Here is a 57671-nt window from a genome sequence, read left to right as displayed (position 1 = left end):
TTAAACGTCAATAAGATTAAGATTGGGTCAGGAAAATTCCGCAAACAGATCATTGAAACTCCCCGTGGCCAATTGCACAATGAAACTATATATGGAAGTTTAAAAAGGTATAAAACTAAGTTGATTCCGATTAATGCCAGTTTAGACTTAGAAACCATATTAAAAGTTGCCAATAAAGGACATCGCGAAGCCTTACTATTAAGATTAGAGGAAAATGACAATGACCCAAAGAAGGCATTTTCAGGCAAGAATAGCCCATCTAAAAAGCCCATCCTTTTTAAGGGGGGGATAGAAACTTTACCTTCTAAAGTAAAGATCAGCTATCTGGAAGAGGAGTTTAGCATTCGTAAAGATGTAAACCCTGAGAACTTTAAAAATGTTAAGAGTTTAGAAAAAATAATTGACGCCGGAGCTCGGAGGGCATTAGAAAAAAGGCTCGAAGAATCTAATGATGCTAAAACAGCTTTCTCCGATCTGGAAGAAAATCCCATATGGCTAAATGAGGAAAAACGAATTTCGATAAAAAGTGTAAAGATTAGTGGGGTAAAAAACGCGGAAGCCTTGCATCGTAAAAGAGGAATAGATGGAGAGCTGATCTTAGATGATCAAGGTAAGGAAATACCAACTAGTTATGTGAGTACAGGCAATAATCACCATGCGGCCATTTATGAGGATTCTGAAGGAAACCTTTATGATGAAGTAGTGTCTTTCTACGAAGCAGTGCAGCGGTACAAGCAGGATAAAACAGTAGTTTGGAATCCAAATAGCCTTGGGCACCCACTGAAGTTCACTCTAAAGAAAAATGAATACTTCGTATTCCCTGCTGAAGGATTTGATCCTCTAGAAATAGATTTAAGGGATCCTGAAAATTATTCGATAATAAGCCCAAATCTTTATCGTGTTCAAGCAGTTTCACGCTTAGCATATGGCACTGCCATTATTCGGGAATATGTTTTCCGTCACCATCTTGAAACGCTAGTTGAAACGAATAAAGCATTACAAAACATTACCTATAAAAAGATAAAAAGCTTAGAACCACTAAAGCAAATTGTAAAAGTGCGAGTTAATTATTTAGGTGAAATTGTTCAAGTTGGAGAGTATTGATTAAGCGAACCTTATACTTCGGTAACCCGGCTTACTTACATAAAGAAAAGCTGCAACTCAAAGTAGATTTCCCATCAGAAGAGGGGAAATCAGCCAAAACAATTCCTATTGAAGATATTGGAATTTTAATCCTGGACCATCCGAGGATCACTATTTCACAGGCTCTTTTAGCAGATCTAATTGATCATAATGCAGCTATACTTAGCTGCGACAGCCATCATTTACCGGCGGGTCTCTTTATGCCAATGAGCGCTAATCATACCTTCACAGAGAAATTGCGCTTTCAATTAGAATCATCAGAACCCTTGCGAAAAAACCTTTGGCAACAGACCGTAAAATCAAAAATTGAGAATCAAGCACAGGTCCTTAAGGGTATAGGAAAAGAGGCCAGCAATATGGAAAACTGGGCTTCTAAGGTTCGAAGTGGGGATCCTGATAATTATGAAGGACGTGCAGCAGCGAATTATTGGGTAAAGCTAATCGAGTCCGATTTCCCTTTTAGGAGAGGTCGATATGAAGATGTTCCCAATAATCTCTTGAACTATGGTTACGCCATTTTGCGTGCCATTGTCGCACGAAGCTTAGTTGCGAGTGGAATGCTTCCTGCAGTAGGCATTCATCATCGCAATAAATACAATCCTTTTTGCCTTGCGGATGATATCATGGAACCCTATCGACCATTTGTGGACTTATTAGTTCTTGACATTGTTGAGAATTTTGATACTAAAGATATTGAGGTTTTAAGCCCAGCAATAAAGAGGGAGCTCCTAGCCTTGCCTACAATCGATGTTTACATTGACGATATGAAAAGTCCATTAATGGTAGGAATGCAGCGAACAACGGCCAGCTTAATGCAATGTTATGAAGGTGAACGTCGCAAAATAGCTTACCCTAAAATACAAATTGGCAATGTTAAGCCACGATCAGTTTAATGCTTATCGCATCATGTGGGTATTTGTGCACTATGACCTACCGACTGATACAAAAAGAGACCGAAGGCAAGGTGCGCTTTTTAGAAAAAACCTTCTAAAGGATGGGTTTACGATGATGCAATATTCGATTTATACACGACATTGCTCCAGTCGAGATAATGCTAATGTTCACATAAAAAGGGTAAAAAGCTTCTTACCGCCCAAGGGGGAAGTGATACTATTTTCTCTTACAGATAAACAGTTTGGCATGATGGAATTTTTTCGTGGTAAATCAGAAATAGAAAAACCAGATACCCCGCAGCAATTGGAGCTATTCTAGGTCATTTTTCAATTCCAAAATCGGAGCCTACCCGCCTGATTGTCAACCTAGTCCGTCACAGTACCCTGTGACAGAACTAAGTTACAATTCAATTTGAAAGCTAATCACAACTACATTTGTAAGACAAAACGAATCAATTACCTGTGACAGAACTAAGTTACAATTCAATTTGAAAGCTAATCACAACATACTGAATGTAGCGCCGCAAGGGAGTGCTCCTGTGACAGAACTAAGTTACAATTCAATTTGAAAGCTAATCACAACCATCACTAATTCGCCTATTTCCAAATATTACCTGTGACAGAACTAAGTTACAATTCAATTTGAAAGCTAATCACAACTTGCACCGATAGGCCCCTATGAGCGCGTAACCTGTGACAGAACTAAGTTACAATTCAATTTGAAAGCTAATCACAACCCTTAAGTAATGAGCCCAGCGGCAACGGCCCCTGTGACAGAACTAAGTTACAATTCAATTTGAAAGCTAATCACAACTTTTAGCTTCAAGGGGCAAACCGAGGAAGTCCTGTGACAGAACTAAGTTACAATTCAATTTGAAAGCTAATCACAACATTTGTCCTTGCTTAATGTGCTTCTGAAAGCCTGTGACAGAACTAAGTTACAATTCAATTTGAAAGCTAATCACAACCTCAGAAATACGCAGGTGATGCGCAATTTTCCTGTGACAGAACTAAGTTACAATTCAATTTGAAAGCTAATCACAACATATGGCCGCCACTGAAGGGGATATGAATACCTGTGACAGAACTAAGTTACAATTCAATTTGAAAGCTAATCACAACCATTGAGCACGGCGGACATTTTAGGCGAGCCCTGTGACAGAACTAAGTTACAATTCAATTTGAAAGCTAATCACAACCAAAACCAGGCGCGCTTAGAGAATAGTGTACCTGTGACAGAACTAAGTTACAATTCAATTTGAAAGCTAATCACAACTTATAATCCCTTCAGCAGTATGATTGAGGCCCTGTGACAGAACTAAGTTACAATTCAATTTGAAAGCTAATCACAACACCCTGAATGAGCTTAATGCGCTCATTATGCCTGTGACAGAACTAAGTTACAATTCAATTTGAAAGCTAATCACAACTGATCCAAACGGGATTTACAATATTAATCCCCTGTGACAGAACTAAGTTACAATTCAATTTGAAAGCTAATCACAACCTAAAGGTAACATTGACTGGTACGCTCTTACCTGTGACAGAACTAAGTTACAATTCAATTTGAAAGCTAATCACAACATGGCAGAGCCTGTAGCTTGGGCCGAAGGCCCTGTGACAGAACTAAGTTACAATTCAATTTGAAAGCTAATCACAACTGCCTGAAGAGCTTATTGAATCCTTTTTAACCTGTGACAGAACTAAGTTACAATTCAATTTGAAAGCTAATCACAACGGCACGGCCTGTTTAACAACCTCCCTTAATCCTGTGACAGAACTAAGTTACAATTCAATTTGAAAGCTAATCACAACTTTTCAGCTGCCGTCGCGCTAGCCGCCGCACCTGTGACAGAACTAAGTTACAATTCAATTTGAAAGCTAATCACAACTCATCATTGAACCCTTCGCCAAACAGGAATCCTGTGACAGAACTAAGTTACAATTCAATTTGAAAGCTAATCACAACAAGCTTTCACCTGGGCCATCTGTAAGTCCCCCAAAAAATCCAACAGTTTAAAAGTGTGTAAATTTAAACTGTTGACTATGAAAAAATCAAGATTTAGTGAAAGCCAGATCAGCCAGGCTTTAAAGGAGCATGAGGCTGGTAAGAAAGTACAGGATATCTGCAAGGAGTTAGGTATAAGCGCCAATACTTTTTATATCTGGCGCAAGAAGTACGGGGGCATGGATTCAGCAATGCTACGCAAGTACAAGGAGTTAGAGCGAGAAAACACGAAGCTAAAGCAGATGTATGCGGATTTGAGCTTAGACCACAGGATCCTTAAGGATGTGGTGGAAAAAAAGCTCTAGGGCTCTGTCAGAAGAGGTTTTTAGCAAAGCAGATTAAAGCGGATTACGCTGTCAGTACTGCCAGGGCCTGTAAAATCATTAGCCTTGAGCGCTCTGGATATTACTATATATCCAAGCGAGACGATAAGGAGGTAGAGGAAAAGCTACGCTGGTACGCGGAGCATTATCCTGCGCGTGGCTGCCCATTTTATACCAAGCGTATTCGTAAAGAGGGTTATGCCTGGAACAAGAAACGTATCCGCAGGGTGTACATCAAACTGGGGATGAACAAGCGCAAGAGGAAATGGAAGCGACGTATTCCTAACCCTGACAAAGAGGTGTTGCTGCAGCCTTTAGCTCCTAACCTATGTTGGAGTGCCGACTTCATGCAGGACCGCTTAGAGAATGGTGTGAAAATGCGTGTGCTCAACATTATTGACGACTACAACCGCGAAGCTTTGGCTTGCAAGGTATCCAGCAGTTTCCCTTCCGAACATGTAGTAGAGCAATTTGAGCAGCTAATAGAGTGGCACGGTAAGCCATTTACCATAAGAACTGATAACGGAACAGAGTTTATGGCAGAAGCCTTTCAAAAGTTTTGCAAACGACATCAGATAAAACACTTAAGAATACAGAAAGGAAAACCTATGCAGAATGGCTTTTGTGAACGCTTTAACCGCACCCTGAGAGAAGACGTGCTCAACGCTTATCTCTTTGAAACGAAGACGCAGATGCAAGAGTTAATCAATCATTGGATGGAAGACTACAATCAAAACCATCCGCATTCTTCTCTTGGAGACATGTCTCCAAGAGAATTTAAACAAAGGCTTATTGCCTAAAATCGATAATTTAGACCTGTTGGAATAATGGGGGACTTACACATCCGGGGCCACCCCTGTGACAGAACTAAGTTACAATTCAATTTGAAAGCTAATCACAACAAAATGTTCTCGTGCGCTTTCAAAGGCATCCCTGTGACAGAACTAAGTTACAATTCAATTTGAAAGCTAATCACAACATATCGAGGTGACAGAAGATGCTAGAGTAGCCTGTGACAGAACTAAGTTACAATTCAATTTGAAAGCTAATCACAACTGCCAAAGGGTTTCGTCTGTGTCTTTTAGACCTGTGACAGAACTAAGTTACAATTCAATTTGAAAGCTAATCACAACCGGTCGTTAAAAATAGGAGTTCTTTTCCGCCTGTGACAGAACTAAGTTACAATTCAATTTGAAAGCTAATCACAACAGCATAATAGTGGTTGTCAGCTGTTAGCATCCTGTGACAGAACTAAGTTACAATTCAATTTGAAAGCTAATCACAACAATATTTTTGTTTATTTGTGTAAAATCAATCCTGTGACAGAACTAAGTTACAATTCAATTTGAAAGCTAATCACAACTTGCAAGGTTTGGACATACCTGCAGCGATTCCTGTGACAGAACTAAGTTACAATTCAATTTGAAAGCTAATCACAACTGGTATGACACCAGTGTAGTACCGGATCCACCTGTGACAGAACTAAGTTACAATTCAATTTGAAAGCTAATCACAACTTAAAATATACTGATATTAAACAGAAAAAACCTGTGACAGAACTAAGTTACAATTCAATTTGAAAGCTAATCACAACCAATATGCTTGGCAATCATTTCAAGGGCAGCCTGTGACAGAACTAAGTTACAATTCAATTTGAAAGCTAATCACAACTTTACGGCACAGCGGATGACTTTATTAGTACCTGTGACAGAACTAAGTTACAATTCAATTTGAAAGCTAATCACAACGACCAAAGAGATTCTAAGCTTTGTCAAATCCCTGTGACAGAACTAAGTTACAATTCAATTTGAAAGCTAATCACAACACTTTTACACTGCTCAAGAAGCAAAGGATGCCTGTGACAGAACTAAGTTACAATTCAATTTGAAAGCTAATCACAACGGGCAATTCTTTTATGTACACTCAAAAGGACCTGTGACAGAACTAAGTTACAATTCAATTTGAAAGCTAATCACAACTTGCAACTGAACTAAGGAGTGTTTATCATTCCTGTGACAGAACTAAGTTACAATTCAATTTGAAAGCTAATCACAACTATTTATATACCTTTGATTTTAACTCTTGTCCTGTGACAGAACTAAGTTACAATTCAATTTGAAAGCTAATCACAACGCACACTACGATCACCATCTACCCCCAGATCCTGTGACAGAACTAAGTTACAATTCAATTTGAAAGCTAATCACAACTTGTTTACATTGGGCTAGTGAAAATGGTACCCTGTGACAGAACTAAGTTACAATTCAATTTGAAAGCTAATCACAACCTCGTGGTGGTAGTCGTTATTCTGAAAGTACCTGTGACAGAACTAAGTTACAATTCAATTTGAAAGCTAATCACAACTTGAAAACAAAATTAAACGTATTGAATCTGCCTGTGACAGAACTAAGTTACAATTCAATTTGAAAGCTAATCACAACCTATCTCTAGAGAAGAAGTTGATGAACGTGCCTGTGACAGAACTAAGTTACAATTCAATTTGAAAGCTAATCACAACGAGTGCGAAAAGGAAACGGCCAACAAATGACCTGTGACAGAACTAAGTTACAATTCAATTTGAAAGCTAATCACAACTACACCGGGTTAAAGTTTACGGAGGTAAAACCTGTGACAGAACTAAGTTACAATTCAATTTGAAAGCTAATCACAACATGTTATCACTTGTAAGAGTGCAACGCAGGCCTGTGACAGAACTAAGTTACAATTCAATTTGAAAGCTAATCACAACCACCGTTAAATATTACGTTTAGATGGCCTTCCTGTGACAGAACTATTTACAATTCAATTTGAAAGCTAATCACAACTACTTTCAAGCTCTGAGATTAACCATTCAACCTGTGACAGAACTATTTACAATTCAATTTGAAAGCTAATCACAACCCGCTCACCCGCACACGCGTATTATAATGAACCTGCGACAGAACTATTTACAATTCAATTTGAAAGCTAATCACAACTTCCGGGGGTGGTTTCCATTGCGGATATGCCCTGTGACAGAACTATTTGCATTTTTTAACACCAAAAGATAAGAAACTAAAGGAAAATAATTTTTAAAACCTCCTTTAAAATATTAAGAAGAAAACGGTTCTACAATGCTCCTTTACACCTTATCCTAATCTCCCCTTCCCTCAAGTCCAAGTTTACCTCCCCTCCTATCTCAAAGCCTAGGCTTTCCAGCCATTTCCCTTCCAGGCGGATCTCAGGTACTTTGGTAGAGTCATAAGATCGTTGGCGATGCTTGGCATGTATTTTAAGAGTTCTATTGCGAGTCATATCTGTTCGTTAAAGCGAACACAATATAAAAAAGATTTGATCAAGTTTGGAATAGTGAACAAATCAGATGAGAAATATCTACAGTTCTTAGGTTCCAGGATCAAAGAACTTCGCGAAATAAAAGGCTTAGATCAAAAAGCTTTTGCTTTCCATTGCGATATAGGTCGTACTCAATTGCACAAAATAGAAAAAGCTGAAACCAACCCACGGGTTCTAACCCTCTTAAAAATCGCAGCAGGCCTTGAAATAAGTCTGGCCGAACTTCTAAAAGACTAATCACTTAAAGCTGTCCTATCCTTATGTAGGTTTGACACATTTCAGTTAGGCTTATACCTTTTGATAAAAACTGGCTACTGCACAGCTTACCGAAAGGTTAGCGAGGTTAAACTCGCCTCACATCATTCATAGAAGAAAACAACATCTCTTGTCCTCAGTCCGACCAGCGACCAAAGACCAACTACCAGCTATCTTCTCTCCCGCTCCTTCTCACAAATCCTCCGGTATTTTCACGCAGAACAAGGTTCTCCCATTATGGAAATACATTACCCGTCGGTCAGGGTCGATCACTATTTTGCTGTATATATTTCCAAAAGTCCTAAGCATGGCATTGGGATCATTTAAAAGGTCACCTGTAAGCAGGTCTACAATCACCAATTCTTGGGTAGACATAAATAATTTGCCTTCAAAATAGGTCACCCGGTCTTCAATACCATCGGGCAATTCATTATTCGATCTAAACAGACTGCCATCACTTTTATGTAAGATGACCAGCTCCGGTCCCACCCCTTTTATATAGACTTTGTAGTCGGACAGATACATCATCCCCTGATCAATATTACTAAGACGTGGTTGGGCGATAATTCCGCTAAAATCATTAGTCCATATCGAATCCCCGGTCATTAAATCAAGGCAAAAAACCCTGCGTTCCACCGCTCCGTAAACTCTTTGATTATCTACCTGCAGGGGTAATATGCCACCAAACACATTAAAATCGCGGTTTCGCCACAATAAGGAATCGGCGGTGAGATCATAGGCGAAAATGTCGGTTTGATCTTTATTGGTATAACTACTGCGATTTTTCCAAACTACAATATCATGGCCATCCTCTGTTTCACCAAATCCCAAAGCGGAGAAAAAGGGGACATACTCATCGGTCCGAGTAAAGGGATAGACCGTCTGCCAATCTTCATGGTCTAAGGGGCTGCGCAATACCGCTGCTCCATCATCACCATTATACTGTATAGTTGTATAGACAAAACCTTTATAGATATAGTTATAGGGGTGATTGCGAGAAATTAAAGAAGCCCATTGCCGGCTGCGGGTCTCCAGGTTCACACAGTCCACCGATCTTTGAGTGTTCAGAACTAAAAATTCACCTTCCGAACTGGCACTTTCATCTATATATGGTACCGCGCCATCAATAAAATCGGACCAAAGATCAATAATATGGCCATCGGCAGAATCCAAGAACATCAGGGGACTCTCTACCCCCTCCATGGTATATTCTGAACTCACGATTACCATCCCCTTATAGAGAAATGGATTAATTGACAAACTAAAATAGAGTTCGGGGTCTGGTACGATGGGCCGCTGCCAAAGAATTTCATAGGCTGGCTTAGACTGAGGTTTTGGTGGCTCCTTATCTTTACAAGTCACCAGCAACAAGCAAAGCAGGACTAAGAATAAAGGACTTATTCTAGGGGAGTTATTATTAGGGATCAGTTTCATTTAGCTAATTCATAAAATACTAATACTCGTTCTAGCAAGAGGTCCAAAGCCAGAGTCGAATTTTGCTTCACCGCCCGCTTCGCTACCCGCCTACCGGCAGGCAGGGAGGCACAAAGAGCGCAGAGGTGCAAAGAGGTCTAAGGAGATGCTTTGCGAACCTTCCCGCCTACCGGCAGGCAGTCGCAGTTTAATCCATAAGTCCCTATTTAGGGAAGAAAACAACATCTCTTGTCCTCAGTCCGACCAGCGACCAGCGACCAAAGACCAACTACCAGCTACCTTCTCTCCCGCTCCTTCTCACAAATCCTCCGGTATTTTCACGCAAAACAAGGTTCTCCCATTATGGAAATACATTACCCGTCGATCTGGGTCGATCACTATTTTGCTGTATATATTTCCAAAAGTCCTAAGCATGGCATTGGGATCATTTAAAAGGTCACCTGTAAGCAGGTCTACAATCACTAGTTCTTGGGTAGACATAAATAATTTGCCTTCAAAATAGGTCACCCGGTCTTCAATACCATCGGGTAATTCATCATTAGTCCTAAACAGACTACCATCACTTTTATGTAAGATGACCAGCTCTGGTCCTCCCCCCTTTAAATAAACCTTATAATCCGACAGATACATCATCCCTTGATCAAAATTATAGAGCTTTGGTTTGGATACAATCCCACTAAAATCATTAGTCCATATCGAATCCCCGGTCATTAAATCAAGGCAAAAAACCCTGCTTTCCACCGCTCCGTAGACTCTTTGATTATCTACCTGCAGGGGTAATATGCCGCCAAATTCATTAAAATCTCGATTTCGCCACATTAAGGAATCGGCGGTAAGATCATAGGCAAAAATGTCAGTTTGATTTTTTATACCTCCTGAACTACTCCTATTTTTCCAAACCACGATTTCATGTCCATCCTCTGTTTCACCAAATCCCAAAGCAGAGAAAAAAGGATGATAAAAATCGGTACGAGTAAAGGGATAGACCGTCTGCCAATCTTCATGGTCTAAGGGGCTGCGCAATACCGCCGCGCCATCATCACCATTATACTGTATAGTTGTATAGACAAAACCTTTATAGATATAGTTATAGGGGTGATTGCGAGAAATTAAAGAAGCCCATTGCCGGCTGCGAGTCTCCAGGTTCACACAGTCCACCGATCTTTGAGTGTTCAGAACTAAAAATTCACCTTCCGAACTGGCACATTCATCTATATATGGTACCGCGCCATCAATAAAATCGGACCAAAGATCAATAATATGGCCATCGGCAGAATCCAAGAACATCAGGGGACTCTCTACCCCCTCCATGGTATATTCTGAACTCACGATTACCATTCCCTTATAGAGAAATGGATTAATTGACAAACTAAAATAGAGTTCAGGGTCTGGTACGATGGGCCGCTGCCAAAGAATCTCATAGGCTGGTTTAAGCTGGGGCTTGGGGGGCTCCTTATCTTTACAAGTCACCAGCATCAGGCAAAGCAGGACTAAGAATAATGGACTTATTCTAGGGGAGTTATTATTAGGGATCAGTTTCATTTAGCTAATTCATAAAATAGTACTACTCGTTCTGGTAAGATGTCCAAAGCCTGAGTCGAATTTTGCTTCACCGCCCACTGCGCTATTGCTTCACCACCCGCTCCTTCGTCGCTACCCGCCTACTGGCAGGCAGGTGCCCCTTTGCTTCTTCCTACCTATCGGCAGGCGGGTGCGGTTAAACCCACAGCACCAAAATTTGAAAAACCAATCAAACTTCTTTGACTCCAATCAAATCTATCGTCTATGGTCTATCTACTATCGTCTCAAACAAACTACCAACGACCAAAGACCAGCTACCTTCTCTCCCGCTCCTTCTCACAAATCCTCCGGTATTTTCACGCAGAACAAGGTTCTCCCATTATGAAAATACATTACCCGTCGATCTGGGTCGATCACAATCCTACTTTGGATATAACCAAAGGTTGAAATCATGTCATTGGGATTATTTAAAAGGTCACCTGTAAGCAGGTCTACAATCACTAGTTCTTGGGTAGATATAAATAATTTACCTTCAAAATAGGTCACCCGATCTTCAATACCATCGGGTAATTCATTATTCGATCTAAATAGACTACCATCACTTTTGTGTAAGATGACCAGCTCCGGCCCCACCCCTTTTATATAGACTTTATAGTCGGACAGGTACATCATCCCCTGATCAACATTACTCAGACGTGGTTGGGCGATAATTCCGCTAAAATCATTAGTCCAAATTGAATCTCCAGTCAATAAATCAAGACAAAAAACCCTGCGTTCCACGGCACCGTAAACTCTTTGATTATCTACCTGCAAGGGCAATATGCCGCCAAATACATTAAAATCGCGGTTTCGCCACAATAAGGAATCGGCGGTGAGATCGTAAGCGAAAATGTCGGTTTGATTCTTATTGGTATAACTACTGCGATTTTTCCAAACCACAATATCGTGGCCATCCTCTGTTTCACCAAATCCCAAAGCGGAGAAAAAAGGATCATACTCATCGGTACGAATAAAGGAATAAACTGTCTGCCAATCTTCATGATCCAAGGGGCTGCGCAATACCGCTGCTCCATCCTCACCATTAAAACCTATAGTTGTGTAGACATAACCCTTATAAATATAATTATGAGCACTATTGCGTGAAATTAATGTGGCCCACTGCCGACTGCGAGTCTCGAGATTGATGCAGTCTACCGATCTCAAGTTGTTTAAGACCAAATAATCACCTTGAAAACTTGAACTTTCTTCTAAATAAGGGACAGCGCCATCTATATAATCGGACCAAAGGTCGATTATATGGCCATCGGCGGTGTCTAAGAACATTATTGGACTTTCTACCCCCTCCATAGTATATTCTGAACTCACTATCACCATACCTTTATACAAAACTGGATTGATAGAGATGCTAAAATACATTTCGGGATCTGGTACGATGGGTCGCTGCCAAAGAATTTCATAGGCTGGCTTAGACTGAGGTTTTGGTGGCTCCTTATCTTTACAAGTCACCAGCATCAGGCAAAGCAGGACTAAGAATAAAGGACTTATTCTAGGGGAGTTATTATTAGGGATCAGTTTCATTTAGCTAATTCATAAAATACTAATACTCGTTCTAGCAAAAGGTCCAAAGCCAGAGTCGAATTTTGCTTCATCGCCCGCTTCGCTACCCGCCTACCGGCAGGCAGGGAGAAACCTTTGCGAACCTTAGCCCCTTTGCTTCTTTGCGGTTAAAAACCCAACGACAAACGACCAATTCCCAACTACCCAAATTCACCGCCCGCTTCGCTACCCGCCTACCGGCAGGCAGGGAGGCACAAAGAGCGCAGAGGTTCACAGAGGTCTAAGGAGATGCTTTGCGAACCTTCCCGCCTACCGGCAGGCAGTCGCAGTTTAATCCATAAGTCCCTATTTAGGGAAGAAAACAACATCTCTTGTCCTCAGTCCGACCAGCGACCAAAGACCAACTACCAGCTATCTTCTCTCCCGCTCCTTCTCACAAATCCTCCGGTATTTTCACGCAAAACAAAGTTCTCCCATTATGAAAATACATTACCCGTCGATCAGGGTCGATCACTATTTTGCTGTATATATTTCCAAAAGTCCTAAGCATGGCATTGGGGTCATTTAAAAGGTCACCCGTAAGCAAGTCTACAATCACCAATTCTTGGGTAGACATAAATAATTTGCCTTCAAAATAGGTCACCCGGTCTTCAATGCCTCGAGGCAATTCATTATTCGATCTAAACAGACTGCCATCACTTTTATGTAAGATGACCAGCTCCGGTCCCACCCCTTTTATATAGACTTTGTAGTCGGACAGATACATCATCCCCTGATCAATATTACTAAGACGTGGTTGGGCGATAATTCCGCTAAAATCATTAGTCCATATCGAATCCCCGGTCATTAAATCAAGGCAAAAAACCCTGCGTTCCACCGCTCCGTAAACTCTTTGATTATCTACCTGCAGGGGTAATATGCCACCAAACACATTAAAATCGCGGTTTCGCCACAATAAGGAATCGGCGGTGAGATCATAGGCGAAAATGTCGGTTTGATCTTTATTGGTATAACTACTGCGATTTTTCCAAACTACAATATCATGGCCATCCTCTGTTTCACCAAATCCCAAAGCGGAGAAAAAAGGATCATACTCATCGGTACGAATAAAGGAATAAACTGTCTGCCAATCTTCATGGTATAAGGGGCTGCGCAATACCGCTGCTCCATCTTCACCATTATACTGTATGGTTGTATAAACATAACCTTTATAAATATAGTTATAAGGGTGATTACGAGAAATTAAAGAAGCCCATTGCCGGCTGCGGGTCTCAAGGTTCACACAGTCCACCGATCTTTGAGTGTTCAGAACTAAAAATTCACCTTCCGAACTGGCACTTTCATTTATATAAGGGACCGCGCCATCAATAAAATCCGACCAAAGGTCAATAATATGGCCATCGGCAGAATCCAAGAACATCAAGGGACTCTCTACCCCCTCCATGGTATATTCTGAACTCACGATTACCATTCCCTTATAGAGAAATGGATTAATTGACAAACTAAAATAGAGTTCAGGGTCAGGCACAATAGGTCGCTGCCAAAGAATTTCATAGGCTGGCTTAGATTGAGGTTTTGGTGGCTCATCCCGATCACAACAGCTGGTGAAAAAAATGCCTACCAAGAAAAAACTATTGAGTATAAACATTCTTTTACTTTTCATCGAGCTTAAATTCATCTCCCAAATCGCCATTAAACAATTCATTTAATCGCAAGCGGGTTTGTTCATGATTCCTTTCCTGCATATGATTGGTATTTTCCATTTCTAATGGAACTTTTGCATTCGGATAATCAATTTGAGAAGATACGGTTACTACCCCATCATTGGGTTCTTCTATCACCTGGTGACTTACTTTAGGCGAAACAAAACAATTGACCGCATTGGGTGGATTACACTCCAAAGGTGTTTGAACGATAGTTTGCGTAAAGGAATATCCTTGGGTACCACCTAAATCTATCAAACATTCACAATAATAACCCTCTAAAATCGTGGTATCCTTTCTGGCGCCGATGAACCTCTTCCAATTCATATTGGCCTGCCCTAACCAATGGGCTGCTCTATCATAATTTCGTGCATTGGCACTTGCCTTATTGGCCAAACCTCTTAAAGATATTAAGGCACCCGGATTAAAATAGCTATAAGCCGCAAAAACATTGTAATTCCTGGAAATGGTATTTTGGGCATTCTTTTTAGATATATAATCGTGGTATCGATAGTTAATGGTATCCGCAAACTCTTGATCACTCACCAATCCAAAGGGATTGGTCGCCAATATGGATCCTGAAAGATTAGAGGAATCCGTATCGGCTGTATTGGTCATAGTATGAAGAACACGCCAAAATACAGGCTCTTCCTCCACTCCATAAAAGGTAACTACCTTCATATTGTCTTGCTGCGCAAAGCTTTTCAACTCATTTAAATTAGGGGCTCCCATAGCATAATCCATTCCTACTGGTTTGCGAATAGAATTTACCAGCATAGGAAATACCAATTTATTAAATCCATCACAGGCCTTATTAGTAAAGCTAGTTACCATTGCCGGGGTGATAATTGCACCCAACCACCATTTCGAATTGACAAAATCTTGCACTACGCCGGCGCCAAAAGCTCTGCAGCCTTCATCAATCCAAGCTTGCACCGGTCCACCCGTTGCAGTGGTATTGATAATATAGGCCCCGCCATTGGGAGTACCAAAGGTGGCTAAATGTGAAAAATGCGCCGGGCTTAAATGCACTCCAGCCGCATTAGTATCATTTACATTTTGATAGCGGATGGCTCGCGAAACAATCCCCCCCTGACTATGCGCAATGGCAAAATTTTTAGCTACCGGCACCGTATCATACAAAGGGTTGTTTCGCCATATCCCCATCTTGGAATTGTTTACGAAAGTCGCTAAACCGAATATTCTACGATATTCTTCTCCTTGATAGGATAAGGCGTAGCCAGCTACATTTCGAACCGGATAGCCTGGTATGGGATTACCAATTTGCACTTCGGTAACCTCCTGAACGCGACCCCAGGAATGCTGATTTCCAGCCAAACCATGCACCCAAAAAACTAATTTAAAACCTGCTTGCCCGGTATCGGGATTCACTAAAGGGTTTATATCCGGATTAAAATCAATCATTCTTAAAGAGTCGGTGGATATATAATCCACTTGCGCCAGGAGGCTATTCATCAAAAGGCTTAAAATAAAAAGGCTTCTTAGTTTCATTAGATCTTGGTTAAGGTTTCAGAATAAATTCCATATTGAGTGTAAACCAGAATAATTAAGGCACCAACAGGATAAGTAGATCCATCCAGTACCATTAAATTATTCTCAACGTAGGGGTTCAGATGGGTTTGAATTATGTTGCCCATATAATCTCGAATTTGCACCTGAGATACTTGTGCCTCGGGAATACCCTGCAATAGCACTTCGTACTCCGTTTCCACGGGATTAGGATAAATTTCGATATGAGCCAGATCTGTGTACTTATCAATAAGGCCTGTCATGTCTTCAATTACATGATTACTAAACAATGTGGTTTCAACCCTGGTGATGGGATAATCCAGGTCCACTCGTTTTGTGCGTACCTGCTCATATTTGGGAACATAACCATAGGGGGCATATAAACTGTACACTACCCTTGATTCGATGTACTTATTTTCTTCATAATAATTGAACTCCACACTCTTATCATTGGGGTCGACAAGGATTTCATTTTGATTTAGGCTCAGCTTAAAGGAATTATCCGCATTAAGGGTAAAGTGAGCACCAGCATTAATCAAGTCCTGCACAAATTCATCATGTTTACTGGGGAAGAAAAGCATAAGGGGCTGAAATCCTTCGGTACTGTAGAAATAGGTGTTCTCTTCAATATAACCTATCTCTGCTCCGTTGTTTTTGAAATAGTACAATTGATTTCCCAGCGAATCAAAACCCATGCTTGCGGTGGGGGTCATCAATTGCAAATAAGGTGGATTCATCCACTCCTCCAATTTGCTCATTTCAAGATTTCGCTGTTGAGAATAGGGTTCCTTGGAACTGTTTACGCCAATGCATATAATGCTTTTATGCTGTTGAGGTTTTAACTCATCTCTTTCCAGCAGATCAATCTCTTGGATGCTAGTACCCGCAGGAATTTCTGCCCGATAATAGTACTCAGATTGATAGCGGTACCGGGCAATGGTGCTATCGTTAATATAATTCTGTAGGGCCTCCTGGGCCTTCGCTCCAAAACAAAACAGAAGTAAGTTTGAAGCCATGATTAATCGTTTTACATTCATGGTCTTTGATTTATGGTTTGGGTTCCTTACTTATCATTGAGCTATTAGACTAAGCTTGAAGTTCATATAACCTTTGTTTAAAGGGATAGGCAATCCCCCTCTTCTAAAAGAGTGTAACTAAAGCTATTGGAGAAATAATCCAGAGATTTCTTTACGATCAACATCAGGCAATTAAAGTCCAGGTCATCCTGAATCACCTGACAGCCGGCACTGTAACGATTAACCCGCTCTACCTCGCTGCGAAAGCTGGTGGTATGTCCGTTTAGGCCTTGTACATCGGTATATATGGGACCAGAATAGTCAAATTGTGCATCATGATCGGCATCTCGCCACACCTTAAACACGCCCTCTGTGCGCTGTTGCAAGGCTTCATAGCCATTGTGATGTCCTAATTTCCAGGCCCCCTTATACTGCCCCGGTATCAAGATGGCGGTACCATTTACATTGAGAATCTTATGCTTGAGATAATATAAACCAGGCTTGGTACTGGCCTTAAAAAGCAATAAACGGGGATTGAGCCATTCATCGCGAAAAGCCACGCCCATCCAGTCATTGAACTCATCTACCTGCGCGGAAGCATTGCGAATGCCAAAGAGATTGAGATTAAAAGAGCCCTGATCGAAAAAGCGGTAGCCCTTGGCTGCATATACCGCTTGAAGCTTAGCATAGTCGATTTCCATAGGTTTAAGGTTTAGTTTGGTGGGATGGAATCAAGTTAATTTAAACTATTTATACTTGTTAAAATCTCGTGACACCACTCATTTTATTCAATAAATAAATATTAGGTTTCAAGGTATTTTCAATAAAATAAATCATTCAAAATCTAAGATTTTTTAAACTGGATAAAGATTCTTATTAAAAATCGGAGCCCTTAGTATTTTACAGTCTAGCAATAGTTAATCAGTCTCTATTATCGCTCAAAGCAGCACCAATATCAAAAGTTTAATTTATTGAAAGCTAGATAATTTCAAACTTATTCCCTAGTAGTGGGGCCATTCAAGTAGGAATTACAGGGATATTCCTAAAGAACCAGCAGGGAAATTCCTTACGAAAACTTCTGTACATTTTTCATGCTTTAAAAGTTTCCGCTAGTCTGAATTGAGGCATACCAGAAATTCTTCATAAACATGCTGATGTTTACAGCCAAACATGCGGAAGGATGAAACCAAACATGCTGATGTTTGAAGCTAAACATCAGCATGTTTTTGACTTAAAATAAGGACCAAAAAAAACCTCCGGCCCCAAATGGAACCGGAGGTTAAAGCTATTTTCTACTGAAAATTCCTCGACTAGCTGCTAGCTGCTGAACTTTGTCGTTCGAACTTGAGGGTTTTAAGCATGTCCTGCAACTCTTTTTGCGGACGGTACAAAATTCGCGACTTCTTAATGCTAGCGGCAGTAACTTCCTCATCAGACTGGCGCCCTTCTGCACTAATGGAAATTGCAAAGGAGCCCAGTTTACCGAGCTGCACCACCCTTCCGTTTTGCAATTCATGGATAATGGCATTCACCATTCCAATTAAAACTGCGTACACATCATTCTGGCGCACCGTACTACCATCACTAATTAAGGCCGATAAACCATCCAGGTCTACCTTTTGACCACGCACCGCTAAGGCATAATGCAAGGGAGCGGCACTGAAATCCTGGGGATTCTTTCTCTGAATCACTTTAAATTGAACAGACATAATCAATCGTATTATAGGTTAAACATTTTAAGCTGATCTATTTGAGTACTCAACAGCTTACCCTAGGAAAACGCTCACTTAAGACCTTGAATTATAGTCGATTGAATTTAGTCATGCATTGAATAATTCCGGGCTAATTAGTGGTGATGGGAAGGGGTTGGATTCTTTTTATGACTTTAGGGTTTTCCTCACCGCCCGCTACGCTCGAGGCACAAAGGACGCAGAGGTGCACAGAGAAACTTTGCGATCCTTCCCGCCTACCGGCAGGCAGGTGCTTCTTCGCGTCTTTGCGGTTAATCTCACCACTCCATAATTTGAAAGACCAATCCTATTTCCTTGACTCCAATCAAATCTATCGTCTATGGTCTAGATACTATCGTCTCAAACAAACGACCAACGACTAAGGACCAGCTACCATTTCAATCAAATCTATCGTCTCAACAAAAAACCCGTCACCTACCCTCAATAATTGGTTGATCGCATAATAAAATTGCCCTTCCAAAGGCAGAATAAAACCTTGCCGGTCATTTTGAATTTGAGCTCTGGCTCAGCCTCCAAACCTTAGAAAATGACACGTTTTACCTTCCTCTTTCTTTGCCTTAGCGGCTTCGCTTTTGGACAACCATATCAATGGACAAAATTGGATACCGAAGCCTTTAGGGGCAAGCAAGATGATATCTACTTTATTGGTGATGAAGCCTGGTATATCAATGGCATCGGTCGCATCTTCCATTCTGCGGATAATGGGAAGAGCTGGGAGATGCAATTGGAAAAAACCGGAACCTTTTTCCGCTGCATCAACTTTATTGACAGCCTTAATGGCTTTGCTGGCACTATTGGCACCGACTATTTCCCGAATGTTCAAGACACTGTTCCTCTCTATAGAACCATTGATGGCGGTAAGAGCTGGCAGGCCGTAGAATACAGTGGGCCAACGGTTAAGGGTCTTTGTGCCATGGATCATTTCAAAGAAGCCTATATCAATCATGGTGAATTGAGTTATAAAACCCACATCTATGGCGTGGGTCGAGTGGGCAGTCCGGCCTTTATGATGGAATCGCATGATGCCGGGGCCACCTGGACCTCTCGCGACATGAGCCCCTACTGCTCCATGCTCTTCGACATCAAAATGCTGAGTGCCAAAGTGGGCTTTGCCTGTGCTGCCTCCAGTTACGATCTAAGACAATCCCATGCCGTGGTTTTAAAAACTGAAGATGGAGCTAAAACCTGGAAGGTCGTTTATGAATCAGAACGACCCTTTGAAACCACTTGGAAACTCGATTTTCCGAGCGACTCAATAGGCTACGCCACCATCCAATCCTATAACCCAGATACTACAGTAAGTATGCAACGTATTGTAAAAACCACTGACGGTGGTAATAGCTGGCAGGAAATGGATTTAGTAGATGATTATCGCTTGCGTGAATTTGGTATTGGCTTTATTGATGATCAGCATGGATTTGTGGGAACTACGCGCACTGGCTTCGAAACCCTGGATGGTGGTCATAGCTGGCATAAAATCGACCTTGGCTATGCCTGCAATAAAATCCGTATCGACCGTAGTGATGCCCAAAAACCTAAGGGCTATGCAATTGGGGTGAGTGTGCTTCGCTTGGGGGGAAAGTAGAATTTTTGGTTGCTTAACCGCCCGCTTCGCTATTGCCTCACCGCCCGCTGCGCTAGAGGCACAAAGGACGCGGAGGTGCACAGAGAAACTTTGCGATCCTTCCCGCCTACCTGCAGGCAGGTGCTTCTTCGCGTCTTTGCGGTTAATCTCACCACTCCATAATTTGAAAGACCAATCCTACTTCCTTGACTCCAATCAAATCTATCGTCTATAGTCTAGATACTATCGTCTCAAACAAACAACCAACGACTAACGACTAGCTACCTAATTCACCGTCCGCTCCTTCGTCGCTACCCGCCTACCGGCAGGCAGGGAGGCACAAAGGACGCAGAGGGTCACGGAGGTCCAAGTAGATGCTTTGCGAACCTCTGCTTCTTTGCTTCTCCGCGGTTATAACCCAACGACAAACCACCAGTTACCAACTACTACTTCCCCCCAAGCCACCTTTTCCCGCTTCTCCGTCCAAGAGTAAAGATGCATTATGAGAAAGTGGATTGTCCTATTAGCCTGTTTGTCCCTGAATAGTATTGCCTTGAGGGCTGCAGATACATTGCGGTTGAAATCGAAAATTGATAGGGTTACAGTATTCTTCTCCGGTGCGGAGGTCTTCTCCCAGGCTCAGCTGCAAGTAAATAAGGGAGAGCATTTTATTATTATCGAAAACCTACCGCCTAATGCCGATCCCCAGAGTATAAAGGTGAGCGGTTTGGATGGAGTGCTAATTCATTCGGTTAACCATCGAGTTGTGGAGCATTTACCTTGGAAAGACCCCGAAATACGTAGACTTAAAGAAGAGGAAAAAGCACTGATTCATCAAATTGGAGCTTTAAGTGAAAAGCAGGAAGTCTATCATATTGAAAAAAGAATAATCATTGAAAACAGTAAACTCAGCAATGGGGAAAGTAGTTTAACCGCTGCTCAAATTCGGGAAGCCGCCGATTTCTACCGTCAGCGATTAATGGAACTCAGTTTAAAACAAGTAGAACTTCAAAATCAGATTACTAGCCTGCATAATCAATGGGATAGTCTGAAATTGAAATACAATAAACGTTTTGTTGCCATTAAGAGCTCTCAATTAGAGATCACCATTAAATTAGAATGCTTGAGACCTTTGCGGGATAGTCTAAACTTTAGCTATTATACCGCTTTCGCGGGATGGACCCCACACTATGATGTTCGGGTGAATAGCCTCGATCAGCCCATAAGTCTAATTTACAAGGCCAATATTTATCAGTCCAGCGGCGTAGATTGGAGCCATGTGAAGTTGAAACTTTCTACTGAAAACCCACAACTGAGCCGCATTGCTCCGAAGATTGCCACTTGGATATTACCTAATAAGGAACAGACTTCACGTTATCAAAAGCCACAACAAGCTTCACGTCTGCTGGGAAAGGTCTTAAGTCCAGAAGGGGCGCCGGTTCCCTATGCACCCATCGAAATCTATCAGGGTTCATTCGATAATCTTATTTATCAGACTCTTAGTGATGCCAAAGGAGAATACAGCCTTAAACCCCTAACAACAGGGAATTACTTTGTGAAGGTAAATCACTTTGCCTACCAAGAGTTTAGGCAATCCCTCCGTATTTCCGGACCAGAAGTTAAATTCGATATCAAGCTGGAAAAAACTCAGATACTGGTTGATGGAGGAAACCATTCCACCAAGAGCACCAAAGTAGTAACGGCCGAGGATATTCAAAACATGGCGGTGCGCGATATTACTACGGTAGGCGGATCTTATCAGCGAATTGTGCAAGTTCCCATTATGGCGACTGGTACGAGTAATGATATTAGCAACCTACAATATGAGATTCGAAAACAGCAAAGCATTCCCAGTGATGGCAAGGATTACAGCTTTGATATGCAAGAAGCCAAAGTACCCACTCACTATGTTTATCAGATCGTTCCAAAGCTAGATCCCCGAGCCTACCTCATTGCCGAAATCAGTGATTGGGAGCAATTGCAATTACTGCCAGGCCCGGCACGCATGTATTTATATGGAAGTTATGTAGGTATAACTGAGGTAGATCCCAGCACAATTAAGGATACCTTACGTCTTAGCTTGGGTCAAGATAAAGGCTTGAACGTTGAGCGGAAGGTAGATGAGCTGGTAGAAGCAGAAGGTTTCTTTGGTGATGATATTGGGAAGCAAATGGCCTGGGACATTGAAATCCGTAATCTAAAAAATGAAATGGTGAGCCTATTAGTCTACGACCAAGTTCCTCTTAGCGGTAGAGATTACATCCGTGTTAAAGCCTTAGACCTTGGTGGCGCCAAACTAAATAGCAAAACAGGGGAGCTCGTGTGGAAGATCGACCTTGATGCTAAAGAAACACGTACGCTTAAGTTTTCCTATCAGGTGAGGTACCCAAGAACGGTGACTATTGATTGATTCTAAGAGAGGGTTTATCGATTGATTCACTGCCCACTTCGCTATTGCTTCACCGCCCGCTCCTCCGTCGCTACCCGCCTACCGGCAGGCAGGGAGGCACAAAGAGCGCAGAGGTACACAGAGAGATTTAAGAGTGACTTTGCGAACCTTCCCGCCTACCGGCAGGCAGGTGCCCCTTTGTTTCTTTGCGGTTTGATTCACCGCCCGCTTCGCTATTGCTTTACCGCCCGCTTCGCTAGAGAAACAGAGAGCGCAGAGTTACGCAGAGGAACTTCGCGAACCTTTGCTTCTTTGCTTCTTTGCGGTTAATCCGACTACACTATAACTTGAAAGGCAAATCAAACTTCCTTGGCTTCAATCATGACCGCGCCTGAAAAAAGTTGACACCTATTCTCTTTAAAACCAAGAGAAAAATGGGACAAAAAGAAAGCTTAAGACGTCAACGTGTATTTAGTGAGACCTTGCGCAAGGAAGTGGTCAAACAGATTGAATCGGGAGAACTTCGGGTATATCAAGCCTGTAGGATTTTCGAGATTAAATCACCGCAAACGGTTTATAACTGGTTAAACAAGTATTCTCGTACCTTGAAGACACAAACACGCATAGTAGTGGAAAACAATAGTGTTGACAAACGTCTGAAGGAATTAGAGGCGCGCACCAAAGAGTTGGAGGCTGCTTTAGGACGAAAGCAGTTAGAAGCCGATTTGTACCGCCATATCGTAGATCTGGCCTCAGAAGAATATAAGGTGGATCTAAAAAAAAGTTTTGGCGCCAGAGCATCCAAAGGCAAATAAAGCTGGAGACAAAGACTGAAGTGTCGATCAGGAGAAGTTGTCATTTGCTGGGCTTTAGCCGGCAGGCCTACTACAAGCCCCAAGCTCTAAGAAGGGAGCTTGTTGGGCTTGAAGACGGCCTGCGTAGCCTGATCCTGTCCGCGCGTGTGGCCTGCCCTGGCTTAGGTTGTAGACCCATCTATTATGCTCATGCGGATCAGCTTTCCATTGGACGGGATAAGTTCGAGGCATTGGCTGCTGAACTGGGCTTACAGGTTAAAAGGAATACTAGGTATATCCGAACCACCAAAAGCGACCAACGTAAGTTTGACAACCTTCTCATTGATAAACAAGTACGATCCATCAATGAAGTTTGGCAAGCCGATATGACCTATTATCTGAAAGGATCAAAATGGTATTATTTGATGTTCATTACGGATGTTTATTCTCAAAGGATCCTAGGCTATGGGGCTTATAGCAGAGCTAGCGCAGTCCACTTCAAAGAGGTTTTAAAGCAGGCCATTGCCACTCGAAAGAAAGACGGCTACACCAACTTAAGCGGTCTTATTCATCATAGTGATGGAGGCCGACAGTATGAAGAGCGTAGCTATCGTGAGTATTGCAAAGGCAAAGGCCTAAAGCAAAGTATGTGTTACTATTCATGGGAAAACCCCTATGCAGAGAAAACCAATGATTTGATTAAAAACCGATACCTCAATTACTGGAAGCCTACTAACCTTCATGAGCTCAGACTATGCCTCAAACAAGCAGTGGAACACCATAACAAGTTCCAGCAAAAGCGAGTATTGAATAATAGCACTCCAATAGACTTTGAATGGAAAATCAAATCCATGGAATCCAGTCCAAGTAATTACACTTTAAACCTTAAGCCCAGTAAGCCTAGAACTAAAAACAAAAAGTATAAATTAGTAGAAATATCTGAGTAGGTAGTGACAACCATTTTCAGGCGGCATCATCAAATCTACCATCTATCGTCTATCTACTATCGTCTCAAACGAACTACCAACGACAAACTCCCTACTCCCTCCCCATTCAGCTAATTCTCCGAAAACTTCTTATATCGATAAAAAGTCACTGTTTGACTGTCGCTAAAGGTTTGTTTTTGAACCAGTCCATCAATATCAAAGTGAAAATCAGAAAACTTAAGTAATTCACCAGATCTATACCTGGTTTCAATCCTACTTATTTCTCTTCTATCGTTGTAATAATAATGTTCCAGTTTATCATAGGGACTTTCAGGGTACTCACAATCGCCACCAAAAACATGCAAACGACGGGCATAATGTATAGTTAGTACGTACTTGTTTAAACTATCATCAACCGAAGCTTCCCAATACCCTGCTTCTAAAAAGTAATCTTTTAAACTCCCCTGATAAGTAAAACCATTCGCCAATTCGATGTCCCTCTTGTCCATAGGATTGGGATTATCGCAGATTATAAAAATAGTTGAATCACTAGGATAAGTAAATTGAAAGGTAACTGACTCCCGCTCTAAGAATATCGTATCGGTATTTTCCTTATCCCTAAAATAATAGCTGTCGATTAGCACTCTCTCCTGACTAAGTCGACTAAGGCTATCATATTGAAAATAAACTACCCTTTTTTCTTGTCTTGCCTTTTTCCAATTCCGTGTAAGTTGGTCAGTTCTTTTCCTTAACCTTCCTATTGAATCATAAGTATAAAATGTGAAATCACGCTCCAACCTGGCATCGGACCAACCCAATTTCTGCTTTAAGGAAAAGCAATATGAAAGATTTATTTGATAGTCGTTTTGAACACTCTCTAGTAAACCACTCTTTGTAAAGCGGTACCTATAAAAAAGATATCCACTATCCATTAAGTTATTTGTATTGGTATCTACTACCTCAATCCACTCTTCTATCTCACACACTTGATTTTCAACCAGATTCTGTTGAGAGGGCATAAAGCTATAGTGCCAAGGAAAGATTTTATCATAGGATGCAGGGTATATAAATTGGGCCTCTACTAATAAAGGGCTCAGAAATACTAATACTTGAAGAAATGGCCTTGTGCTTATATTGACTTGCATTATGAATAATCAATTTTCCTTGTACTACTAAAAACGATTTCGAAATCAGTACTATTCTTCCTTAATTGGACTGGCTACCTCCCATTCAAATCGTTCTACACTATCATTGCGGTTAATGCGATACAGCTCCTTATAATCCTGACCAGATACGACATAGGAACGAATTAGTCCCGTCTCATAATCCCATTCTGGATTTTTAATCCTATTAAAACCTTCAATCTTCTTAAGGCTTGGACCATCCTTTTCTATCAAATAGAGATTATAGGTCCAATTACTGCGAACATCTGAAATACATTGTATTAAGAGGTCAGGAATATGATCACTATTGAAATCTTTAAACTGCACCTTTTCAAAATCAGAATGAATGAGATCGCTATAAATCACTTGAAATGTAGAATTCACCTGATGAACCAATTCAAGCCGCTGATTCGGAATGTCTTCACTCACAAAACTAGAATCGATTTGAATCAATCGTACATCATAGTCGGATACACCCAGGACCGACTCCAAACTAAAAATCAGGGTATCACTGTTCTTTTCCTCTTTTATTAGGGGCTCTGAAACCTTTTGTGCCACTTCCTTAGTTTCCTCAGAACCTTGTAAAGGGCTACTTTCCCAATAATATAGGATCAATGCCAGTAGTACCAACAGCACGCTAAGAAATATTCTAATCCCCTTATCCTCCATCTAAAGCTTATAAAAACGATTGTCTTCTATCGAATAGCTGAATAGATAAACATCTCTGGAGGCGATATTTATCCATTTTGGAAATACCTCCACTCTTAATGCCTCATAATAAGGTTTAGCTAGACCTTCAGGTTTCAAAGTCATCTCTTGAAGAAGCCGGCCTTCCTTATAAACCTTTATCCCCTCAGCTTGACTGATAAAAATTAAAGCCTGAGCTTCAAATGGTAATAGATAGTGAAGCTTCCCAATTTCTTCATTGGAAATGCGAGCGTATAAGGCATCTTCCTTGAAGTAAATCCTTAAAGCTCCAATTTGCTCCAGATTATAAGCATTGGTTTGAGGCATTGACTCTACAGGCAACAAGTTTTGATTAAAGAGCTGCAAAGCCAAACTAGGTTTTAATTTTAGTTCATCATAGCAGAAAGATGACCATTGCTCAGAACTGAAATACAGAACAATGGATTGCAAATAGCTCAAACTTATTTTTTGCTTTAATCCATTGAGATAGCAGTAATAGCCTTTGGGATAGCGGTACATCTCTACCCCTTTGGTGGAGTCCATCCATTGGGCGGTCATTATTTCGAAATGCAATTGGCCTCGCTGCAAGTGACCTTTATGTTTTAAGCTATCGATATACGAATCCAGGCTTGCCGCCATGGCCTTGTATAATGCTCTATCCAAGGGATTATCATAACGGTAAATAATTTCCAGCTTTAGATTGGGACTGTCGTAGCTATACGAATCCAATTCGGGCGTCGCTGAGAGTTTCAGCCCTAGCAGGATTAGGATGAAAAGAATGGTTTTTTTCAAGATGCAGGAAGCTTGGAACGAAGATAGATTATTAAGAGAAAAGGAGGGCTTTAATAGTTGTTTCACCGCCCGCTCCTTCGTCGCTAGAGACACAAAGGACGCGGAGTTACACAGAGGGACCTACTGGCAAGCAGAGAGATGCGTTGCGATCCTTTGCCTCTTTGCTTCTTTGCGGTTTAATTCACAGCCTGCTTCGCTATTTCCTCACCGCCCGCTTTGCTAGAGGCGCAAAGGTCGCAGAGGGTCACAGAGGAACTTCGCGAAACTTTCTGCATACCGGCAGATGAATACGGTTAAACCCACTTCACCCTAATTTGAAAGACCAATCAAACTTCCATGTCTTCAATCAAATCTACCGTCTATAGTCTATCTACTATCGTCTCATACCAACTACTATCTACCAACTACCTTAAGACCCCCAGCCCATATCTCACTCCCAGCCCCACATGCCAAAAGCGGGCTTCCCATCGGGCATTATCCAATGCTACCTGAGCAATGCCTTGATAGCATAAACTTTCTATTTGCCAACGATCGGTAATTTGATAAGCAAGCCCAAAGCGCGGACCGAAATCCAAATCCTTGATGGGTACATCATCATAACGAATATCAGACTGAACCAGAGTTCCATTTTCCGTGAATTCGCTCCTCAAGCGGGCACTACTTCCTAATAACCAGGAGGTTTGCCAACCGACTTGAATTTGCCAATCCTCCCAGGAATAGGCAATATATACCGGCATGGAGTAGTATAAAAACTGTCGATTGTAGGTATTATAGATCTCCCCCATCACTTGATTATTCTGATCTCGAAGCGGTATCCCCACTTTCTCTTTCGCATAAAGCTGCTGAAACTGCACATCACAACCCGTTGTCCAATGCTCGGATAATTCATATTGGTAAAATGCTCCAAAAGCAGCATAGGGAGCTAAAAGCAAAGTGTAGGTTTCCAATTCCGTATTCCAATCGGTTTCCATCTGGTTGACCCCTCCTATTATCTGCAAGCCTACTCGATGTTGTGCCACACTATGCATGGAAAGAAAAAGGAATAAAAAGAGAATAGCAGTATTTCGGTTTGCTAACATGGGGAAGCTTTTTAGGTTCTTTCAAGGCTTTAAACGCAAAGCCTGAATTAGGGGTATTTGCTGAGGTGGATATTTCTTTTTTAAAGATGCTTGGGGGAGCTGTAGGGTTGGAAAAGGGGGTGATTTCTTTGTTTCTTCAACGGTTGCTTCACCGATTACTTCACCGATTGCTTCACCGCCCGCTCCTTCGTCGCTAGAGGCACAAAGAGCGCGGAGTTACACAGAGGTCTAAGGAGATGCTTTGCGAACCTTTGCTTCTTCGCGTCTTTGCGGTTAGAATCACCGCCCGCTACGCTACCCGCCTACCGGCAGGCAGGGAGGAACAGAGGACGCAGAGGTACACTGAGAAGCTTTGCGAACCTTAGCCACTTTGCTTCTTTGCGGTTAGATACACCGCCCGCTTCGCTACCCGCCTACCGGCAGGCAGGTGCCCCTTCGCGTCTTTGCGGTTAAACCCACGGCACCAAAATTTGAAAGACAAATCCCATTTCCTTGTCTTCAATCAAATCTACCGTCTATGGTCTATATACTATCGTCTCAAACAAACGACAAACGACTACCTACCAACTACCTACTACTCCAATCCCCAAATTCCCCATCTTTGCCCCTCCCCAATGAAAGCAAGTAGCAAACTCTCCATAGCCGTTTTACCCCTGGTGAACCGATCCAGTGATCCGGAGGATGAATACATCAGCGATGGGATGACGGAGGAGCTAATCCTCTCCCTTAGTAAAATTCCGGGCTTAAAGGTGAGTGCCCTAACCTCTTCCTTTAGCTTTAAGGAAAAGGCCCTCGATATTAGAGATATTGGTGCGCAATTGGGGGTAGATAACCTATTGGAAGGCAGCATCCGCAAATCCGGGAATCAGCTGCGCGTCAGTTTGCAATTGATCAATGTAGAGGATGGCTTTTGCCTTTGGGCCGATCGCTTTAAGCGGGATATATCCGACATCTTCGTCCTGCAAGATGAAATCAGCCTGGTGGTGGCCGATCGAATTCGTGAGAATTTTGGGCACCTTGAATTTTCGGATAACTTGGTAAATAAGAGCACCAGCAGCATTTCGGCCTATGAGCATTACCTAAAAGGCCGACATAAGATGCGAGAGTGGACCGCCGAAAATCTGGAAACCGCCATTGCCCATCAAAAGCAAGCCATCGCCGAAGATCCCAGCTTTGCTAAGGCCTATTTCGAAATTGCCTGGTCCTATATTATGCTTATCGCCTGGGGATATATTGATCCCGAGGAAACGATAGAACTGGTACATTCCTATGCCCGACGAGGTAAAAGCCTGGTGCAGGAATCCGCAGAATACTATTACCTAATGGCCACCGAAGCCTTTTGGCTCCATTGGGATTTCAAGAAATCGCGGGCCTTCTTACTTCAGGCATTAGCCTTAGATCCGGATAACAGCACTATGCTCGAAAGCATGGCCGAGCTCTGTCTGCCTTCCGGTCATTTTGAGGAAGGCTTGCAATACATCAACCAAAGTCTGGAGATAGATCCTCTTTCCCCAAATCACTGGTTTACCAAGGCCCATCTCCTCAATTTTAAAGGAGAACAGGAAGAGGCCCTGAAGCTCTATGACTATTGCCTCGAGCTCAATCCTAAATTCAGTTTGGCTTGGGGACATAAAATTCAAATCTTACTTCAATTGCAGCGCAAGGCAGAAATGGCAAGCTGCTTAGTGCATTGCGCTGCCCCGGAAAAAGTGGAGGAGCTCTATCTGCGTATGCATGGCTCCCCCACCGAAAAGGAAAAGCTAAGTCTGCCTGCCAGCGATGCCGAAAGCAGCCTCTTTCCCTGGAACCTTTACCTCTGGGCGCATTCTGATCATTTGGAAGAAGCCACCGCTTATCTCCAGAAAATGATCCATCAGAAAGCTGGCACCTGCATCAATTATCGCTTTGATCCCCTGCTAAAGCCCCTAAGAGAATATCCTTCCGCGCAAGCGCTATTCGAATTGGAGAGTTGGGATAGTATCCAAAACCGAAAGGTCCAGACTCATGCAGAGGAAAAACCGGATTTTCAATTCTTAAAACAACTTGAGGAATTAATTCAAGCGGAGGAGCTCTACCTCAACCCTAAGCTGAGCTTGCGAGAATTGGCCGAAATCCTGAATTGCAGCCCTAACTATCTATCTTGGCAAATCAATAAGGGTTTGGGGCAAAACTTTAATGAATATGTCAATGGCTTCCGCCTGAAGCGTTTCCAGCATATTGCCCTCCTGCCGGAAAACAAATCCCTTACCCTGCTAGCTTTGGCCTTCGACAGTGGTTTCAATACCAAATCCGTCTTTAACGAGTACTTTAAAAAGCAAACCGGATTAAGTCCGCGTGCCTGGTTAAAAGCCCGGCAACTTCCTTAATCTCCTACTTCTTCCTGAATTTCATTTTCGGACGATTGGCGCCTACATCCCCCGCACCTTTGCCCTCGAATTCAAAATAACTAAAACATGAAAATGAAATTCACCCTTATGATCGCCCTTGCCATGGGTACTCTTAGCAGCTTTGCTCAAATCAGTATGCCTAAAAATGAAATCAGCCTGTACAGCAGTGCCGGTGGAGGCATTTGGAACAATCCGGCTCGTAATTCGGCCGACTACTTTAGTAATAGTCGCATGTGGTCTTTAGCCTATCGTCGTCAAAGTGATAATCTGGCATATTGGGGCGCATCCATGGATTACAGCGGTGGTCGCTTAGCTCCCGAAAACAACAATGGAGCAGAACTGGCCTTTATGCAATTTAAGTTCAATGCAGAATACGGATTTAATCTCCTTCAAACGGAGCATTGGGCCTTATCCAGCGGATTGCGATACCAGGCCTTAGGTCGTTTGGTTTCCGATCAAGCGAATTTTGATGAAGGCATGCCCTACCAGCATTTCAGTCGCCAGGGTATTGATTTAAGTCTCGGATCTCGCTATCAAAACAATAGCTGGACCCTTAAGGCCGATGCCAGCTTGCCCTTGCTATCTTGGGTAGACCTCAGCGCACCCTCTGAAAATGCCGAGCTGAATTCCGATTTATTGAACAATGTATTCGGTGCCAATCAATTTATGGGCTGGCATAAATACTTCGCCTTCGACCTTCGTTTTGAAGCGCAGTATGCCTTTAATAGCTGGTTCGCTCTCAGTGCTTTATATCAGGGAGATCTACAGGTAATGTCTAAATCCAATCAACTACAATTTAGCGACTCCCACCTGGGAATCGGTGCCAACTTTAGGTTTTAGTTGGATTGTTCCGGCCACGCTTCTCGAAATATATTCGGGAGGCGGGCCGGATTTTCGCTTTTGCAATAGTTTGCAATCCTTATTTTTGATCCACTCCAAACCAAACTATGCCCCGCAAATCACTATTGGTCTTGCCTCTGGCGAATTTCTCCTCTGATCCGGAAAATGAATATTTCAGTGATGGATTAACGGAGGAATTGATCAATGTGCTTAGTCGGATAGAAGGTTTAGGAATCATTGCCCGTACTTCGGCTTTTAGCCTGAAGGGGCAAGAGCTCAGTTTGGAGACCATCGGCGAAAAGCTCAAGGTGAGCCATTTGCTGGAAGGCAGTGTGCAAAAGGCTGGCAGTCGGGTTCGGGTACGACTCAAATTAGTGGCCATTGAAGATGGCTTTACCCTTTGGGCCGAATCCTATGATCGGGAAATGGCCGACATCTTCGACCTGCAAGATGATATCGCCGCTGAGGTACTGCAGGCTCTGGAAATCTACTTCCGCCAAAACTTTAGTAGCAGTCATTATACCGATAATATTAGCGCCTATGAGGCTTTCCTCAAAGGTCATTATTTCTTTAAGAAGGACTACGAGGGCACGGTTAAAGCCCTGGAATTTTTTAGGGAGGCCACCCGCCTCGATCGCAATTATGCAGAGGCTTATGCCTATACCGGTGAATGTCTAATTCACCATGCGGCATACGGTTTAATCGGCACCAGCGAAGCGCATGAAGAAGCCCGCAAATTGGCGCAATTGGCTTTGGCCATCAATCCCTATGAAGCGCAAGCCTATAAGCTCCTTACCTATATTTCCCTCTTCTACGATTGGGATTGGGAGGCGGCCCGCGATTCTTATCATAAAGCGCTGCACTTTGGACTTAGCGCCTATAATGAGTTTATCAGCTATTACCATATTTTCCTTAATGGCGATTATCAAGAGGCAATTAGTATAGCCAAGAAAGCCCTCGAAAGTGATCCATTGCATGCAGAGGCCCATTGGCAATTAGGTCTCTGCTATGTATTTGCTCGGAATTTTAAAGATGGGATTCGCGCCTTTAATAAGGCCCTGGAACTGGATGCCCGCTTTACCGAGGCCCTGCGTTGGAAGGCCACTGCCTTGGGTTTCTCGGGTAAGATAAAGGAAGCTCAAGAATACATGGATCGGGCTTTGGAGCTGAGTGCCGAAGATCCCTATCAGAATTTCAACAGCCTGCTCTTGCGTTTGCAAATGGGTGAAATTGATAAAGTAAGAGAAGCCTTAAACAGTCGACACTTTATTGATTCGGCCGATCCCGCCCAAGTATATGCCCAAATGGGCGAAAAGGAGGCCTGCTTCTCGTATTTGGAAAAAGCTTGGCAAGAAAGATCGGTAATGATGGTAAGCCTCAAGCATTACTGGATTTGGGAAAAGGTTCAGGAGGATCCCCGCTTCGAGGATTTCCTGGCCCGCATGAAATTTCCAGAAAAAGGCTGGGAAGATATCCCCAGGCTTAGTGCCGAAGTAGCTGAGCCGGATGAAGAAGTAAAAGCGGTATTAAGTGAACTGGAAAGCTTAATGACCGAAGAGGAGGCCTATCTCGACCCCGGCCTGAATCTGCGAAACCTGGCTGAAAAACTAGATCTCCATCCCAATAAACTGAGCTGGTTGATTAATGAGCATTGCGCGATGAATTTCAACGAATACATCAACCAATATCGATTGGAAAGCTTTAAAGAAAAAGCCCTCGATCCGCAGAATCGCAATCTTACCCTCCTGGCCCTGGCCTACGACAGTGGCTTTAATTCAAAATCCGTTTTTAACGAATTCTTCAAGCGCAGTACCGGTCTCAGCCCACGCGCCTGGCTAAAAAGCCGCCCTAATTCCTGATTTACAGATTTGTCCTGAATCATAATTCAAGACGATTGGCCTTGGCCGGACTTTCACCTTTGCCCCCGGAAATCAAAATGGTTTTCCCGCTAAAACGCAAAGATGAAAAGTTCAACTCTCCTATTCAGCTTATCACTGCTTAGCCTAAAACTTGGGGCTTCGGAAAGTCCAGGATTTAAGCAGCCGGAGCTAAGCCTTCGCTTTGATAACAATTGTGCTCTAAGTCCTACAGGGGCTCAAAGCATAAGCCTCCTTATTCAACCTCAATTCTATCAACTCTAAAACGTAAAAATGAAAAAGTCAATCCTTCTAATGGCTTATATGATCCTGTTCGGATTTCAAGCCCAAAGCCAAAACCTCAGCCAGGTATTGCGCGGAACCGTTATCGATCAGGAAAGTCAAATGCCCCTGCCCGGTGCCAATGTGGTTATTTTAGGGACCGATCCCATTTTAGGAACCTCCACCGATTTTGATGGTAAATTCAAATTTGAAGCGGTTCCCTTAGGTCGTTTGCAAATTGAAGTAAGCTTTATTGGTTACCAAAGTCGGGTTCTGAATAATATCGAAGTGAATTCGGCCCGAGAGATGGTCCTGAAAATTGAATTGCAAGAATCCCTTTCCACCTTAGAGGAAGTAACAGTTAAGGCTACAACAAAGAATGGCCGGGCCCAAAACGACATGATTCAGGTGAGTGGTCGCTCCATTTCCATGGAAGAGCTTAATCGTTTTACCGCCAGCTTTAATGATCCGGCTTTGGTAACCGCCAATTATGCTGGAGTCTCAAATTCAGGGAGTGGTGGTAACGAAATCATCATCCGCGGAAACGCCCCTAAATACATGCAGTGGCAGTTAGACGGACTGCCGATTAGCAATCCCAATCACTTTGCCGACCAAGGTGCGGTGGGTGGTTCTACCAGCGCTCTCAATAGTAATTTGCTGGCAACTTCCGATTTCTCTACCGGTGCCTTTGCACCCGAATATGGCAATGCCTTGAGCGGGGTTTACGATTTGCAAATTCGCGAAGGGAACAATGAAAAGCTGGAAGCCATTTTCGGTATTGGCTTAATCGGCACCGACCTCACCCTCGAAGGTCCCCTGGCCAAAGGTTACGATGGATCCTTCCTGGTAAATTACCGCTATTCTACCGCTACCCTACTCAATGACCTGGGTGCCATTGATGTTAATGGCGATATGTTCTTTCAGGATGCAGCCTTTAAAGTAGTATTGCCTACCAAAAAAGCGGGCCGTTTCTCCATCTTTGGATTAGGAGGCTACAGTGGATTTGCTTTAAAGAATGCGACTCCAGCCGACTGGGAAACGCCCGGTGATGATGTAATGAGCGGCAATGTGTACGAAGATTACGATAAGCAAAGTTTCCTCTTTAATAGTGGAATTAACCACAGCATCAAGATTGATGATAAGAGTTTCTTAAAATCCAGCATCGGCTTTAGCCTCGATGGTTTGGAAGATGATATTTGGCAAAAGGCCGACTCCAATGGCGTGGGGATTCCCAGCTTCGACTCTGATATGCAAAACCGTACTTATACCGCCGCTACCAGCTATCAGCGTAAGCATAATAACCGTTTAAGCTACCGCATTGGCAGTCGTTACACCCTTTTTGATCTCGATTACCAGCAGGCCATGATGATGCCCGGCGACAGCAGTTTGAAAAACACCATTGGTATTCAAGAACAAGTGGGTGCCCTGCGGAACTACCTTTCTATGAAATACCGCTTAAGCGATGAGATTAGCTTGGTAGCAGGGCTGCATCACCATCATATCCTCTACAACAACAAGTATAGCGTAGAGCCTCGTTTCTCTGCTTCTTACCAACATCATCCCAAAGGAACCCTGCGTTTCGGTTATGGAATGCACTCTAGCATGGAGCGATTAAATCATTATTTCGCCAAGGTAAAACAGGCGGATGGCAGCTATGCCCAAAGCAATACTGATCTCGACCTATTAAAAGCCCACCACTTTGTTTTAGGCTATGATTGGGCCTTTAGTTCCAATCTAAAATTGAGCACCGAAGTGTATTATCAGCACCTCTACCAATTACCAGTGGCCAATGATGCGAATAGCTATTACAGCACCATTAATGAAGACTTCAATATTCAATATGTGGACTTGGTGAATAAAGGTACCGGGCGTAATTACGGACTGGAAATGACCCTTCAGCGCTTCCTCGCTAACAATTACTATTTCTTAATCAATGCCTCGGTATTCGATTCGAAATACACCACCTTAGACGGCCGCGAGAGAAATACCCGCTTTAATGGCAATTACATTGTTAACTTCCTGGCCGGAAAAGAATGGACAGGCTTGGGCTCTAAAAACAATCAATCTTTAGGAATCAATTTCAAAGCCTTTATTGGCGGAGGTAAAAAGGTGATTCCACTATTGCGCGACGAGAATGGCAATTTAGCGGTGAATCCAGCTCAGGGTCAGTACTGGGATTACGATAAGGCCTATGAAACCGATTTGGAAGACATCTATACCCTTACCATCTCTGCCAGCTACAAATGGCAATTGAAGCGCACCAGCCATGAGCTGTTCTTAAACCTCGAAAACTTGAGCAATAACAAAGGAAAATTGAGCGAATACTACGATGCCAATCAAGCGGGTAAAGTTGGCTATACCACTCAGTTTGGACTATTACCTAACTTAATGTACCGCATTTACTTCTAATATGCAGAGTAGAGGACATTATGCAAGATGGGCCGGAATTAGTTTTCTGGCCCTCTTCATCTTCGGCTTTTATGGGATGGGCTATGTGCCCAACACCCTCTTCGATTATGGCAATGCCGAGCACAGTTATCAGCAAATTGCGGCTAAAGGCCTGCTGCACCGCCAAGGCATTATCGCTACCGTTTTTATGAATATCGCCAGTATCTTTCTGGCGCTTTTCAGCTATTTATGGCTAGGGCAATTTTCGAAGAGCCTAGCCCTAAGCACCGCCATTCTATTAAGTTGTGGAGCCTTTATTTCTTTGGGCAATGAACTCAACAGCTATGCCCTCAACTATTGGTCACAACAAAGCTTTAGCCCTCAGGTCGCTGGCCAAATAAGCTTCTACCTAAATCAATACCGCTTTGGAGTATATCTGGCCACCGTATTCTGGGGCCTTTGGTTAATTCCTCCGGGGATAGCTTTGATCCTTAAAAGAGGATTGGCCCGCATTATTGGTTTGCTTTTAGTGCTTTCGGCCTTGGGATATTTAATTGACAGCCTCGCCTACCTGGCTCAGGATAAATTACTTTTGGTGGCAGATTATACTTTCCTTGGCGAACTAAGTTTTACCCTGTACATGCTCTTCCAAAAGAAGGCCCGCTATTAAATGAATACCACTGCTCCCAGTCCTGAGAAAAAGCCTTTTAGTCGCTATCAAAGCTTATTAGTCCTTAGCCTCGGTTTCTTACTCTTTGGCATGGCCCTCGATTTTATGTTGATGCCGGCCTTAAGTGCTATGGTTTTGGAAAGCATGGCACTTAGCACCGAAGCTTTCGCCTTAATTCTCAGTCTTAATTCGCTGGCAGCCGGTATTTCCGCCTTTGCACTCTCCCTTTTTGCCGATCGTATTGAAAGGAAAAAACTGCTCCTTATTACCTATGCCTTATTCTGTGTGGGTTTGATTGGTTCTGCTTTAGCCCCAGATTATTACACCTTAATTGCAGCCCGTTTGGCCACCGGTATTTCGGGGGGAATGATTGCCTCCCTCTGCTTTACCCTCATCAGCGAGCATTTTGAGGAAAAGCAAAAAGGCCGTGCCATGGGCCTCATTCAAATTCCCTTTGGGATTGGTCAATTAGCCGGCTTACCCTTGGCTTTGTATTTAGCGGCCGAGTTTCAATGGCAATATGCTTATGCCGCCCTGGCTCTGGTAGCTATTCTGGCCTTTTTCCTGGCTTTAAGCCTGATACGTCGCAGTGAGGTAACGCAATCTCCAGATAGCCATTTCTGGCAAAATTGGTTGGCTGTCTTCAAAACTAAAAGACAACAATACTGCCTCGCCAACAATTTCTTGCTCATCACAGCAGATGTAGCTTTCATGAGTTTCTCCTCTGCCTACTTCATCTTTAATCAAGGATTGGAAGAAGCGGATTTAGCCTTGGTTTTTGGCTTAGCCGGAGTGGCTAGTTTAGCCTTTGGGCCCCTATTTGGCTTTTGGGCCGATCGCTTTGGGCAGGGCAAGATTTTCAGCCTTAGTACCCTCTTAGGAGCCCTGGTGCTCATCCCCTTAAGTTTGCTTTCGGATCTAGGCCTTAACTCGATCTTGATCCTCAACTCCTTGCTATTTTGCTCGGTGGCTGGTCGTACCGTAAGTGCCGGGGCTTTAAGCCTGATGGTACCTCGACCCGAAAATCGTGCTTCTTTTCTAAGTATAGATTCGGCCTTGCAAAGAGTGGCCGCTGGCTTTGGGGCGGCTTTAGCCGGATGGATATTGGTACAAAGCGAGGATAATCGCATGCTGAATTATCCCCAATTAATGCTGCTGATCCTGATTATTTACGGCCTCAGCACCTGGCTCTTCTTTATCATCCAGCGCCGCCTGAAATCCGAAATCTAAATCAGGTTCGGTCTATCGACCAAAGTTCGGAATCTCAATAAGTATGGAATCATAATACAGGACGACCCGCGCCTCCTGCAATGAGACCTTTGCCCCAGATTAATTAAAACATAAACTGAAAATGGAACCCACTCCATCTAAAAAGCTGGCTCCCATTATTGTAGCGGGGGCCAGTGGATACCTCGGACAGCATATACTTCATGAACTAAAAGATCGGGGCATCCCTTTTAAAGCCCTGGTTCGCAATCCTGAAAAGCTCAAGATTAAGCTTAAGGCCGAACAAATCATCAAGGCGGAAGCCACCCAGGCAGAAAGCCTAAAAGGTGTTATGGATGGTGCCAGTATGATCATTAGCAGCTTGGGAATTACCCGTCAAAAGGATGGGCTGAGCTATTGGGATGTAGACTATCAAGCCAATGTGAACCTCTTGAAAGAAGCGGAAGCGGCCGGTTTGCAAAAGTTCGTTTATGTCTCCGTTTTTAATGCCCATCAACTTAAAGGCATTCAGATTATTGAGGCTAAGGAAGCTTTTGTGAAAGAACTCCAGCAATCTTCCATTTCATCTCAGGTAATTCGACCTACTGGCTATTTCTCTGATATGGCAGATTTTCTGCAAATGGCCGCCAAGGGTAAGGTTTACCTCTTTGGGGATGGACATTGTAAGCTCAATCCTATCCATGGTGCCGATTTAGCGGAATTTATTGTGAACTCCCTTTCCTCTAAAGCGGAGGAATTAAATGTGGGAGGACCAGATTTACTGAGTCAGAATGAAATTGCCGCCCTGGCCCTGGATGCCTATTACAAGGAATTGAAAATTGTGCATCTCCCCGATGGCTTAAGGAAGCTGATCATTGCCAGCTTAAAACTCTTTACCTCAGCCAAATTCTACGGGCCTTATGAGTTTTTCTTATCCGCCATGGCCCTGCACCACGCTGCGCCGCGCTTTGGTCATCGCCGCTTGTATCAATTCTTTCAAGAAGAAGTAAACGAAGCTCGTAAGGAAAGCGATGCAGATCATTAAAGCCCATAAATACGGTGGACCGGAAGTACTGCTTCGCGAGGAAAAAGCCCGACCGCAAGCCCGAGGCAAGCAGCTATGTATCCAAATTATGGCAAGTAGTGTAAATCAAAGTGACCTGCATTTAAGGCGGGGTCAGAACTTGCTTTGCCGCTTCAAAAATGGAATCATTAAGCCTCGACGCATGGCGGTACCAGGTTTGGAGTTCGCCGGAAAAGTGCATTCGGTTGGCCCTCAGGTAACAGCATTTAAGGCCGGCGATCGAGTGATGGCTTACAGCGGTGCCGGTTTTGGTGGCTATGCTCAGTTCCAATGTCTGAATGAAAACGAGGTGATTGTGAAAATGCCCGAAAATCTCAATTATCTGGAAGCGGCCTGTTTGCCTTATGGTGCTTTAGCCGCCTGGCACTTAATTGAAGACCTAAGCCTCAAGGATCAAAAAGTTTTGATTTGTGGAGCGGCCGGATCGGTTGGAAACTATGCCTTGCAATTATGCCAGAATGCGGGTGCTGAAATCACCGTGGTAAGTCGGCGCAACAATCATGCTTGGTTGAAAAAATTGGGGGCTCAAAAATGCCTCGACTATCGCGAAGAAAACTTTTGGGAAAGTCCACAAAGCTATGATCTCATTATCGATGCTTGGGGGCAGATTAAGGCTAAGGATGCCCAAAGAGTGCTACATCCCGAAGGGCAATTTCGAACTGTATCTAAAATGAAAAGCCGCGCCAGTCAAGCTAAGCTGCAAAAGCTAGCTGACTTAATAGCCGCGGGCAAAATCCAGGTTTTCCTCGATTCCGTCTTTCCTTGGGAAGAAGTGCAAAAGGCCCATCGCAAAGCGGAAAGCGGTGAAAAGGCAGGACATATCGCCTTAAAAATCAGTCCCAACTGGAACCCTAAACCTCATTACAACTGATGAAAAATAGAATTTACAAAGTACTAGGCTTGCTATTGGTATTAAATAGTAGCCCTAGCCTGGCTCAGGAAACCGAATCCTATCGACGCATCCAACTAAGCGCCGGATTAAGTTCCATGAAGATCAAGGATGCGGATTTCTCCCCCTTGCTCTATGAAGGGAACAGCTTGAATACAGCGATCTCCGGATTTTGGGAATCCCGCAAAGGCAATCGCTTTCGCTTGGATATAGCTTATAATACCGGAGGTCTAAGTCCCGGCGAATTTGAATTTTTGGAAAGTCCCTGGTTACAGCTTCAAGCTAAGCTCTCCTATCAATGGTCTGTGCTTAGTGATGAGAACTGGAACCTTAGCTTGGGTCCGCGCTATGCTTTGGATGTACAAGTATTGCAATGGGAAGATGACTATGAATTAAGCTCAGCCTTAAGCTTCTTCCAGGAGCAGAATTTAGCGCTCTTCTCAAGCTTTGTATATCGCAAAGCGGCATGGCGCCTCGAAGCCGATTTGGCTTTTAGCCTGATCTCCTCTTATAAAAGACCTCCTTTTAATGCCTTCGGTTCTGAGGATGCTGAAAGCCTAAAACAATTGCTCTTTTCGAATTCCAAATGGGCTTCGGGGCTGGATAATCAAAAATTGGAAGGCGAATCGGCCATTTACTATGCCCTGCACCGCAGATTGGAATTGGGCTTAAAGCATCAATGGCAAGCCATTCACCTTACTAAGAATCCCGAATTCGCCCTTTTTAGTCAGTCCTTATTAATCGCCCTAAACTACACCTTCTAATGTTTCGAATACTAAGCCTGTTTAGCCTCCTCCTTTTGGCCTTGGCCTGCCAATCCGATTTAGCGGAAGCCGATAGCGATGCCCTCAGCATCTATGATTCCTTCCATCAAGATTTGAAAAGCCATTATGCTGGCTTTGCAAATGAGCATCAGGCCGACTCCCTCTACTATAGCCTGCGCAAGAACTTAAAAGCAAATAGCTCCGATGCCGAATTGTGGCAAGCCCTCTGTTCCTATGCAGATGCTTTGAACGATGAACATATAAAGCTTTACCGCGATGCGGAGGAGGAAATATTCATCTCGGGTGACGAGGGCTTTATTGCCAGTCAGCAAGCCTTCAGCCTTGAGCTAATTGCTGCTGATTATTTAGATAATGCGGGCCTTTCGGGGGATATGTTGCTCTATGGAGAACTGAGCCCCAAAATCGCCTATCTCTACGTGGCGGCCTTATTGGAAGAGGATGAACGGTATTTAATCAATGCCTTGGAGGCTTTGGATTTAGATGCGAAATCAGCCTTGGTTATTGACCTCAGACAATGTATTGGGGGGTATGATGGATTAGCAGCCATCTTCGCAGCGCATTTCAGTCGGCATCAGGACCTGGTATTCCGCAGCCGTGTAAAATCTGGTCCCGGAGCCCATCAATTTAGTACTGCAGAAGATTATAAGAGTCCGGCTCCCTCCTCTCCTCATTTTGCCAAACCTATTGTATTCCTAACGGATAGAGGAACGGTAAGTGAGGCGGAGATTCTCAGTCTGTACCTGCGTTCCTACGATCAGGTCCATCATATTGGAAATAGTACGGCCGGTGCCTTATCGATGGTGAGTCCGGCCCGCTTTCTGGCCAATGGCTGGCGCTATGAGTACAGCATTCAAAAAATCCTCCAACCCGATGGCAGCAGCTTTGAGAAGCTGGGCATCAAGCCGGAAATAAATATCAAAAATAATCCTTCAAATATCCAGTCTGGCAAAGACCTTGTATTGGAGGGGGCCATTCAATTTTTAACTGAAAACTATAACATCAACTAAAATCACAAATCATGAGAAAAACCCTCATTCTTTTCGGACTGCTCTTCATCAGTCAAAGTGCTTTAAAAGCCCAGCAAAACAGTGAAAGTCGCAATTGGACCTCCTTTGGCGGCGTCCAAGTAGCCAATAGCAGCCCCATGCAACAGCTTGCGCTTTGGGTCGGTGGCCAGGGAGCGGTGCAGTATAAAGACTATTTCGCCTTAGGTGGATTTGGGATGGGCGCCGTAAACTCCATGTCGGTAAGCGGTTTAGCCTATGGCCTCGACCAAGAACTGAACTTAAACATGGGCTATGGTGGTCTCTTTATTGAGAGCGTTCAAAACAAGGAGCATCTCTATATCCCCGGATTGCGTTTACCCTTCGCGGTGGGTGGAGTGAGCCTTAAAGATGCCTTGGATAACAAGGTGGCCAAAAGCACCATTTATGTCTTTAGTCCCCGCTTGAACTGGGATTTCAATATCAGTCCCCATGCTCAGATTGGCTTCTACGGTGGCTATCAATTGATTTGGGCCGAGAATGATCGGGACTTTAAACAAGAGGACCTCTCTTCCTGGGAATACGGTATCAATCTAAAGCTTGGATTCTTTTAAAGCTAGGCTCCCTGCCTGGTCTGAGGATTGGGTGGGGAGTTTTTTTGTTTGTTTGTTTCACCGCCCGCTCCTTCGTCGCTTGAGAAGCAGAGAACGCGGAGGTGCACAGAGGGTCACACCTGCCTACCGGCAGGCAGGGAGGTCAATTGAGAAACATGGTGGCAAGCCATCCGCAAATCAAGATTGAAAGTATACCCCATATCACTTGTCTTTAAAACCACGAAATACTAAGGACAAACTACCAATTACTTTTCTTCACCGCCTATGGATCGAATTTGTAATTCGATTCCATTTTTTTTTCTTGTAATTCGATCCCCGTTACGTTTCACTCGTCTACCGGCAGGCAAGTGCTTCTTTGCGGTTAATTTTCCTAGCTGGCAGCAATGTGCTAGCTTTCCCATTCAAATCCAGAACCTTGAAAAAACTCCTAATCCCGAGCATCCTCTTCTTTTCGCTATCATCTTGTAATTTCAACAAAGAGCAAGCGGTTGATCACAAAGGCAGCTCGGATCAATCCCTTTGCTTCTGTCAAAAAGAAGCCATTGCTAAAAAAACCGAACTCGAATATGGCATTCGCGAGCAAGTAAAATTTCTGGATGAAGAAGAGGAATTGCAGTCTATTCAAAGCAAATTGACTGAGTATACTATTCCGGCTCTATCGCTAAGTGTCATCGAGCATGGTGAAATCAGCTGGAGTGAGCTTTATCAAAATCCAGCCTTTGCTACGCAGAGTGAATTGGATTGCTCAACAATATTTCAGGCGGCATCATTATCCAAGCCGGTAACTTATATGGCGGCTCTGCGCATGGAAGCAGCTGGGGCAATTGATATGGACCGAGATATTGAATCCTATTTAAAGGACTTTCATTTGCCGGAAGGAGAACAAAGCGCTGAAAATCCAGTTACCTTTCGCAATCTCTTTTCCCATACTTCAGGCATTAGCCGCGGGGGCTATTTAGGCTATGATCAAGACTCTGCCCTTCCCTCCGACCTTGATATTCTAAAGGGAAGTCCAGGGGTTAACACTCCCGCCATTCAGGTTGCTTTACCACCAAATTTCACCCTAAGCTATTCCGGAGGCGGCTATACCCTGGCGGAGCTGGCTTTGCAAGATATTTTTCAAGCAGAGTTTCCCGAGATCATGGACCAGTGGATTCTAAGGCCTTTGCAAATGAAGCATTCGCTATTTGATCAGCCCCTGCCCGATTCACTGGCTCCGCGTGTGGCTAAAGGCCATGATACTAATGGCAAAATGATAAATGGCGGATGGAATAACTATCCTCAACAAGCTGCAGCCGGACTATGGAGCACCTCACAAGACATGGCCCTTTTCCTGATCGAAATCTATAAGGCCTATCATGGCAAGAGTGCGCTTTTTACGCAAGCGGAAATCGAAGCGATGCTAGATCAGCAAAGAGAAGGACATGTTTATGGTTTTATAATCCAGCGCGCTGGAAATGCTATTTCTCTTACGCATTATGGTGGTAATGTGGGTTATCGTAGCGGCATGACGATCAACTTGACTAACGGAAATGGCTTGGTTTATTTGATCAATTCTGATAATGGTGCCGACTTAGGCAATGAACTGCTCTTATCCGCCTCTGCGGTTTATGATTGGCCACATTTCAAGCAAACCGCGGTAAGCCGTGGAGAAATTAGTGAGGATAGCCTCCAAGCTTTGGCGGGTGATTACAAATGGAACGATCAAATTGATCTTAGTCTCGAATTTGATACGAAGCATAAGCAAATTGTGCTGGTTTTCCCCAATGGCGATCGCTATGGACTCTGTCCGGTGCAGTCAAATGGATTGCAACTTATTCATCCAAAAACCGGGGTGATGATTTCTTTTAGAAAAGAGGATGCCTTGGAGGTGTTTAGCTTATATGGGCAAAAAGCTGTGAGGAAAAGGTTTTGAGTTGTTTCACCGCCCGCTTCGCTAGAGACACAAAGGACGCAGAGTTACACAGAGGCACTTTGCTGGTTGCTTCACCGCCAATGGATTGAATTTGTAATTCAATTCCATCATATTATACTTCACCGCCCGCTGCGCTAGAGACACAAAGAACGCGGAGGTTCGCAGAGGTCTATTGAGAAACATGGTGGCCAAGCCATCCGCAAATCAAGCTTGAAAGTATAACCCATATCACTTGTCTTTATAACCACGAACTACTAACGACAAGCTACCAATTACTTTTCTTCCCTTTGCCCTTCGCTTTTCCGCGGTTAAAACCCAACGACAAACTACCAGCTACTAGCTACCCAAATTCACCGCCCTCTTCGCTACCCGCCTACCGGCAGGCAGGGAGACACAAAGGACGCCGAGTTTCATAGAGAAGAGATCCACAGACTCTTTGCGAACCTTTGCTTCTTCGCTTCTTTGCGGTTAAACTCCAACAACAAACTTCCAAATACAAACTAGCATCTAAATTCAATTCCTTGCTTAAGTATAAATTGCAGTTGCGTTTAAGCTGATTACCATTCATCTGTGAAAACCTTTCTCACGCTCATAGGAATTTCTTTACTCCTTGGTTCTTGCTCACCCAAGCCCAAGCTAGAAGGTATCTGGTATCAAGCCTATTCCAAAGAAAATGGGCTTAATTATCCTCAAGTGCAAAAACAAATCTGGGACTTTGGAAAAGATAGTCTTAGCATAATAAGCTATGGTGATTTAGCCTCTGATGAATTGGATAAGATACTGCAGAGGCATATTGCCTATCATTTAAGAGGTAATAAACTGATTCTGGATGCCGACACGATCCTTGTCGATCAAAGGGAAGATACTTTGATCCTTGTTCTCAATCGAAACTCAATGCTGGATTCGATGGTCTATTTTAAACTTCAGAGTCAAAAGCTAAACCCAAGTATTAAGCACAAAGATTTCTTGGGCACTTGGATAATTTCCAATTCTTATAATCAAGATACCTTAAGCTTCATAAACGATTCTATCCTATTGTACAATGGAATTTACCATCGTGAGAAGCCTGTAAATGCTTGGGATATCATTGATTATAAAGGAGTTCAAATGCTTTGGATTCAAAATCCCCAAGATCCTCTGTTACAAATCAGCAAGAATGCTAATGGGCAGCTCCTATTTATTTATCCTCCTTTACCTACTGACACTCTTAGGATGGAAACTGTGGATTCCGTTTCAATTCATTCAAGAATATGGGGTAATTGGATTAGTCCTTATACTAATGAAGAAAGAATAGAAGGCTTCCCATCTCCCCCTTTTCCTTTGGCCGACAATGACAGCCTGACTATTCGGAAACTGCGATTCGAAAGGGACTCGGTGATTTTCTTTAAGGGGAAAAAAGTGGAAAAGATCTCCTACGATCTGAGCTCGGATGGCCGAAGAATCTACTTCCCTGATCGATTATACAGTAAAGATGGAACCTGGAAAATTATTTCCCTTGATGATAAGGCCTTGCATTTTGAAACCCATTTAATACCAAATCAATTTGATCCCAATTTTAAACGCCTGAGCTTTTACCGAATGAAAAATGATTCGATTTAAATAAAGCTTGGTTTCTTCACCGCCAATGGATTGAATTTGTAATTCTATTCCATCTTTGGGCCTATCGGGATTGCTTCACCGCCAATGGATTGAATTTGTAATTCAATTCCATCCTATTTTACTTCACCGCCCGCTGCGCTACCCGCCTACCGGCAGGCAGGGAGAAACCTTTGCGAACCTTTGCTTCTTTGCGGTTTGCTTCACCGCCCGCTGCGCTAGAGACACAGAGGACGCTGAGTTTCACAGAGAAGATATCCACAGACCCTTTGCGACCCTTTGCTTCTTCGCTTCTCTGCGGTTAAACCCAGGCACCCTAATTTGAAAGTCAAAACACACTTCCTTGACTCCAATCAAATCTACCGTCTACCGTCTATCTACTATCGTCTCAAAAGAACTACCAACCACTTACAACCAGCCTCGGCTCCGGTGTCCTCCCATCCCAATACAATGCCGAAGCAAAAAGCAAGGCCTTCTTATCCCAAAAGCATACCCAATGCGGGGTATAGGGATCTTTATGTTGCAGTAAAATTCGTGACTTGCCCTTAGGATCATAGATTAAAAACTGGCGCTTGCCCCAGTAGGCAATTAGTAGGTGGCCCTTATGATAGTCCATTCCGAAAATACTATTGCGTCCCATTGGGGCTTTGGTGGCATCGGCATTGGGGTCGCCAATTATGGGCCAATCTTGCAATAACTGCCCTTCATCGCTCCGCAGCCAAGCGTAGAAATCACCGCCAAATAATATTTGATTCGGACCTACCGCGCGCATTTTATGCAGGGTATCGCTAATGGAGGGATCCAATTGAGGCTCACCCTGCTTTTTTAGGCGAAATAGGGAAGGATAACGCACAAAAAGCAGCTCCTGATCCGAAAGCATTTTAAAGCCCGCTTCCCCTACTCGAAGAGGATCACGAAACCAATCCCAAATAAGCTGGGCCGGCCCCTGCCCCTCATATTTAAAAAGGCGTAATTCAAAAATGTCTTGAGAAGATAGATAGCGCCGTTCCAGAATGTACAAGGCCGTATCTGCATTCTGCAGCATGAAATCACTGGCCGCATATTTAGATTGTCTAAACAAGCTCTTTTTGCCCGTACTATCCATACGCCAAATGCAGGCATGATGCTCCTGATCATCTACTGGCTCGATATAAGACCAATAAGCCTGATCCTGAAATACACAGAGGTTTCCCGTGGGATGCGCATTTAGAAATCCAACACTAAGGACTAAAAAACCAATGATCAATGGATAGCTATTCTTCATCTCAATATTTTTCGCCCATCCATTCCATATCATCCGGACGGATAAACAGGTTCCCAATTCTATTCGGATTTGTTTCGGAAGGAATCCACAAAAGGGCCATTTTCGAATGATCATTCATTTGCAACCAAAGCTCCAAGCCACCAGGCTCCTCCTCATTTATCCAGCGATAGCCCAGAGCTTTCCAATCCGGATAGTCTCTATTTAAATCCGCCAGAGCTTGCCAGGTAGGATCATCCGGATTAAAACTCCCTGCTTCAGAATGCTTAGCCAGGATTTGAAATATATCCTTAGGATTCCCTTTCCTTAGTGCTATGAGCCATTCCTTCATTGCCGACTCCATAGGCACCGTATCCGCTAGTCTTTCCAGGCTATTGAGCACCACCTTCCTTTTAGGCCTTTCGGCGGAAGCCAAATCCAAAGCATTCCTGCATTCTGTTACAAATCGGGGGATTCGATTTAGATCCTCCAAAGCCAAATTCTGAAGCATAATGATAGTGAGCTCGGCTCGCCAATCCAGCATTATTAGATGCGAACTGGAGGGTAAGGAACCGTAAATGCTTAAGGCATCCTGCTTTTGCAAAAATGCCTTGCTTTCAGCGCTTAAGAAATGATCGCCATGTAGAGCCTTAGCCAATTTGGCCAAATCGGTTACCGAGGAATAAAAGCCTCCCGAAGCATAGCGACAGCTGTAATCCTTTGGATCCTTTGACCATTGCTCCCGCTTAAGAACATAACCCTTCTTGAGACTGCTTCTCCCTTCTCGCCAACCGCTGGAATGCATCTCTAAATCTTCGAAAATCCATTGGTCCAAGACCTTATCCAAATTAGCCTGGCCCACTGCCTCCAATACTGCCCCTAAAAGCCAATAGGCCAAATTGCTGTATTCTTCTTTAGTTCCCGGTTCCGCTTGCATGGGCAGGCTTTCCAGATTATCTAAATAAGGGCCTAATAGCCCATTGCTATCCAAGGGCAAAGCTTGAAACTGGAATTCTGGATTTAATTCTCGGGCCAATCCGGACCGCATTTCCAATAATTGGCGAATGGTTATTTGTCCGGCTTTAACTGCTTTAAAGCCCGGACGATAATCCATTACCTTAGCATCCAATTCAATTAATTGGGCATCCGCCATGCGGAGAATGGCCACTTCGGTAAACAGTTTAGAAAGAGATGCCAAGTCCAAACGATCCTCTTTGGATAGCCTGGCAAAATTCTGTGACCCCTTTTGAAAGGCACTATCATACAAAAGCTCAGAAGCCTGACTGACATAGAGATAGCCATTGCAAGCACCTTGCTCCGTATAGGCATTCAGGCTAGCTTGAATTTCCGCTTCCTTGCCAGCACAAGCACTGAATAAGAGCCATAAAAAAATGCTCATCAAAGGCCATAGAGCCCTTGGAGCATTCGGTTTTTGAATAGACATATTGGTCCTTTACTTAAGCCAATGTAGCGAGTACAGGAGATTTAAAAGGCACATCTGTCCTGATAAACCGGCCTTCAACACAGTTTATTCCAGTGATTTAGCACTATGAAAATTCGCAAGATTTTCTAAAAGGTGGCGAAGCTTATTCCGCAATGATCAGCGAAACATTGCCCTTTTTATGACCCTGATCTACATAACGATGCCCCTCTATCACTTCTGACCAATCATAGCTTCGATCCATAACCGGCTTTAGGATTCCGGCTTCTGCCCAGGCTCTTACTTGTTCCAAATCTTCAATCTGAGTGCGCGGTAGGCCATAATTATTGAGGTAGACTCCCTGTGGCTTTAATATCGCTCGACATTTCTTTCGACTGGATTTTAAAACGGCATCGTAAACCACATCAAAACGCTCTTCGGTTTTCAGGAAATCCTGACTGTGATAGTCGATATGTGCATCAGCGCCCAAGCGCATTACCAAATCCTTATTGCCAGCACTGCAAACCGCAGTTACGGATAATCCCAAATGCTTGGCAATTTGAATAGCATAGGTGCCCAAACTGCCCGAAGCGCCATTGATCAATATGCTCTGCCCGGCCTCCACTTTTGCTTTGCGGAAATTCTGAATCACCGTTAAACAAGCGGCTGGCATTACCGCGGCTTCCTCAAAACTCAAATTGCTGGGCTTTAAATTCACCAGGCCCTTCCACTCGGGGTTTCCTTTGGGAATGGCTGGCAAGGTGATGTACTCCGCATAACCGCCCATGCCAAAGCCGGTTAAGGCAAAAACTTCATCACCTACCTTAAAATTGCCGACTTCCGCTCCAAGGGCTTCAATGATACCACTGACTTCAATTCCCAAAACCAAATTCTTCTTGGGCCTGAACAATCCAAATACCAAGCGCACTAAAAAGGGATCGGCTCTGCGCACTCGGGTATCGCCAATATGCACCGATCCGGCTTTTATCCGAATCAATAATTCACCAGGCTTAGGATTGGGCTGGGGCAATTCCTTAAAATGCAGATTTTCAGGAGCTCCATAACGCTTACAGATAATGGCTTTCATGGCAGGGACTTTAGTAATTGACACCCTAGAAAGGCCCAAGGTTGTCCCTCCCAATTTAATTCTTTAGGCCTTCAACTTTTTGCTAAATCCTGAGTTATTTGGCCATGCGAAGAATAGTAGTTTGGTTCAAGAATGATCTGCGATTAAGCGATAATCCCGCCCTTTATCAGGCCTGTTTGGATGCGGATGAAATCATTCCCTTCTATTGCTTTGATGAAGCTTTTCAAGATCAATTCCCCTGGGGCTTCCCCAAAATCGGTGACATTCGCAAGCGCTTTATTTGGGAGTCGGTGGCCGATCTGCAATCTGCTCTGGAAGCTAAATCGGCCCCCTTGCAAATCCATTATGGCTCTACCTTAAAAGCCTTGCAAAAACTGCAGGCCGATTATCCTTTTGAGGCCATTTACTGCGCCCAGGAGTACAGCGCTGAAGAAATAGAAGCCCAAGCAGCATTGGAATCTTTTGGCTTTCGCCTGATGCGATTTGAACAATACTCCCTCTATAAGTCGGAAGATTTACCCTTCGGAATTGAGGCCATCCCCAAGGTCTTCACGGAGTTTCGAAAGAAGATCGAAAAGTATGCTTCAGAGATTTCGATCCTTCCGGCCCCAGCCCAAATCATTTGCCCCCCAGACCTAAAGCCTTGGTCCTTAATTCCGCTGGATGAATTTCTATCCACTGATTTAAAACCAGAGCCCCGAGCCGTACTCCATTTTAAGGGAGGTAGTAAGGCCGCTTGGCAAAGACTCCGTTCTTATTTCTGGGAAGGAAACCATCTTCAATCCTATAAAGAAACTCGCAATGGCTTAGTAGGCCCTAATTACAGTTCTAAGTTTTCGCCCTGGTTAGCCACCGGCAGTATTTCGCCTCGAGAGATTTATGGGGAAATCAAACGCTATGAAAAGGAAAGGGTTCAAAATCAATCGACCTATTGGCTCTATTTCGAATTGCTTTGGCGTGACTTCTTCCGCTTTACCGCGGCCAAGGAAGGTGATCGCTTTTTTAAGATTAAGCGTCATCCTCAATTGGAAAGCAATGCTCAATTTGAATCCTGGCGCCTGGGACAATGCGGGCAGGACTTTGTAGATGCTAATATGCGGGAATTGCTCAACACTGGATTTATGAGCAATCGCGGTCGGCAAAATGTGGCTTCCTATTTGGTGCGCGACCTTAAGCTACCCTGGTATTTAGGGGCCTCCTGGTTCGAGTCGCAATTGATTGATTACGATGTATGCAGCAATTATGGCAATTGGACCTATGTAGCCGGAATTGGCAATGATCCGCGCCAAGACCGCTACTTCAATCTGGCATCCCAAGCCGAGCGCTATGACCCGGATGGACTCCATCGCCAGCATTGGTTAAATCCCTAGTCTGAACCTTTTTCGCCTTAATGGATTAATTCTAAGAAAACTTTAGGCTTCTGCTGAGAACAGATTTTTAATGCCATCGTTTAGCATTCAAACTTGATTATTTATGACTACAGAAAGTAAAACCGAATCTCAAAATGATCTCAAGCATCGCTTGATCGATCAGTACAAAGAGTACCTCCTGCTGCATGGCCAAAACCCGGCCAGCGTTTATGCCTTTTGCAAGGAACTGGAAATCTCCGAAGCCGACTTTTACCGCTATTTCAGCGACTTTGATCAAATTGCCGCACATTTCTGGCTTTCCCTTTTTGAGGAAAATAAAGGCAAATTAGAACAGAGCGAAGAATGGACTAGCTTTAGCGTTCGCGAAAAATTGCTGAGCTTCTATTTCAGTTTCTTCGAAGCCCTAAAATCCCATCGCTCCTATGCCCTGCTCATTTTAAAAGAGGTGCATATTGCCAATCCAAGGGGCATCACCGAACTAAAGGAAATCAAAAATGCCTTTAAGGAATGGGCCAAAGACCTAATCTCCGAAGGACAGCAAAAACATGAAATTGCCAGTCGCTCCAAGCTTAATGATGTTTACGATGACCTTTTCTGGTTGCAATTCCTTTTCCTGCTCGATTTTTGGCGCAAGGATCGCTCCCCTTCCTTTGAGAGCAGTGATGAGGCGATCGAAAAATCCGTAAACCTCTCCTTCGACCTGATCGAGAAAAATGCCCTGGACTCCGCCTTCGACTTTGGCAAATTCATCTTCCAAAACCGATGAAAGAACAGGATAAGATTTACAGCAGTCGCAGTCAAAGAACCGGTAAGTTCCTAAAAACCGGAGCCAAGCTGGGGGCCAATTATTTGAAGCATTACAGTAAGAAATTGGTTTCAGGCGAAAGCGATGAAGCCGCCCTCCAGGAGAAAAATGCCAGCGACATTTACGATGCCCTGAGTAATTTGAAAGGCTCCGCTTTAAAAGTGGCGCAGATGCTCAGCATGGACCAGGGAATTCTACCTCAGGCTTATTCCCAAAAATTTGCTCAGGCCCAATATTCGGCCCCACCGCTCTCCTATCCCTTGGTGGTGAAAACCTTCCAACAGTATTTTGGCAAAGGTCCTAATGAGATTTTCGATGAATTTTCACGACAAAGTGTGGCCGCCGCTAGCATTGGTCAGGTGCATCGCGCCAAAAAGGGCGATCTCGATTTAGCGGTAAAAGTGCAGTATCCCGGCGTGGCCCAAAGCATTTCCTCCGATCTTAAAATGGTGAAGCCGGTGGTTGGCGCTATGTTCAATATCAGTCAGCAGGAAATGGCGCATTACCTCTCCGAAGTGGAAGGCCGTCTGATGGAAGAAACCGATTACCATTTGGAATTGGAAAGGGCCACTAAGATTGCTAATGCCTGTCAGCACTTAGAAGGACTAAAATTCCCCAAATACTACCCTGAATATTCTTCAGAGCGCATTTTGAGCATGGATTGGATGCCCGGTTTACATCTGGATCAATTCCTCAAAAACAATCCCAGTCAGGAACTTCGTAATCAATTAGGTCAGCTTATTTGGGATTTTTACGATTTCCAGATTCATCAATTACGCGAGGTTCATGCCGATCCTCATCCGGGGAATTTCCTCTTTAATGAAGATGGCAGCATTGGCGTGATTGATTTCGGCTGTGTGAAGGAACTGCCTGCTGATTTCCATGATCACTATTTCCAAATCATGCAACCCGGAATTGGGGCCGAAAAAGAAAGGTTTACAGCACTGCTTTTTGAGCTCAATTTCTTGCTCCCATCGGATAGCCCGGAAGAAGTTTCCCATTTCGCGAACATTTATGCTGAAATTCTGTCTTTATTAGGACAGCCCTTTTACAGTGCAAGTTTCGACTTTGCTGATAAAACATACTTCGAAAAGGTTTATGCCTTGAGTGAGATTTATCAAAATGATAAAATGGTGCGCAAGGCCAAAGCGGCTCGCGGCCCAAAAGATGCCATTTATTTAAATCGTACTTATTTCGGGATATACAATATTCTCCATGTTTTAGGCGCTAAAGTGAATACGCACTCGGCTGTTGATGAATTATTCACCAAAATTTAGCAGATGTTAAAACACTTGTCAACTCTACTCCTTCTCACTATTGGTTTCACCAGCTATGCTCAGCAAATCAGTCCCAATGCTTTGGGCCTTCGTTTGGGCGGCAGCAATGGCTTTGGTACAGAGGTCAGTTACCAACGTAAATTGAGCAGCATGAATCGCTTACAGGTCGACTTGGGCTTGAAAGATAATCGGGCGGTAGATGCGATCTTGATTACCGCTAATTATCAGTGGGTAAAACCTCTTAATGCTCTAAGCCCCGATTTCCAGTGGTTTTATGGTGTTGGTGGTGGTTTAGGATTTGTAGACTACGACAATGTTCCCTTAGAGGATGATGGCAAAACCGTTCTGGTGGTAGAAGGGATCTTCGGATTGGAATATAGTTTTCTAAATGTAGCAGATCTTCCCTTGCAAATTGCCTTAGATGTAAATCCTGCTGTAAATTTGCTGAACGATGCCTTCGATGATTTTGATCTCGATTTGGCCCTAAGTTTAAGATGGCAATTTTAGAATATTGAATTATTGTTCTCATTGTGGTAGCGATCATTTTAAGCGGAAAATCCCCGCCGATGATCAGGTTAAAAGAATAGTCTGCGAAAACTGCGGAACTATTCACTATGAGAACCCCCGAACCATTGTCGGCTGCCTTATCCTCAACGATAAAAATGAGATAATGCTTTGCCGTCGCGGCATAGAGCCCCAATTAGGCCTTTGGAATTTACCTGCTGGTTTTTTAGAAAATGATGAAGCGGTAGATAGCGGTGCTTTACGCGAAGTGTTTGAAGAAACCCGCGCTGAAGTAGAGATTATCAAACTGCACAGCATCTACAACCTTCTAAAAGCCCAGCAGGTTTATCTTTTCTTCCGGGCTAAAATGTTGAAGGATCATTATGAACTTACACCGGAAAGCACCGAAATTCAGTTCTTTCCCGCCGATCAAATTCCCTGGAAGGAGATTGCCTTTTCCAGCAATGTTCACGCCCTGGAGCATTGGATTAACATTCAAAATGGTGCGTCAGATGAACTCAGTATCGGCACCTTAAAACTGCACTAATGCAAGACCTTAGCCTGGTTTACAATTTCGAGAAAGCTAAATCCAATCCCGAATCGGCGCCTTTGGTGGTGATGATTCACGGTTATGGCAGTCATGAAAACGATCTTTTTGGTCTTAAGCAGTATTTAGGTGCCGGGGCCCATTACCTAAGCTTGCGTGCTCCTATCACCTTGGGCTTTGGTGGGTTTGCCTGGTATCCCATTCACTTTGATGCCAGTGGAGTTAAAACCTCCGACACCGAAGCAGCGGCGCAAAGCCGTGATTTGGTGCTTCACTTTATTCAAGAATTTCAAGCTCAGGAAGGATTAGAGAGCAATCCCATTTGGCTGATGGGCTTTAGTCAGGGGGCTATTCTAAGCTATGGCCTTGCCCTCAATCATCCTAAAAAATTCCAGCGCATTATGGCCCTCAGTGGCTATGTTTTAAAGGAAATTGTGCCGGATCAGTATCGCCCGGCTGATCTACAGCATTTAGATTTCTTTGTTTCCCACGGACGGGAAGATGAAGTGATTCCTATCACTGCTGCCCGAATGACGGTAGACTTTTTGGAAAAGCTTCAGATCAAGCACCGTTATCAGGAATATAATTCCGGGCATGGGATAAATCCTGAAAATCTTCGGGACCTGCAGCAGTGGTTTCAGCGGGGATTTAAGTAGTTTTAATTTTTCAGCGGCGAAAAGCTAAATTTTTTACGGGAATTTACCATTCCGATCGGGTGGTATTGCAATTTTTCACACTCTCCTATTATTCTCTCTTCACATACGTGAATTTTCTGCTTTTCCTATTGCATGCTTCTCAGAGCAGGCAGGCATTTGCTTGAATCCATATTTAGGGAATGAAATCTTGAATTTAAAGCCCGAAAAGCTTTATTTCCTTTGCCCCAGTTTCTGTTAGAAAAGTCGGACGCTGTCAAACTTCCCCAATACTTTCTTCCCCTTAATTTGACCGTCCGGCTTTTTTTCGTTTTCGGCAGGCATCCGAACAATAGCGCACCTCCTCCCAGTTTCGTTCCCATTTCTTTCGCCAGCTAAAAGGCCTTTCACATACCGGACAAATTTTCTCCGGAAGCTCACTTTTTTTCATAGGCTCTCAACATTCGAGGCGCTCCTGAAGTTTAATGCCTATGAAGAAAAGCCTGCACCTTATTTTGGGCGATTGCCTTTTCCCCGATCATTCGGCATTACTAGGAAATGAAAGCCCGCAAAGCCTTCTCTTTATTGAGGATTATGGCCTCTGCACCCACTTTCGCTATCACAAGCATAAATTGCTTTTCTTCCTTACGGCGATGCGTCATCATGCGCATTTACTACAAGCCCAACATGAAGTGCACTATTTAAAATTAGTGGACGATCAAAATCAGATTCATCCGCAAAGCTTTACTGCCCGATTGGAGCAATTCCTGAACGATCATCCCGAATTTGAATCCATCCGCTGCTATGAGGTAGATGATCGCTTTTTTGAAGAAGAATTAAAGCAATGGGCCCATAGCTACAATCGGAAATTGGAATTTGTGCCTTCCCCTAAATTTCTCTTTCCCCTTTCCGACTTTAAGGCCTATCTGCAAGAGCATAAAAAGCCTTTTCTTAAGACCTATTATCAAAGGCAACGCCTGGCTCTAAAAATCCTCTTGGATGCAGATAATCAGCCCATCGGCGGACAATGGAGCTATGATGCCCAGAATCGCAAGAAACTCCCTTCTAAGGCCCAAACACCGCCGCGCCTGGCTTTCGCCGAATCCGATACCTTTAAAGATGTAAAAAACCTGGTGGCGGAACATTTCAGCGAACATCCCGGTAAGGTGCAAGACTTTGCCTGGGCCACTACACGGGAAGAAGCCCTGGCGGTGCTGGATCAATTTCTCCAAGAAAAACTGGAGCTCTTTGGTCCCTATGAAGATGCCTTCGAAGCCCAGCAAAAATTCCTCTACCACTCTACTTTGAGTCCTTATCTGAATTGCGGCCTTCTGCTGCCAGAAGAAGTTCTGGATGCGGTGTTAAAGCAGTATCAAGAGCAGGACTCTCATATGCCATCAGTGGAAGGTTTTGTACGGCAATTAATCGGTTGGCGCGAATTTGTGCGCGGGATGTATCGCAATTTCGATTTCGAGAAAAATCATTTTGGGCTGCAACGAAAGCTAAGCCCCTTATGGTATGAAGCGAATACCGGAATTCCTCCTTTGGATGATGCCCTGCGGAAATGCCAGGAGGAGGCTTACAATCACCATATCGAAAGGCTGATGATTATTGGCAATACTATGTTGCTCTGTGAGATTGATCCACAGGAAGTGTACCGCTGGTTTATGGAGATGTATATCGACAGTGCCGATTGGGTTATGGCGGCCAATGTTTTTGGGATGAGTCAGTTTGCGGATGGAGGTTCCTTTGCTACCAAACCTTATATCGCCGGCAGTAATTATTTGCGGAAGATGAGTCATTATGCCAAAGGACCTTGGTGCGATACCATGGATGGTCTCTATTGGCGCTTTATTGATCAACATCGGCAGACCTTTGCCCATAATCATCGCATGAGCATGATGCTCGGCACCTTGGATCGCATGGAGGAAGCGCGAAAAAAGCGCATCTTTAAGGCAGCAGAGGATTTTATCCAAAAAGTAAGCTATCTCGATTGAAAGAAGAATATGACATCGCCCTGATTGGTGGCGGCGCTTCCGGCCTGAGCCTCCTGTATGCCATGCATTTGCAAGGCATATTAGATCAGTATTCAGTGCTGTTAATCGAGCCGGATGCTAAAAATACCAATGACCGTACTTGGTGCTTTTGGACCGATGAGCAGGATGCCGCCTGGCAGATGTTTGGTTCCTCGGTTTCTAAATCCTGGTCGCAATTAGACTCTGCCTTTCCCCAGCGGCAAAATATGGCCCCTTATCGCTATGTGCAGATCCGGAGCAAGGATTTCTACCGCTTTGTTAAGGATGCGCTGCAGTCTTATCCCAATCTGGATTTCTATAATGGGAAATTGAGCAAGCTCAGCAATCAGAGGCCTTTTGAGCTGAAATTGGATGGAGACCTAAGCACTTATGCCCATTTGGTTTTCGATAGTCGCCCTCCGACCTTAAACGACCCCGACCTGATTTGGCAAAGCTTTGTGGGCTATCGCATTAAAGCTCCTCTAGCTCAATTCGAAACGGAGGTTTGCCGACTAATGGATTTTGAAGTGCAACAAAGTGAAGGTTTGCAGTTTATGTATTTCCTTCCAACCTCCGAAACGGAAGCCCTAATTGAGCTCACCCGCTTTGGCGAAGCTATTTTAAGCGAAGCGGAAGCCCAGCCCGAAATTGAGCGCTACCTCCAAAAAATGGGCATTTCTGATTTCGAAATTGAAGAAAAGGAGATCAATAAAATCCCAATGACCCTAAGCTTAAACCAGAAAGAAAAGCTGCATTCTTTAAACAAGCGTTATATCCCCATCGGCGTAAGGGCCGGAGTGGTAAAAGCGTCTACCGGCTTTGCCTTTAAGAAAATCGCCCAACATTCCTGGGCCATTGCCAAAGCCTTGAAAGAACAAGGCCCTATACCCCAAGCGGGACACGGTAGGCAATACTGGATTTACGATGAACTCTTGCTCAACCTCTTTCAGAAAAAGCAAAGCCCCATTCTGGAGATCTTTAAACGCTTATTTAGAGTGCACCCCATCCCGCGCATCTTTCGCTTTTTGGATGAAGAAAGTTCTTGGTTAGACGACCTTAAGATACTTTCGCGTATGCCCTGGCGACCTTTCTTTTGGTCGATTGGGAGGAGTTTGAGGAGGAGGGTATCAATCTTGGAAAGGTGAGAAAAGGGCTTCTTATAGTTTGGTTATAAGCAATACCTTCGACAAACAATGCAAATATGTAATGTTGCCATTTGTTTTTATTTTAATGCCTCTGAGGATCTGTTCCATAAATCAATCCTTAATTTTTGCGTTTCACTCAACTCTAAATACAATTGGTTGATATAATTGAAACGCTCTGATAGAAGTTGTATTAATTTGGATATCAGACGACAGTTACTATTAAGTGTTGTACAAATCGATTCAATTAATCCTGTTTTATCTCTGAAAAACACA

Annotated in this window: 50 protein-coding genes and 2 CRISPR repeat arrays (2 of these 52 only partly in view); of the genes, 32 read left to right on the top strand and 18 right to left on the bottom strand. The window is 43.6% G+C overall.

From position 1 onward, the window contains the following. From cas9 to H4K34_RS16600, 5 genes are all read left to right on the top strand, one after another. Positions 1-1104, top strand: the 3' portion of a protein-coding gene (cas9, locus tag H4K34_RS16620) for a type II CRISPR RNA-guided endonuclease Cas9 (protein WP_210758509.1). 2988 nt of this gene lie to the left of the window's left edge; the window shows 1104 of its 4092 coding nt (coding positions 2989-4092); its start codon lies beyond the left edge, outside the window; it ends in the stop codon at positions 1102-1104. Further along, positions 1101-2036 (top strand): type II CRISPR-associated endonuclease Cas1, encoded by a 936-nt coding sequence (gene cas1 / locus H4K34_RS16615; protein ID WP_210758508.1) that lies wholly within the window; start codon positions 1101-1103, stop codon positions 2034-2036. Before cas9 ends, cas1 begins: the two co-directional genes overlap by 4 nt. Next, positions 2014-2355 (top strand): CRISPR-associated endonuclease Cas2, encoded by a 342-nt coding sequence (gene cas2 / locus H4K34_RS16610; RefSeq protein ID WP_210758507.1) that lies wholly within the window; start codon positions 2014-2016, stop codon positions 2353-2355. Before cas1 ends, cas2 begins: the two co-directional genes overlap by 23 nt. A 64-nt stretch (positions 2356-2419) precedes the next feature. Continuing rightward, a CRISPR array of direct repeats spans positions 2420-4005; the repeat unit is 47 nt; unit sequence CCTGTGACAGAACTAAGTTACAATTCAATTTGAAAGCTAATCACAAC. A 77-nt stretch (positions 4006-4082) separates the two neighbouring features. Beyond that, entirely contained in the window at positions 4083-4349 is a 267-nt protein-coding gene (locus H4K34_RS16605) for a transposase (RefSeq protein ID WP_210757338.1), read from the top strand. A gap of 32 nt (positions 4350-4381) precedes the next feature. Next, complete coding sequence (locus tag H4K34_RS16600) at positions 4382-5167, top strand: IS3 family transposase (protein WP_210760513.1); 786 nt, start codon at positions 4382-4384, stop codon at positions 5165-5167. Positions 5168-5221: 54 nt separating this feature from the next. Continuing rightward, positions 5222-7116: direct repeats of the CRISPR family, unit length 47 nt; unit sequence CCTGTGACAGAACTAAGTTACAATTCAATTTGAAAGCTAATCACAAC. A gap of 359 nt (positions 7117-7475) precedes the next feature. On the opposite strand, the gene H4K34_RS18215 is transcribed toward H4K34_RS16600, so the two are convergent. Then, positions 7476-7661, bottom strand: coding sequence for a SymE family type I addiction module toxin (locus H4K34_RS18215; protein ID WP_210758506.1), 186 nt, complete (start codon positions 7659-7661; stop codon positions 7476-7478). On the opposite strand from H4K34_RS18215, the gene H4K34_RS16590 reads away from it, so the two are divergent. Then, positions 7623-7937 carry a helix-turn-helix domain-containing protein gene (locus H4K34_RS16590; protein ID WP_246452143.1) on the top strand — a complete coding sequence of 105 codons (315 nt, stop codon included), beginning with the start codon at positions 7623-7625 and terminating at the stop codon, positions 7935-7937. The two genes, H4K34_RS18215 and H4K34_RS16590, sit on opposite strands and share 39 nt — an antisense overlap. 210 nt (positions 7938-8147) lie before the next feature. On the opposite strand, the gene H4K34_RS16585 is transcribed toward H4K34_RS16590, so the two are convergent. From H4K34_RS16585 to H4K34_RS16550, 8 genes are all read right to left on the bottom strand, one after another. Next, positions 8148-9389, bottom strand: a complete 1242-nt coding sequence (locus tag H4K34_RS16585) for an outer membrane protein assembly factor BamB family protein (protein ID WP_210758505.1) — start codon at positions 9387-9389, stop codon at positions 8148-8150. A 297-nt stretch (positions 9390-9686) separates the two neighbouring features. Further along, positions 9687-10931 (bottom strand): outer membrane protein assembly factor BamB family protein, encoded by a 1245-nt coding sequence (locus H4K34_RS16580; RefSeq protein WP_210758504.1) that lies wholly within the window; start codon positions 10929-10931, stop codon positions 9687-9689. A 315-nt stretch (positions 10932-11246) separates the two neighbouring features. After that, positions 11247-12488 carry an outer membrane protein assembly factor BamB family protein gene (locus tag H4K34_RS16575; RefSeq protein WP_210758503.1) on the bottom strand — a complete coding sequence of 414 codons (1242 nt, stop codon included), beginning with the start codon at positions 12486-12488 and terminating at the stop codon, positions 11247-11249. A 412-nt stretch (positions 12489-12900) separates the two neighbouring features. Beyond that, positions 12901-14130 carry an outer membrane protein assembly factor BamB family protein gene (locus tag H4K34_RS16570; RefSeq protein WP_210758502.1) on the bottom strand — a complete coding sequence of 410 codons (1230 nt, stop codon included), beginning with the start codon at positions 14128-14130 and terminating at the stop codon, positions 12901-12903. Next, positions 14120-15682: a lipase family protein gene (locus tag H4K34_RS16565; protein WP_210758501.1), complete on the bottom strand. Its 1563-nt coding sequence runs from the start codon at positions 15680-15682 to the stop codon at positions 14120-14122. The genes H4K34_RS16570 and H4K34_RS16565 overlap by 11 nt, the downstream gene beginning before the upstream one ends. Continuing rightward, positions 15682-16737, bottom strand: coding sequence for a hypothetical protein (locus tag H4K34_RS16560; RefSeq protein ID WP_210758500.1), 1056 nt, complete (start codon positions 16735-16737; stop codon positions 15682-15684). Before H4K34_RS16560 ends, H4K34_RS16565 begins: the two co-directional genes overlap by 1 nt. Positions 16738-16814: 77 nt before the next feature. Then, complete coding sequence (locus tag H4K34_RS16555) at positions 16815-17417, bottom strand: hypothetical protein (protein ID WP_210758499.1); 603 nt, start codon at positions 17415-17417, stop codon at positions 16815-16817. Between the two features lie 609 nt (positions 17418-18026). Next, on the bottom strand, positions 18027-18425 hold the full coding sequence (locus H4K34_RS16550) for an HU family DNA-binding protein (RefSeq protein WP_210758498.1): 399 nt from the start codon (positions 18423-18425) through the stop codon (positions 18027-18029). A gap of 568 nt (positions 18426-18993) precedes the next feature. Here H4K34_RS16550 and H4K34_RS16545 point away from each other — a divergent pair. The 4 genes from H4K34_RS16545 to H4K34_RS16530 all read left to right on the top strand — a co-directional run bounded on the left by H4K34_RS16545 (position 18994) and on the right by H4K34_RS16530 (position 24161). Beyond that, complete coding sequence (locus tag H4K34_RS16545; protein WP_210758497.1) at positions 18994-20052, top strand: WD40/YVTN/BNR-like repeat-containing protein; 1059 nt, start codon at positions 18994-18996, stop codon at positions 20050-20052. A gap of 481 nt (positions 20053-20533) precedes the next feature. After that, complete coding sequence (locus tag H4K34_RS16540; protein WP_210758496.1) at positions 20534-22441, top strand: mucoidy inhibitor MuiA family protein; 1908 nt, start codon at positions 20534-20536, stop codon at positions 22439-22441. 413 nt (positions 22442-22854) lie between these two features. Further along, complete coding sequence (locus H4K34_RS16535; protein ID WP_210758048.1) at positions 22855-23235, top strand: transposase; 381 nt, start codon at positions 22855-22857, stop codon at positions 23233-23235. Between the two features lie 20 nt (positions 23236-23255). Then, complete coding sequence (locus H4K34_RS16530; protein WP_210758049.1) at positions 23256-24161, top strand: DDE-type integrase/transposase/recombinase; 906 nt, start codon at positions 23256-23258, stop codon at positions 24159-24161. A gap of 110 nt (positions 24162-24271) precedes the next feature. Here H4K34_RS16530 and H4K34_RS16525 read toward each other — a convergent pair whose 3' ends face one another. From H4K34_RS16525 to H4K34_RS16510, 4 genes are all read right to left on the bottom strand, one after another. Next, positions 24272-25285: a hypothetical protein gene (locus tag H4K34_RS16525; protein WP_210758495.1), complete on the bottom strand. Its 1014-nt coding sequence runs from the start codon at positions 25283-25285 to the stop codon at positions 24272-24274. A 51-nt stretch (positions 25286-25336) separates the two neighbouring features. Continuing rightward, positions 25337-25939: an XAC2610-related protein gene (locus tag H4K34_RS16520; RefSeq protein ID WP_210758494.1), complete on the bottom strand. Its 603-nt coding sequence runs from the start codon at positions 25937-25939 to the stop codon at positions 25337-25339. A 33-nt stretch (positions 25940-25972) separates the two neighbouring features. Continuing rightward, complete coding sequence (locus H4K34_RS16515) at positions 25973-26782, bottom strand: hypothetical protein (RefSeq protein WP_210758493.1); 810 nt, start codon at positions 26780-26782, stop codon at positions 25973-25975. A gap of 404 nt (positions 26783-27186) precedes the next feature. Continuing rightward, positions 27187-27861, bottom strand: a complete 675-nt coding sequence (locus H4K34_RS16510) for an outer membrane beta-barrel protein (protein ID WP_210758492.1) — start codon at positions 27859-27861, stop codon at positions 27187-27189. 614 nt (positions 27862-28475) lie between these two features. Here H4K34_RS16510 and H4K34_RS16505 point away from each other — a divergent pair. The 14 genes from H4K34_RS16505 (at position 28476) to H4K34_RS16440 (ending at position 45359) form a co-directional block, all read left to right on the top strand. Next, the gene (locus H4K34_RS16505) at positions 28476-30227 is read left to right on the top strand and encodes a helix-turn-helix domain-containing protein (RefSeq protein WP_210758491.1); all 1752 of its coding nucleotides are present in this window, start codon (positions 28476-28478) and stop codon (positions 30225-30227) included. Between the two features lie 93 nt (positions 30228-30320). Further along, complete coding sequence (locus H4K34_RS16500; RefSeq protein WP_210758490.1) at positions 30321-31088, top strand: hypothetical protein; 768 nt, start codon at positions 30321-30323, stop codon at positions 31086-31088. Between the two features lie 107 nt (positions 31089-31195). Continuing rightward, a complete protein-coding gene (locus H4K34_RS16495; RefSeq protein WP_210758489.1) occupies positions 31196-32947 on the top strand; it encodes a helix-turn-helix domain-containing protein in 1752 nt (583 codons plus the stop codon). Between the two features lie 102 nt (positions 32948-33049). Next, a complete protein-coding gene (locus H4K34_RS16490; RefSeq protein WP_210758488.1) occupies positions 33050-33229 on the top strand; it encodes a hypothetical protein in 180 nt (59 codons plus the stop codon). A 9-nt stretch (positions 33230-33238) separates the two neighbouring features. Beyond that, positions 33239-35635 carry a TonB-dependent receptor gene (locus H4K34_RS16485; protein WP_210758487.1) on the top strand — a complete coding sequence of 799 codons (2397 nt, stop codon included), beginning with the start codon at positions 33239-33241 and terminating at the stop codon, positions 35633-35635. 1 nt (position 35636) lies between these two features. Then, complete coding sequence (locus H4K34_RS16480) at positions 35637-36284, top strand: DUF4386 domain-containing protein (protein WP_210758486.1); 648 nt, start codon at positions 35637-35639, stop codon at positions 36282-36284. Continuing rightward, the gene (locus H4K34_RS16475; protein WP_210758485.1) at positions 36285-37514 is read left to right on the top strand and encodes an MFS transporter; all 1230 of its coding nucleotides are present in this window, start codon (positions 36285-36287) and stop codon (positions 37512-37514) included. It abuts the gene before it with no gap. Positions 37515-37635: 121 nt separating this feature from the next. Then, entirely contained in the window at positions 37636-38535 is a 900-nt protein-coding gene (locus H4K34_RS16470; protein WP_210758484.1) for an SDR family oxidoreductase, read from the top strand. Beyond that, the gene (locus H4K34_RS16465) at positions 38522-39445 is read left to right on the top strand and encodes an NAD(P)-dependent alcohol dehydrogenase (RefSeq protein ID WP_210758483.1); all 924 of its coding nucleotides are present in this window, start codon (positions 38522-38524) and stop codon (positions 39443-39445) included. Before H4K34_RS16470 ends, H4K34_RS16465 begins: the two co-directional genes overlap by 14 nt. Further along, a complete protein-coding gene (locus H4K34_RS16460) occupies positions 39445-40227 on the top strand; it encodes a hypothetical protein (RefSeq protein WP_210758482.1) in 783 nt (260 codons plus the stop codon). Before H4K34_RS16465 ends, H4K34_RS16460 begins: the two co-directional genes overlap by 1 nt. Then, positions 40227-41255, top strand: coding sequence for a S41 family peptidase (locus H4K34_RS16455; protein WP_210758481.1), 1029 nt, complete (start codon positions 40227-40229; stop codon positions 41253-41255). The genes H4K34_RS16460 and H4K34_RS16455 overlap by 1 nt, the downstream gene beginning before the upstream one ends. Positions 41256-41266: 11 nt before the next feature. Beyond that, positions 41267-41845 carry a hypothetical protein gene (locus H4K34_RS16450; protein ID WP_210758480.1) on the top strand — a complete coding sequence of 193 codons (579 nt, stop codon included), beginning with the start codon at positions 41267-41269 and terminating at the stop codon, positions 41843-41845. Between the two features lie 415 nt (positions 41846-42260). Beyond that, positions 42261-43760: a serine hydrolase domain-containing protein gene (locus tag H4K34_RS16445; protein ID WP_210758479.1), complete on the top strand. Its 1500-nt coding sequence runs from the start codon at positions 42261-42263 to the stop codon at positions 43758-43760. 693 nt (positions 43761-44453) lie between these two features. Then, a complete protein-coding gene (locus H4K34_RS16440; RefSeq protein ID WP_210758478.1) occupies positions 44454-45359 on the top strand; it encodes a hypothetical protein in 906 nt (301 codons plus the stop codon). A gap of 394 nt (positions 45360-45753) precedes the next feature. On the opposite strand, the gene H4K34_RS16435 is transcribed toward H4K34_RS16440, so the two are convergent. From H4K34_RS16435 to H4K34_RS16425, 3 genes are all read right to left on the bottom strand, one after another. Then, on the bottom strand, positions 45754-46620 hold the full coding sequence (locus tag H4K34_RS16435; RefSeq protein WP_210758477.1) for a hypothetical protein: 867 nt from the start codon (positions 46618-46620) through the stop codon (positions 45754-45756). Between the two features lies 1 nt (position 46621). Next, positions 46622-48040 carry a serine hydrolase domain-containing protein gene (locus H4K34_RS16430; RefSeq protein WP_210758476.1) on the bottom strand — a complete coding sequence of 473 codons (1419 nt, stop codon included), beginning with the start codon at positions 48038-48040 and terminating at the stop codon, positions 46622-46624. Between the two features lie 142 nt (positions 48041-48182). Then, complete coding sequence (locus H4K34_RS16425; RefSeq protein ID WP_210758475.1) at positions 48183-49103, bottom strand: NAD(P)-dependent alcohol dehydrogenase; 921 nt, start codon at positions 49101-49103, stop codon at positions 48183-48185. 104 nt (positions 49104-49207) lie between these two features. Here H4K34_RS16425 and H4K34_RS16420 point away from each other — a divergent pair, with 104 nt between their 5' ends. The 6 genes from H4K34_RS16420 to H4K34_RS16395 all read left to right on the top strand — a co-directional run bounded on the left by H4K34_RS16420 (position 49208) and on the right by H4K34_RS16395 (position 54262). Continuing rightward, on the top strand, positions 49208-50473 hold the full coding sequence (locus H4K34_RS16420; RefSeq protein WP_210758474.1) for a DASH family cryptochrome: 1266 nt from the start codon (positions 49208-49210) through the stop codon (positions 50471-50473). Positions 50474-50576: 103 nt separating this feature from the next. Next, a complete protein-coding gene (locus H4K34_RS16415; protein WP_210758473.1) occupies positions 50577-51239 on the top strand; it encodes a TetR/AcrR family transcriptional regulator in 663 nt (220 codons plus the stop codon). Next, positions 51236-52555 carry an ABC1 kinase family protein gene (locus H4K34_RS16410; RefSeq protein WP_210758472.1) on the top strand — a complete coding sequence of 440 codons (1320 nt, stop codon included), beginning with the start codon at positions 51236-51238 and terminating at the stop codon, positions 52553-52555. Before H4K34_RS16415 ends, H4K34_RS16410 begins: the two co-directional genes overlap by 4 nt. Before the next feature lie 3 nt (positions 52556-52558). Next, positions 52559-53062, top strand: a complete 504-nt coding sequence (locus H4K34_RS16405; RefSeq protein WP_210758471.1) for a hypothetical protein — start codon at positions 52559-52561, stop codon at positions 53060-53062. Between the two features lie 4 nt (positions 53063-53066). Next, positions 53067-53606 carry an NUDIX hydrolase gene (locus tag H4K34_RS16400; protein WP_210758470.1) on the top strand — a complete coding sequence of 180 codons (540 nt, stop codon included), beginning with the start codon at positions 53067-53069 and terminating at the stop codon, positions 53604-53606. Then, on the top strand, positions 53606-54262 hold the full coding sequence (locus tag H4K34_RS16395; protein ID WP_210758469.1) for an alpha/beta hydrolase: 657 nt from the start codon (positions 53606-53608) through the stop codon (positions 54260-54262). The genes H4K34_RS16400 and H4K34_RS16395 overlap by 1 nt, the downstream gene beginning before the upstream one ends. Before the next feature lie 280 nt (positions 54263-54542). On the opposite strand, the gene H4K34_RS16390 is transcribed toward H4K34_RS16395, so the two are convergent. Beyond that, a complete protein-coding gene (locus H4K34_RS16390) occupies positions 54543-54689 on the bottom strand; it encodes a DUF2256 domain-containing protein (RefSeq protein WP_210758468.1) in 147 nt (48 codons plus the stop codon). Positions 54690-54729: 40 nt separating this feature from the next. On the opposite strand from H4K34_RS16390, the gene H4K34_RS16385 reads away from it, so the two are divergent. Both H4K34_RS16385 and H4K34_RS16380 read left to right on the top strand, forming a co-directional pair. After that, entirely contained in the window at positions 54730-56235 is a 1506-nt protein-coding gene (locus tag H4K34_RS16385; protein ID WP_210758467.1) for a cryptochrome/photolyase family protein, read from the top strand. Next, complete coding sequence (locus tag H4K34_RS16380) at positions 56232-57398, top strand: lycopene cyclase family protein (RefSeq protein WP_210758466.1); 1167 nt, start codon at positions 56232-56234, stop codon at positions 57396-57398. Before H4K34_RS16385 ends, H4K34_RS16380 begins: the two co-directional genes overlap by 4 nt. Before the next feature lie 77 nt (positions 57399-57475). Here the strand turns inward: H4K34_RS16380 and H4K34_RS16375 are convergent, their stop codons facing one another. Further along, on the bottom strand, positions 57476-57671 hold the end of the coding sequence (locus tag H4K34_RS16375; RefSeq protein ID WP_210758465.1) for a hypothetical protein. The gene runs 671 nt beyond the window's last position; the window shows 196 of its 867 coding nt (coding positions 672-867); its start codon lies off the right edge, out of view; the stop codon is at positions 57476-57478.

The sequence above is a fragment of the Croceimicrobium hydrocarbonivorans genome, assembly GCF_014524565.1.
GTDB lineage: Bacteria > Bacteroidota > Bacteroidia > Flavobacteriales > Schleiferiaceae > Croceimicrobium > Croceimicrobium hydrocarbonivorans.
This window is presented reverse-complemented; position numbering and strand designations above follow the sequence as displayed.

Coding starts and splice junctions, on each gene's coding strand:
- cas2 (WP_210758507.1), top strand. CDS start 2,014: ATGTTAAGCCACGATCAGTTTAATGCTTATCGCATCATGTGGGTATTT.
- H4K34_RS16605 (WP_210757338.1), top strand. CDS start 4,083: ATGAAAAAATCAAGATTTAGTGAAAGCCAGATCAGCCAGGCTTTAAAG.
- H4K34_RS16590 (WP_246452143.1), top strand. CDS start 7,623: ATGCTTGGCATGTATTTTAAGAGTTCTATTGCGAGTCATATCTGTTCG.
- H4K34_RS18215 (WP_210758506.1), bottom strand. CDS start 7,661: ATGACTCGCAATAGAACTCTTAAAATACATGCCAAGCATCGCCAACGA.
- H4K34_RS16585 (WP_210758505.1), bottom strand. CDS start 9,389: ATGAAACTGATCCCTAATAATAACTCCCCTAGAATAAGTCCTTTATTC.
- H4K34_RS16580 (WP_210758504.1), bottom strand. CDS start 10,931: ATGAAACTGATCCCTAATAATAACTCCCCTAGAATAAGTCCATTATTC.
- H4K34_RS16575 (WP_210758503.1), bottom strand. CDS start 12,488: ATGAAACTGATCCCTAATAATAACTCCCCTAGAATAAGTCCTTTATTC.
- H4K34_RS16570 (WP_210758502.1), bottom strand. CDS start 14,130: ATGAAAAGTAAAAGAATGTTTATACTCAATAGTTTTTTCTTGGTAGGC.
- H4K34_RS16565 (WP_210758501.1), bottom strand. CDS start 15,682: ATGAAACTAAGAAGCCTTTTTATTTTAAGCCTTTTGATGAATAGCCTC.
- H4K34_RS16560 (WP_210758500.1), bottom strand. CDS start 16,737: ATGAATGTAAAACGATTAATCATGGCTTCAAACTTACTTCTGTTTTGT.
- H4K34_RS16555 (WP_210758499.1), bottom strand. CDS start 17,417: ATGGAAATCGACTATGCTAAGCTTCAAGCGGTATATGCAGCCAAGGGC.
- H4K34_RS16550 (WP_210758498.1), bottom strand. CDS start 18,425: ATGTCTGTTCAATTTAAAGTGATTCAGAGAAAGAATCCCCAGGATTTC.
- H4K34_RS16545 (WP_210758497.1), top strand. CDS start 18,994: ATGACACGTTTTACCTTCCTCTTTCTTTGCCTTAGCGGCTTCGCTTTT.
- H4K34_RS16540 (WP_210758496.1), top strand. CDS start 20,534: ATGAGAAAGTGGATTGTCCTATTAGCCTGTTTGTCCCTGAATAGTATT.
- H4K34_RS16535 (WP_210758048.1), top strand. CDS start 22,855: ATGGGACAAAAAGAAAGCTTAAGACGTCAACGTGTATTTAGTGAGACC.
- H4K34_RS16525 (WP_210758495.1), bottom strand. CDS start 25,285: ATGCAAGTCAATATAAGCACAAGGCCATTTCTTCAAGTATTAGTATTT.
- H4K34_RS16510 (WP_210758492.1), bottom strand. CDS start 27,861: ATGTTAGCAAACCGAAATACTGCTATTCTCTTTTTATTCCTTTTTCTT.
- H4K34_RS16505 (WP_210758491.1), top strand. CDS start 28,476: ATGAAAGCAAGTAGCAAACTCTCCATAGCCGTTTTACCCCTGGTGAAC.
- H4K34_RS16500 (WP_210758490.1), top strand. CDS start 30,321: ATGAAATTCACCCTTATGATCGCCCTTGCCATGGGTACTCTTAGCAGC.
- H4K34_RS16495 (WP_210758489.1), top strand. CDS start 31,196: ATGCCCCGCAAATCACTATTGGTCTTGCCTCTGGCGAATTTCTCCTCT.
- H4K34_RS16490 (WP_210758488.1), top strand. CDS start 33,050: ATGAAAAGTTCAACTCTCCTATTCAGCTTATCACTGCTTAGCCTAAAA.
- H4K34_RS16485 (WP_210758487.1), top strand. CDS start 33,239: ATGAAAAAGTCAATCCTTCTAATGGCTTATATGATCCTGTTCGGATTT.
- H4K34_RS16480 (WP_210758486.1), top strand. CDS start 35,637: ATGCAGAGTAGAGGACATTATGCAAGATGGGCCGGAATTAGTTTTCTG.
- H4K34_RS16475 (WP_210758485.1), top strand. CDS start 36,285: ATGAATACCACTGCTCCCAGTCCTGAGAAAAAGCCTTTTAGTCGCTAT.
- H4K34_RS16470 (WP_210758484.1), top strand. CDS start 37,636: ATGGAACCCACTCCATCTAAAAAGCTGGCTCCCATTATTGTAGCGGGG.
- H4K34_RS16465 (WP_210758483.1), top strand. CDS start 38,522: ATGCAGATCATTAAAGCCCATAAATACGGTGGACCGGAAGTACTGCTT.
- H4K34_RS16460 (WP_210758482.1), top strand. CDS start 39,445: ATGAAAAATAGAATTTACAAAGTACTAGGCTTGCTATTGGTATTAAAT.
- H4K34_RS16455 (WP_210758481.1), top strand. CDS start 40,227: ATGTTTCGAATACTAAGCCTGTTTAGCCTCCTCCTTTTGGCCTTGGCC.
- H4K34_RS16450 (WP_210758480.1), top strand. CDS start 41,267: ATGAGAAAAACCCTCATTCTTTTCGGACTGCTCTTCATCAGTCAAAGT.
- H4K34_RS16435 (WP_210758477.1), bottom strand. CDS start 46,620: ATGAAGAATAGCTATCCATTGATCATTGGTTTTTTAGTCCTTAGTGTT.
- H4K34_RS16430 (WP_210758476.1), bottom strand. CDS start 48,040: ATGTCTATTCAAAAACCGAATGCTCCAAGGGCTCTATGGCCTTTGATG.
- H4K34_RS16425 (WP_210758475.1), bottom strand. CDS start 49,103: ATGAAAGCCATTATCTGTAAGCGTTATGGAGCTCCTGAAAATCTGCAT.
- H4K34_RS16420 (WP_210758474.1), top strand. CDS start 49,208: ATGCGAAGAATAGTAGTTTGGTTCAAGAATGATCTGCGATTAAGCGAT.
- H4K34_RS16415 (WP_210758473.1), top strand. CDS start 50,577: ATGACTACAGAAAGTAAAACCGAATCTCAAAATGATCTCAAGCATCGC.
- H4K34_RS16410 (WP_210758472.1), top strand. CDS start 51,236: ATGAAAGAACAGGATAAGATTTACAGCAGTCGCAGTCAAAGAACCGGT.
- H4K34_RS16405 (WP_210758471.1), top strand. CDS start 52,559: ATGTTAAAACACTTGTCAACTCTACTCCTTCTCACTATTGGTTTCACC.
- H4K34_RS16395 (WP_210758469.1), top strand. CDS start 53,606: ATGCAAGACCTTAGCCTGGTTTACAATTTCGAGAAAGCTAAATCCAAT.
- H4K34_RS16390 (WP_210758468.1), bottom strand. CDS start 54,689: ATGAAAAAAAGTGAGCTTCCGGAGAAAATTTGTCCGGTATGTGAAAGG.
- H4K34_RS16385 (WP_210758467.1), top strand. CDS start 54,730: ATGAAGAAAAGCCTGCACCTTATTTTGGGCGATTGCCTTTTCCCCGAT.